Origin of the sequence: Escherichia sp. E14V7 (assembly GCF_004212225.1) — a bacterium.
Taxonomy (GTDB): domain Bacteria; phylum Pseudomonadota; class Gammaproteobacteria; order Enterobacterales; family Enterobacteriaceae; genus Escherichia.
The window spans coordinates 230,687-288,357 of the sequence record NZ_RHJJ01000001.1; the positions used below are offsets into that span (position 1 = coordinate 230,687).

Annotated in this window: 56 protein-coding genes and 1 pseudogene (2 of these 57 running past the window's edge); 27 read left to right on the top strand and 30 right to left on the bottom strand. The window is 49.3% G+C overall.

Annotated elements, in window-relative coordinates; all coding sequences use genetic code 11:
- The 3 genes from D9741_RS01140 to tolC all read right to left on the bottom strand — a co-directional run.
- Positions 1-43, bottom strand: partial view of a glutathionylspermidine synthase family protein gene (locus D9741_RS01140; protein ID WP_130218210.1) — the 5' end (the start) only. The gene continues 1,118 nt to the left of window position 1, outside the view; 43 of the gene's 1,161 nt are visible here — the first part of the coding sequence; the start codon lies at positions 41-43; its stop codon lies off the left edge, out of view.
- Positions 44-48: 5 nt separating this feature from the next.
- Positions 49-720: a DUF1190 family protein gene (locus D9741_RS01145; RefSeq protein WP_000831534.1), complete on the bottom strand. Its 672-nt coding sequence runs from the start codon at positions 718-720 to the stop codon at positions 49-51.
- A 147-nt stretch (positions 721-867) separates the two neighbouring features.
- Entirely contained in the window at positions 868-2,349 is a 1,482-nt protein-coding gene (tolC, locus tag D9741_RS01150) for an outer membrane channel protein TolC (protein WP_130218208.1), read from the bottom strand.
- Positions 2,350-2,553: 204 nt separating this feature from the next.
- On the opposite strand from tolC, the gene nudF reads away from it, so the two are divergent.
- Genes nudF through parE form a run of 5 tightly spaced genes read left to right on the top strand, consistent with a single transcriptional unit; the run spans position 2,554 to position 6,960 of the window.
- Positions 2,554-3,183 (top strand): ADP-ribose diphosphatase, encoded by a 630-nt coding sequence (gene nudF, locus D9741_RS01155; RefSeq protein WP_021564655.1) that lies wholly within the window; start codon positions 2,554-2,556, stop codon positions 3,181-3,183.
- Entirely contained in the window at positions 3,184-3,606 is a 423-nt protein-coding gene (locus tag D9741_RS01160; protein WP_000833390.1) for a DUF1249 family protein, read from the top strand. It begins immediately after the preceding gene.
- 24 nt (positions 3,607-3,630) lie between these two features.
- Positions 3,631-4,458 carry a 3',5'-cyclic-AMP phosphodiesterase gene (cpdA, locus tag D9741_RS01165; RefSeq protein WP_130218206.1) on the top strand — a complete coding sequence of 276 codons (828 nt, stop codon included), beginning with the start codon at positions 3,631-3,633 and terminating at the stop codon, positions 4,456-4,458.
- Entirely contained in the window at positions 4,458-5,039 is a 582-nt protein-coding gene (yqiA, locus tag D9741_RS01170; RefSeq protein ID WP_000105733.1) for an esterase YqiA, read from the top strand. Before cpdA ends, yqiA begins: the two co-directional genes overlap by 1 nt.
- Before the next feature lie 28 nt (positions 5,040-5,067).
- On the top strand, positions 5,068-6,960 hold the full coding sequence (gene parE / locus D9741_RS01175; RefSeq protein ID WP_130218204.1) for a DNA topoisomerase IV subunit B: 1,893 nt from the start codon (positions 5,068-5,070) through the stop codon (positions 6,958-6,960).
- A gap of 44 nt (positions 6,961-7,004) precedes the next feature.
- On the opposite strand, the gene D9741_RS01180 is transcribed toward parE, so the two are convergent.
- From D9741_RS01180 to D9741_RS01210, 7 genes are all read right to left on the bottom strand, one after another.
- A complete protein-coding gene (locus D9741_RS01180; protein ID WP_130218202.1) occupies positions 7,005-7,874 on the bottom strand; it encodes a DUF2608 domain-containing protein in 870 nt (289 codons plus the stop codon).
- A 13-nt stretch (positions 7,875-7,887) separates the two neighbouring features.
- Positions 7,888-8,622, bottom strand: coding sequence for an oligogalacturonate-specific porin KdgM family protein (locus tag D9741_RS01185; RefSeq protein ID WP_130218200.1), 735 nt, complete (start codon positions 8,620-8,622; stop codon positions 7,888-7,890).
- A 93-nt stretch (positions 8,623-8,715) separates the two neighbouring features.
- The gene (locus tag D9741_RS01190) at positions 8,716-9,840 is read right to left on the bottom strand and encodes an esterase-like activity of phytase family protein (protein WP_130218198.1); all 1,125 of its coding nucleotides are present in this window, start codon (positions 9,838-9,840) and stop codon (positions 8,716-8,718) included.
- 29 nt (positions 9,841-9,869) lie between these two features.
- Positions 9,870-10,784, bottom strand: coding sequence for a carbohydrate kinase family protein (locus D9741_RS01195; RefSeq protein ID WP_130218196.1), 915 nt, complete (start codon positions 10,782-10,784; stop codon positions 9,870-9,872).
- 4 nt (positions 10,785-10,788) lie between these two features.
- Entirely contained in the window at positions 10,789-11,787 is a 999-nt protein-coding gene (locus D9741_RS01200; protein WP_130218194.1) for an SIS domain-containing protein, read from the bottom strand.
- A complete protein-coding gene (locus D9741_RS01205; RefSeq protein ID WP_130218192.1) occupies positions 11,787-12,863 on the bottom strand; it encodes an ADP-ribosylglycohydrolase family protein in 1,077 nt (358 codons plus the stop codon). The genes D9741_RS01200 and D9741_RS01205 overlap by 1 nt, the downstream gene beginning before the upstream one ends.
- A 13-nt stretch (positions 12,864-12,876) precedes the next feature.
- Complete coding sequence (locus D9741_RS01210) at positions 12,877-13,629, bottom strand: GntR family transcriptional regulator (RefSeq protein WP_130218190.1); 753 nt, start codon at positions 13,627-13,629, stop codon at positions 12,877-12,879.
- 285 nt (positions 13,630-13,914) lie between these two features.
- Between D9741_RS01210 and D9741_RS01220 the strand changes: the two genes are divergently transcribed.
- Complete coding sequence (locus tag D9741_RS01220; protein ID WP_130218188.1) at positions 13,915-15,246, top strand: MFS transporter; 1,332 nt, start codon at positions 13,915-13,917, stop codon at positions 15,244-15,246.
- 107 nt (positions 15,247-15,353) lie between these two features.
- Here D9741_RS01220 and D9741_RS01225 read toward each other — a convergent pair whose 3' ends face one another.
- Positions 15,354-17,495, bottom strand: coding sequence for a TonB-dependent siderophore receptor (locus tag D9741_RS01225; RefSeq protein ID WP_130218186.1), 2,142 nt, complete (start codon positions 17,493-17,495; stop codon positions 15,354-15,356).
- A gap of 373 nt (positions 17,496-17,868) precedes the next feature.
- Between D9741_RS01225 and D9741_RS01230 the strand changes: the two genes are divergently transcribed.
- Genes D9741_RS01230 through D9741_RS01250 form a run of 5 tightly spaced genes read left to right on the top strand, consistent with a single transcriptional unit; the run spans position 17,869 to position 22,546 of the window.
- On the top strand, positions 17,869-18,678 hold the full coding sequence (locus tag D9741_RS01230) for an ABC transporter ATP-binding protein (RefSeq protein WP_000940874.1): 810 nt from the start codon (positions 17,869-17,871) through the stop codon (positions 18,676-18,678).
- Complete coding sequence (locus tag D9741_RS01235; protein ID WP_130218184.1) at positions 18,675-19,658, top strand: iron ABC transporter permease; 984 nt, start codon at positions 18,675-18,677, stop codon at positions 19,656-19,658. Before D9741_RS01230 ends, D9741_RS01235 begins: the two co-directional genes overlap by 4 nt.
- Positions 19,659-19,666: 8 nt before the next feature.
- A complete protein-coding gene (locus tag D9741_RS01240; RefSeq protein WP_032144454.1) occupies positions 19,667-20,704 on the top strand; it encodes an iron ABC transporter permease in 1,038 nt (345 codons plus the stop codon).
- Positions 20,705-20,714: 10 nt separating this feature from the next.
- Entirely contained in the window at positions 20,715-21,662 is a 948-nt protein-coding gene (locus tag D9741_RS01245) for an iron-siderophore ABC transporter substrate-binding protein (RefSeq protein WP_001305988.1), read from the top strand.
- A complete protein-coding gene (locus tag D9741_RS01250) occupies positions 21,659-22,546 on the top strand; it encodes a MurR/RpiR family transcriptional regulator (RefSeq protein WP_000614953.1) in 888 nt (295 codons plus the stop codon). The genes D9741_RS01245 and D9741_RS01250 overlap by 4 nt, the downstream gene beginning before the upstream one ends.
- Before the next feature lie 44 nt (positions 22,547-22,590).
- Here the strand turns inward: D9741_RS01250 and D9741_RS01255 are convergent, their stop codons facing one another.
- The 4 genes from D9741_RS01255 to qseB all read right to left on the bottom strand — a co-directional run bounded on the left by D9741_RS01255 (position 22,591) and on the right by qseB (position 25,632).
- Entirely contained in the window at positions 22,591-22,905 is a 315-nt protein-coding gene (locus D9741_RS01255) for a putative quinol monooxygenase (protein ID WP_000633737.1), read from the bottom strand.
- 30 nt (positions 22,906-22,935) lie between these two features.
- Entirely contained in the window at positions 22,936-23,517 is a 582-nt protein-coding gene (mdaB, locus tag D9741_RS01260) for an NADPH:quinone oxidoreductase MdaB (RefSeq protein WP_000065441.1), read from the bottom strand.
- Between the two features lie 109 nt (positions 23,518-23,626).
- Entirely contained in the window at positions 23,627-24,976 is a 1,350-nt protein-coding gene (gene qseC, locus D9741_RS01265) for a quorum sensing histidine kinase QseC (protein WP_130218182.1), read from the bottom strand.
- Complete coding sequence (qseB, locus tag D9741_RS01270; RefSeq protein ID WP_130218180.1) at positions 24,973-25,632, bottom strand: quorum sensing response regulator transcription factor QseB; 660 nt, start codon at positions 25,630-25,632, stop codon at positions 24,973-24,975. Before qseB ends, qseC begins: the two co-directional genes overlap by 4 nt.
- Positions 25,633-25,783: 151 nt before the next feature.
- Between qseB and ygiW the strand changes: the two genes are divergently transcribed.
- The 6 genes and pseudogenes from ygiW (at position 25,784) to ftsP (ending at position 32,557) form a co-directional block, all read left to right on the top strand.
- Complete coding sequence (gene ygiW / locus D9741_RS01275) at positions 25,784-26,176, top strand: OB fold stress tolerance protein YgiW (RefSeq protein WP_096251400.1); 393 nt, start codon at positions 25,784-25,786, stop codon at positions 26,174-26,176.
- Positions 26,177-26,227: 51 nt separating this feature from the next.
- A complete protein-coding gene (locus tag D9741_RS01280) occupies positions 26,228-26,710 on the top strand; it encodes a GyrI-like domain-containing protein (protein ID WP_130218178.1) in 483 nt (160 codons plus the stop codon).
- Positions 26,711-26,737: 27 nt separating this feature from the next.
- Positions 26,738-27,712: pseudogene (locus D9741_RS01285) on the top strand (ABC transporter substrate-binding protein); the annotation flags it as partial.
- A gap of 137 nt (positions 27,713-27,849) precedes the next feature.
- On the top strand, positions 27,850-30,099 hold the full coding sequence (parC, locus tag D9741_RS01290) for a DNA topoisomerase IV subunit A (RefSeq protein ID WP_130218176.1): 2,250 nt from the start codon (positions 27,850-27,852) through the stop codon (positions 30,097-30,099).
- Positions 30,100-30,333: 234 nt separating this feature from the next.
- Entirely contained in the window at positions 30,334-31,071 is a 738-nt protein-coding gene (plsC, locus tag D9741_RS01295) for a 1-acylglycerol-3-phosphate O-acyltransferase (protein WP_000965725.1), read from the top strand.
- Between the two features lie 73 nt (positions 31,072-31,144).
- Positions 31,145-32,557: a cell division protein FtsP gene (gene ftsP, locus D9741_RS01300; RefSeq protein ID WP_130218174.1), complete on the top strand. Its 1,413-nt coding sequence runs from the start codon at positions 31,145-31,147 to the stop codon at positions 32,555-32,557.
- A gap of 91 nt (positions 32,558-32,648) precedes the next feature.
- On the opposite strand, the gene D9741_RS01305 is transcribed toward ftsP, so the two are convergent.
- From D9741_RS01305 to D9741_RS01335, 7 genes are all read right to left on the bottom strand, one after another.
- A complete protein-coding gene (locus D9741_RS01305; RefSeq protein ID WP_130218172.1) occupies positions 32,649-33,953 on the bottom strand; it encodes a TRAP transporter large permease subunit in 1,305 nt (434 codons plus the stop codon).
- A gap of 10 nt (positions 33,954-33,963) precedes the next feature.
- Positions 33,964-34,446 (bottom strand): TRAP transporter small permease, encoded by a 483-nt coding sequence (locus tag D9741_RS01310; protein ID WP_130218170.1) that lies wholly within the window; start codon positions 34,444-34,446, stop codon positions 33,964-33,966.
- A gap of 41 nt (positions 34,447-34,487) precedes the next feature.
- The gene (locus D9741_RS01315) at positions 34,488-35,471 is read right to left on the bottom strand and encodes a TRAP transporter substrate-binding protein (RefSeq protein ID WP_130218168.1); all 984 of its coding nucleotides are present in this window, start codon (positions 35,469-35,471) and stop codon (positions 34,488-34,490) included.
- Between the two features lie 72 nt (positions 35,472-35,543).
- A complete protein-coding gene (locus D9741_RS01320) occupies positions 35,544-36,554 on the bottom strand; it encodes an Ldh family oxidoreductase (RefSeq protein ID WP_130218166.1) in 1,011 nt (336 codons plus the stop codon).
- A 10-nt stretch (positions 36,555-36,564) separates the two neighbouring features.
- Positions 36,565-37,581 carry a zinc-binding alcohol dehydrogenase family protein gene (locus tag D9741_RS01325; RefSeq protein WP_130218164.1) on the bottom strand — a complete coding sequence of 339 codons (1,017 nt, stop codon included), beginning with the start codon at positions 37,579-37,581 and terminating at the stop codon, positions 36,565-36,567.
- Complete coding sequence (locus D9741_RS01330; protein WP_130218162.1) at positions 37,578-39,050, bottom strand: mannitol dehydrogenase family protein; 1,473 nt, start codon at positions 39,048-39,050, stop codon at positions 37,578-37,580. The genes D9741_RS01325 and D9741_RS01330 overlap by 4 nt, the downstream gene beginning before the upstream one ends.
- Positions 39,051-39,374: 324 nt before the next feature.
- On the bottom strand, positions 39,375-40,124 hold the full coding sequence (locus tag D9741_RS01335) for a FadR/GntR family transcriptional regulator (protein ID WP_130218160.1): 750 nt from the start codon (positions 40,122-40,124) through the stop codon (positions 39,375-39,377).
- Positions 40,125-40,372: 248 nt separating this feature from the next.
- On the opposite strand from D9741_RS01335, the gene D9741_RS01340 reads away from it, so the two are divergent.
- Positions 40,373-42,592 (top strand): YgiQ family radical SAM protein, encoded by a 2,220-nt coding sequence (locus D9741_RS01340; protein ID WP_130218158.1) that lies wholly within the window; start codon positions 40,373-40,375, stop codon positions 42,590-42,592.
- 42 nt (positions 42,593-42,634) lie between these two features.
- On the opposite strand, the gene yqhH is transcribed toward D9741_RS01340, so the two are convergent.
- The 4 genes from yqhH to yqhD all read right to left on the bottom strand — a co-directional run bounded on the left by yqhH (position 42,635) and on the right by yqhD (position 46,163).
- The gene (gene yqhH / locus D9741_RS01345; protein ID WP_060634551.1) at positions 42,635-42,892 is read right to left on the bottom strand and encodes a lipoprotein YqhH; all 258 of its coding nucleotides are present in this window, start codon (positions 42,890-42,892) and stop codon (positions 42,635-42,637) included.
- Between the two features lie 50 nt (positions 42,893-42,942).
- Complete coding sequence (locus D9741_RS01350) at positions 42,943-43,869, bottom strand: YbjP/YqhG family protein (RefSeq protein ID WP_130218156.1); 927 nt, start codon at positions 43,867-43,869, stop codon at positions 42,943-42,945.
- Between the two features lie 199 nt (positions 43,870-44,068).
- Positions 44,069-44,896: a 2,5-didehydrogluconate reductase DkgA gene (gene dkgA / locus D9741_RS01360; protein WP_130218154.1), complete on the bottom strand. Its 828-nt coding sequence runs from the start codon at positions 44,894-44,896 to the stop codon at positions 44,069-44,071.
- 103 nt (positions 44,897-44,999) lie between these two features.
- Positions 45,000-46,163 (bottom strand): alcohol dehydrogenase, encoded by a 1,164-nt coding sequence (gene yqhD, locus D9741_RS01365; protein ID WP_130218152.1) that lies wholly within the window; start codon positions 46,161-46,163, stop codon positions 45,000-45,002.
- Positions 46,164-46,356: 193 nt separating this feature from the next.
- Here yqhD and yqhC point away from each other — a divergent pair, with 193 nt between their 5' ends.
- Positions 46,357-47,256, top strand: a complete 900-nt coding sequence (yqhC, locus tag D9741_RS01370; protein WP_138158408.1) for a DNA-binding transcriptional regulator YqhC — start codon at positions 46,357-46,359, stop codon at positions 47,254-47,256.
- A gap of 39 nt (positions 47,257-47,295) precedes the next feature.
- Here the strand turns inward: yqhC and yghB are convergent, their stop codons facing one another.
- Complete coding sequence (yghB, locus tag D9741_RS01375; RefSeq protein ID WP_064529651.1) at positions 47,296-47,955, bottom strand: DedA family general envelope maintenance protein YghB; 660 nt, start codon at positions 47,953-47,955, stop codon at positions 47,296-47,298.
- A gap of 139 nt (positions 47,956-48,094) precedes the next feature.
- Positions 48,095-49,282, bottom strand: a complete 1,188-nt coding sequence (gene metC, locus D9741_RS01380) for a cystathionine beta-lyase (protein ID WP_130218150.1) — start codon at positions 49,280-49,282, stop codon at positions 48,095-48,097.
- A gap of 251 nt (positions 49,283-49,533) precedes the next feature.
- Here metC and exbB point away from each other — a divergent pair, with 251 nt between their 5' ends.
- Both exbB and exbD read left to right on the top strand, forming a co-directional pair.
- The gene (gene exbB, locus D9741_RS01385) at positions 49,534-50,268 is read left to right on the top strand and encodes a tol-pal system-associated acyl-CoA thioesterase (protein ID WP_130208037.1); all 735 of its coding nucleotides are present in this window, start codon (positions 49,534-49,536) and stop codon (positions 50,266-50,268) included.
- A gap of 6 nt (positions 50,269-50,274) precedes the next feature.
- A complete protein-coding gene (exbD, locus tag D9741_RS01390) occupies positions 50,275-50,700 on the top strand; it encodes a TonB system transport protein ExbD (RefSeq protein ID WP_130218148.1) in 426 nt (141 codons plus the stop codon).
- A gap of 158 nt (positions 50,701-50,858) precedes the next feature.
- Here exbD and yghA read toward each other — a convergent pair whose 3' ends face one another.
- Complete coding sequence (gene yghA, locus D9741_RS01395; RefSeq protein WP_130218146.1) at positions 50,859-51,743, bottom strand: NADP(+)-dependent aldehyde reductase; 885 nt, start codon at positions 51,741-51,743, stop codon at positions 50,859-50,861.
- 190 nt (positions 51,744-51,933) lie between these two features.
- Here yghA and D9741_RS01400 point away from each other — a divergent pair, with 190 nt between their 5' ends.
- Positions 51,934-52,428 (top strand): TIGR00645 family protein, encoded by a 495-nt coding sequence (locus D9741_RS01400; protein WP_000439331.1) that lies wholly within the window; start codon positions 51,934-51,936, stop codon positions 52,426-52,428.
- 39 nt (positions 52,429-52,467) lie between these two features.
- Here the strand turns inward: D9741_RS01400 and gpr are convergent, their stop codons facing one another.
- The gene (gene gpr, locus D9741_RS01405) at positions 52,468-53,508 is read right to left on the bottom strand and encodes an L-glyceraldehyde 3-phosphate reductase (RefSeq protein WP_130218144.1); all 1,041 of its coding nucleotides are present in this window, start codon (positions 53,506-53,508) and stop codon (positions 52,468-52,470) included.
- A 156-nt stretch (positions 53,509-53,664) separates the two neighbouring features.
- Between gpr and yghX the strand changes: the two genes are divergently transcribed.
- The 5 genes from yghX to hybB form a co-directional block, all read left to right on the top strand.
- Entirely contained in the window at positions 53,665-54,552 is an 888-nt protein-coding gene (yghX, locus tag D9741_RS01410; protein ID WP_130218142.1) for a YghX family hydrolase, read from the top strand.
- Between the two features lie 118 nt (positions 54,553-54,670).
- Complete coding sequence (yghW, locus tag D9741_RS01415; protein WP_001059136.1) at positions 54,671-54,958, top strand: DUF2623 family protein YghW; 288 nt, start codon at positions 54,671-54,673, stop codon at positions 54,956-54,958.
- Between the two features lie 188 nt (positions 54,959-55,146).
- Positions 55,147-56,265, top strand: a complete 1,119-nt coding sequence (gene hybO / locus D9741_RS01420; RefSeq protein ID WP_130218140.1) for a hydrogenase 2 small subunit — start codon at positions 55,147-55,149, stop codon at positions 56,263-56,265.
- 2 nt (positions 56,266-56,267) lie between these two features.
- Positions 56,268-57,254, top strand: a complete 987-nt coding sequence (gene hybA / locus D9741_RS01425; RefSeq protein WP_130218138.1) for a hydrogenase 2 operon protein HybA — start codon at positions 56,268-56,270, stop codon at positions 57,252-57,254.
- Positions 57,244-57,671: the 5' end (the start) of a Ni/Fe-hydrogenase cytochrome b subunit gene (hybB, locus tag D9741_RS01430; RefSeq protein WP_000017694.1), read on the top strand. Its footprint extends 751 nt past the window's final position; the window shows 428 of its 1,179 coding nt (coding positions 1-428); its start codon is at positions 57,244-57,246; its stop codon lies beyond the right edge, outside the window. The genes hybA and hybB overlap by 11 nt, the downstream gene beginning before the upstream one ends.

Genomic DNA, 57,671 nt, shown 5'->3' on the forward strand with positions numbered 1-57,671 from the left:
TTTCACGCCAGTCTGGGCGCTCGGTAATACTGACTCTTTCCATCGGTATCAGCCACCCATTGAACGAGAAGAGGTGCCGGTTGCGCTACGCTGCATAGTGCTTTGTTTGGCAACAGATTCACCAAAACCGCCGCGGGTAACGGTAGTGGTGGTCGCCGGTTTTGGTGCCATTGCCGTCTTCGGTACGGTCATGGTGCGGCCTGGCTGGGCTGCGCCATAGTTTTTACCCGTCGCGTCGGTATATTTACCGTAAGCCGGGCTGGCTGGGTTTTTCGAGGAGAACAGCGGCTGCTGTGCAAATCCCGCGCCGCCGCCCATCAGACGTCCCATCATGTAACCGGCCATCAACGGCATCCAGAAACTCCCGCTGGATTGCTGGGCCTGCGCCTGGTTTTCAGGTGCCATGCCAGCCTGGGCTGGCGCCTGCTGGCACTGACCTTCACCAAATTCGGCAATACAGTCTTCACGAGTGGCGTATTTCGGCGCAGTACGTTCTGCTTCTTTCAGCGCATTGTTGTACGCGGTGGTACATTCGGCGCTTTTGCCTGGGTTTGCAGCTGAACAGTCGTCAGCATTTTGATAGAGAGACACTGTTTCATCACTCTTTTCACAGCCTGCCAGCATAAAAACAGTAGCAACAGCGAGAGCGACAGGTGTCAGGTGGCGTGCGCTCCAGTTTTTACGGAACGATGCGTGGCGTATGGATTTTGTCCGTTTCATTTTTGTCTTCCGGGACCAGTGGTAAATACCCATCAGAATAGAGGATGGCTGGTCGAAATTGAAGCGAGAAGGGGGAAGAATGCGGCAGATAACCCGTATCTTTACGTTGCCTTACGTTCAGACGGGGCCGAAGCCCCGTCGTCGTCATCAGTGACGGAAAGGGTTATGACCGTTACTGGTGTTAGTGCGTGCGGATGCTTGCTGAACGGCTGGTGCCGGGCTATCAGGTGCATAACCGTCAGCAATAGCATTCTGTTCTGGCGTTTGCGGCGCAACGTTTTCTGGATTAGTAGAAACCGGTTTGCTCAGCGCATTGTTCAGTGCCAGCAGATCCTGCTCGTTCAACGTACCCAGAGCTGATTTAATATTCAGCTGGTTAATCAGGTAGTTATAACGCGCATTTGCCAGTTCTTGCTTGGCGTTGTACAGCGTAGTGGTCGCGTCCAATACATCAACAATGGTACGCGTACCGACCGAGTAGCCCGCTTCCATCGCGTCTAAAGAGCTTTGGGCGGAAACCACGGCTTGTTTGTAGGCGTTAATGCTACTGATAGATGCATTAATGTTGTTGAAGGAGGAACGCACGGTCTGCACGACGCTACGATGGGCGCTTTCCAGTTGCTCGCTGGCACCGACAAAGTTGTACTGTGCCTGTTTCACCTGCGAGTTAACCATTCCGCCCTGATAAATCGGCAGCGAGAAGCTCAGGCCCACTTTGTTCTGGCCCATATTGCTGTCGTCATACTGGCCTGCGGTCGCACCACGGGTTTTTGAACCGCTGTAAGAGGTGTCAGAAATTCCGGTAGAGGCCGTCAAATCCAGAGTCGGTAAGTGACCGTCCTGCGCCTGGCGAATTTGCTCGCGCGCCAGGTCCTGACTCAAACGTGCCTGTAACAGCGACAGGTTGCGTTTTTCGGCTTCTTTCAACAGCGCGTTAACCGGCTGTGGCTTGTCGGTCTTGAAGTTTTCGACATTCAGCGCCGCCAGTTCCGGATAGTAGTTACCGGTGATCTGACGCAGCTGCTCAACGGCGTTGTCGAGGTTGTTACGTGCGGTCACTTCGTTCGCCAGCACGGTATCGTACTGTGCGCGGGCGTTCTGCACATCGGTGATCGCCACCAGGCCCACGTTAAAGCGTTGGGTGGTTTGATCTAACTGACGGTAGATTGCCTCTTTTTGTGCCTGAGTATAAGAAAGCACGTCAATGGCATTCAACACGTTGAAATAAGCGGTCGCGGTGTTGAGGATCAAAGTTTGTTGATCGGTCTGGTAAGTGACGTCCTGAATACCGGCAGCTTTTTCCTGCAAGGTCAGTGCGCGCCATTTCGACATATCGAAAATGGACTGGGTCAACTGCAGGGACGCACTGGTTGCGTTAGAGTTGATGCCGTTCGCGTCGCGGTAGCCGTTGCTGTAGGTGTAATCTGCACCTAAACCTAGCTGTGGCAGTAATGGACTGCGAGCTTCATTAATTTTTTCAAAGGCAGCATCACGATCGGCGGCAGACTTACGCAATTCCGGGTTACTAAGGCGTGCTTGCTGATAAACTTGCATCAGGTTCTCGGCCTGGCTCAACGAACTGAACCCAGAAAGGCTCAGGCCGATAAGAATGGGGAGCAATTTCTTCATTTGCATTCCTTGTGGTGAAGCAGTATTTAGCGCGATCAAACTGTAAAATTATTGCGGATTCTAGCAGAAGCCGCTACCGCAAAAGGTTGGCGTTACGTGCCATAGGGCATTAATGTGCCTCAATTTAACACATGACTGCTCAAACGGCAGTCAAACGTCTCTGAAATTCACATTTTATTCACTATTAGTGCCAGGACATTAGCCATGCTTAAGCCAGACAACCTGCCCGTTACATTTGGCAAAAACGATGTAGAAATTATTGCACGAGAAACACTTTATCGCGGCTTTTTTTCATTAGATCTTTATAGATTTCGCCATCGTCTATTCAACGGACAAATGAGTCATGAGGTCCGACGGGAAATTTTTGAACGCGGTCACGCCGCAGTCTTGCTACCCTTTGACCCAGTGCGCGATGAAGTTGTACTGATTGAGCAGATACGAATCGCCGCGTATGACACTAGCGAAACGCCCTGGTTACTGGAAATGGTTGCCGGGATGATTGAAGAAGGTGAGAGTGTGGAAGATGTTGCCCGTCGCGAAGCGATTGAAGAGGCGGGACTAAAAGTGAAACGGACCAAACCGGTGTTAAGTTTCCTGGCAAGCCCGGGCGGCACCAGCGAGCGTTCGTCAATTATGGTGGGCGAAGTGGACGCCACGACCGCAAGCGGTATTCACGGTCTGGCTGATGAAAACGAAGATATTCGCGTTCATGTGGTAAGTCGGGAACAGGCATACCAATGGGTAGAAGAGGGGAAAATCGACAACGCAGCGTCGGTCATCGCTTTGCAATGGCTGCAACTGCATCATCAAGCGTTAAAAAATGAGTGGGCATAAATGAAGCGTTACACACCTGACTTTCCTGAAATGATGCGCCTGTGCGAGATGAACTTTTCACAATTGCGCCGTTTGTTACCGCGCAATGACGCACCCGGTGAAACTGTAAGCTATCAGGTGGCAAACGCACAATATCGGCTAACGATTGTGGAATCGACCCGATACACTACCCTGGTGACTATTGAACAGATTGCGCCAGCGATCAGTTACTGGAGCCTTCCGTCGATGACGGTGCGTCTGTATCATGACGCGATGGTGGCTGAAGTGTGTTCAAGTCAGCAGATTTTTCGCTTCAAAGCGCGGTATGATTATCCTAATAAAAAGTTGCATCAACGCGACGAAAAGCATCAAATTAATCAGTTTTTAGCGGACTGGTTGCGATACTGTTTAGCACATGGAGCGATGGCGATTCCGGTTTATTAGCGTCGTGAAACCTAAGGACACCATTTGGAAAGCCTGTTAACCCTTCCTCTGGCTGGTGAGTCCAGAGTCAGGATTTTACAAATTACCGATACTCACCTGTTTGCGCAAAAGCACGAAGCCCTGTTAGGGGTGAACACCTGGGAAAGTTACCAGGCGGTGCTGGAGGCGATTCGCCCACACCAGCACGAATTCGACCTGATTGTCGCGACAGGTGATTTAGCGCAGGATCAAACGGCTGCGGCCTATCAGCACTTCGCTGAAGGCATCGCAAGTTTTCGTGCGCCCTGCGTCTGGCTGCCGGGCAACCATGATTTCCAGCCTGCGATGTACAGCGCGCTACAGGACGCGGGTATATCTTCAGCGAAACGCGTGTTTATCGGTGAACAGTGGCAAATCCTGTTGCTGGACAGCCAGGTGTTTGGCGTACCGCACGGTGAGCTAAGCGAGTTTCAACTCGAGTGGCTGGAACGTAAACTGGCTGATGCGCCAGAGCGCCATACCTTGCTTCTGCTGCATCATCATCCGTTGCCTGCGGGCTGTAGCTGGCTTGACCAACACAGCCTGCGTAACGCGGGGGAACTGGATAACGTGCTGGTGAAGTTTCCGCACGTCAAATATCTGTTATGCGGCCATATCCATCAGGAACTGGATCTCGACTGGAACGGTCGTCGCCTGCTGGCAACGCCATCGACCTGCGTGCAGTTTAAGCCGCACTGTTCCAACTTCACGCTGGACACCATCGCGCCCGGTTGGCGTACGCTGGAACTCCATGCCGATGGCACGCTGACCACAGAAGTACACCGCCTGGCAGACTCCCGTTTCCAACCAGATACCGCTTCAGAAGGTTACTGATGTCGACGCTTCTTTATTTACACGGTTTCAATAGTTCGCCGCGTTCTGCGAAAGCGAGCTTGTTGAAAAACTGGCTGGCGGAACATCACCCTGACGTTGAGATGATTATTCCGCAGTTACCGCCGTATCCTTCCGATGCGGCAGAACTGCTGGAATCCATTGTCCTGGAACATGGCGGCGATTCGCTGGGTATTGTCGGTTCGTCACTGGGGGGATATTACGCCACCTGGTTGTCGCAATGTTTTATGCTGCCCGCAGTGGTGGTAAACCCGGCGGTGCGCCCGTTTGAACTGCTTACTGACTATCTCGGTCAGAACGAGAACCCCTACACCGGGCAGCAATATGTGCTAGAGTCTCGCCATATTTACGATCTTAAAGTCATGCAGATTGACCCGCTGGAAGCGCCGGATTTGATCTGGCTGCTGCAACAGACGGGAGATGAAGTGCTGGATTACCGCCAGGCGGTGGCGTACTACGCTTCCTGCCGCCAGACTGTTATAGAAGGCGGCAACCACGCATTCACGGGCTTCGAAGATTATTTCAACCCGATCGTCGATTTTCTTGGTCTGCACCATCTCTGACGATCAACTCGAATTACTAACTTAAACCATGACGCAAACTTATAACGCTGATGCCATTGAGGTACTCACCGGGCTTGAGCCGGTTCGCCGCCGTCCGGGGATGTATACCGATACCACTCGCCCTAACCATTTGGGGCAAGAAGTCATTGATAACAGTGTGGATGAAGCACTGGCGGGTCACGCAAAACGCGTGGACGTTATTTTACATGCTGACCAGTCGCTGGAAGTGATTGACGATGGCCGTGGGATGCCGGTGGATATTCACCCGGAAGAAGGTGTTCCGGCGGTAGAACTGATTCTTTGCCGTTTGCACGCGGGCGGTAAATTTTCTAACAAAAACTACCAGTTCTCTGGCGGTCTGCACGGCGTGGGGATCTCGGTGGTTAACGCCCTGTCAAAGCGCGTAGAAGTTAACGTGCGCCGCGATGGTCAGATTTATAACATCGCCTTTGAAAATGGCGAAAAGGTGCAGGATTTGCAGGTTGTCGGCACTTGCGGTAAACGCAATACCGGTACCAGCGTGCACTTCTGGCCGGATGAAACCTTCTTTGACAGCCCGCGCTTCTCTGTTTCACGCCTGACACATGTGCTGAAAGCCAAAGCGGTACTGTGCCCCGGCGTTGAAATCACTTTTAAAGATGAGATCAACAACACCGAACAACGCTGGTGCTATCAGGACGGTCTGAATGATTACCTGGCGGAAGCGGTAAACGGCCTGCCGACACTGCCGGAAAAACCGTTTATCGGTAACTTTAACGGTGAAACGGAAGCCGTTGACTGGGCGCTGCTGTGGCTGCCGGAAGGTGGCGAACTGCTGACCGAAAGTTACGTCAACCTGATCCCAACGATGCAGGGCGGTACGCACGTTAACGGTCTGCGTCAGGGGCTGCTGGACGCGATGCGTGAGTTTTGCGAATACCGCAACATTCTGCCGCGCGGCGTGAAGCTGTCGGCGGAAGATATCTGGGATCGCTGCGCCTATGTGCTGTCAGTAAAAATGCAGGATCCGCAGTTTGCCGGGCAGACCAAAGAACGTCTCTCTTCGCGTCAGTGCGCGGCATTCGTTTCGGGCGTGGTGAAAGATGCCTTCACCTTGTGGCTGAACCAGAACGTTCAGGCGGCTGAACTGCTGGCGGAGATGGCGATTTCCAGTGCCCAGCGCCGTATGCGTGCGGCCAAAAAAGTGGTGCGTAAAAAGCTGACCAGCGGCCCGGCACTGCCTGGCAAACTGGCAGACTGTACCGCGCAGGACCTTAACCGTACCGAACTGTTCCTCGTGGAAGGTGACTCCGCAGGCGGATCTGCCAAGCAGGCGCGCGATCGTGAATATCAGGCGATCATGCCGCTGAAAGGTAAGATCCTTAACACCTGGGAAGTTTCTTCCGACGAAGTGCTGGCCTCGCAGGAAGTGCATGATATTTCGGTAGCGATCGGTATCGATCCTGACAGCGATGATCTTAGCCAACTGCGTTATGGCAAGATCTGTATCCTGGCGGATGCTGACTCCGATGGTTTGCACATTGCCACGCTGCTTTGCGCCTTGTTTGTAAAACACTTCCGTACGCTGGTGAAACATGGTCACGTATATGTAGCGCTACCACCGCTCTACCGCATTGACCTTGGCAAAGAGGTCTATTACGCCTTGACGGAAGAAGAGAAAGAGGGCGTGCTCGAACAATTAAAACGCAAGAAAGGCAAGCCAAATGTCCAGCGTTTTAAAGGTCTGGGTGAAATGAACCCGCTGCAACTACGTGAAACCACGCTCGACCCGAACACTCGCCGTCTGGTGCAGTTGACCATCGATGATGAAGACGATCAGCGTACCGACGCGATGATGGATATGCTGTTGGCGAAGAAACGCTCGGAAGATCGCCGTAACTGGTTGCAAGAGAAAGGTGACATGGCGGAGATTGAGGTCTGATAATCTTTACCCGGCAAACAATAGTTTTGCCGGGTTGTCGCTGATTATTTTATTGGGCACAGTTTGTTACGATCTGGAAATAGTGTTGCCAGCGAACCAGCCAGAGTTTTCCAGTCTGTAGCCATTTTTTCTGCTTGCGCAGGTGTTATTACTGCACCCTGTTGTTTAATAAGATCATTCTCCACTTTGGTATAGTGAATAACGGTAAAATCCGTAGAGGACCATTTATCCGTAGAAAACATTTTCGTCATCGCATGAATGTTTGCTTTCCCGTCGTCGATAAAAACAATCGCGTCATATTTGTTCCCCATTTTGTCCAGCATATAATCGAGAATTACACCTTTATCTTGCCCGGAAGAAAAAAATACACCCTGGCTGTATAGCCATGACCGTTTGATTTTCCCTTTTTCAAATGGGGGCAAAGTATCCTCTTTCTTCCTGAGTGCAGAAGAAGAAAAATCAATGCCATTTCGCTTTAATTCCCGTAATGTCGGAAAGAGAGTATCCGGTGCACGGGATGTCAGAGCAAAGGCGATATGCTTTTGTTGCCACTGTTTTAACAGTGTCGGTAACTGTGGCTCGGTAAGCTGCATAGGGCTAAGTTCGTAAAGCATACTGATTGTATTTTCATACAGGCAAGGAACTTTTTGCGAGTCATCCGGCTTTAAGGGCAATTTATCGGTTTGCCATTGATACCAGATATCACCGCCAATGCGTGTGCCACTCGTTAATAACGTGTTATCAATGTCAAAAACCAATAATATCTTATCGGAGGGATAGAGAGTTTCCTTTTCTGTGATAATTTTACTGACTGCACTATATTCGCCAGTAACTATATTTTTTACCTGTGCGTAAGATAAAGCAGGCAGAGCAGAGAGAATCATCCAGAAAATGGTTTTAAATTTATTATTCATTTTTTATTCCAGATTAGAAAGTATAAGTCAGACCCCAGCGCCAGCGGATTTGGCGATTACTTGATGTTTTATCCACACCTTTATAATCCGCAATACTCATATAGGGGATCCACGATCCCATTTTGTACCCTACTTTAAATGATGCGGTATAGTTTTTATGACCATCATTCCAGGTTAAATAACCATTATTGTAATAGACCAGGTTTAACTGATATTGGAAGTTGGTTTTTTGTGGTCGATAGTCGATCCACACATCGTAACGGCGGTTATTACGATCATCGTTGCCATAACCTTTGGATTTATCGGTGGCTTTATCCATGTCATAACGAAAACGACCCGAAACTTTCCACTCTTTGCTGAAATCATAACCCGCAGAAAGACCATATTCGTAAGTTGACCAATATTGCGTGGTATCAAGCCAGAACATAGGCTCTAACCAGAATTTTTTGTCATCCAGTGGCTTAAATCGGTATACAATGGATAAACCCGTTCCATTATTACCAAATTGTGAAGGATCCCATTTATCTTTGTCTCCTTCGTCAGTGTTATAACGTAATTCCCCCATCAAACCGATACCATTACTAAAAAATGTACCAAATTCGACGCGATCCGCGTGGGTGCGAGTATCATCAAGATATTCATGACGATAATCAATAAATCCATGCGGCTGCTCTGCAATGGCAAGTGTAGGTGACAGGCAGGATAACGTGGTTATTCCTGCGAGTGATAATTTAAGATAAGAACTCATAATATTCCCTTTCAGAATAAAATATATTTTGGCTGGCTGAATACACCATCTGATGATTCCAGGTATCAGAATTTTTATATTTGTATTTTAGCTTTAAATGTTAAGTTTGTTTTCCTTATCGATGAATAGATAGAATTTCGTCTGTTGATGTTGCTGGAAATTATTATCAGATACAAATATTAACGATGTATGTCCATCAATCAGAGGACCGAATGTTACCCCTTCAATACAATCCGCAGAGGAAGTGTAATCAGCAAAATCAATTAATAATTTTTTACTGACGGGTTGTAACGTAGATTTACTGGGCCAGTCTTGCAGGCTGTCAATATTCTTGATATCGCTGGCAGCAGTTAAATCGACCATATAAACTCTGACGGAGTAATCCCAGTCATTGAATCCGGCACTGACGTTTCTGCCGGAACGTTCGATGACCAACAATTGGTGATCATTCAGCGCCAGGACCTCGGATACGCCATTATCATTAATACCGAACTTACTCACTTGCGGAACAGGATCAGTAATATAGAGATATTCATGCAATTGCTTTGAAGGTCGACCGTCTGCATCTATAGAAAATTGCAGTAAGCGTGATGTGCCTGAATTTATTGGACTTGCAATAGGTCCATCCTGTTTAAGACTGCTTTCAACGGCGATAAAAAGTGATTTACCGTCTGGTGTAAGTGTCAGGCCCTCCCAGGCGTTGCCGCTGCGGATACCACTGCTGCTCTCTTTGTCAGGACTAATATTAAAGCGAGCAGGAAATAAAGACGTAAACTCCTTCTCCATTACGCCATCGAGAGTGCTCAGACGCAGTGGCGCACCTAACTCCGAACTCCAGAGTAATGATTTACCATCGTGTGTCAGGGCCAGACCTTCGGCATCCACCGTATTGGTCACGAAAGGCTGCTGCTTTGCATCAAGTAGTGGACGCTGGTTGAGAAAATTCACTTGCTCAATGCCCCTGGATGACACCTGCATTTTTAACGTATAAAGGCTGGCATCTCCCTCCTTATTATTGTTTCTGCTATCGTTAATAGCGTAGAAAATATTATTTTTTGCATCAAATGTGATGGCTGATAGCCCCGCGATTGTGACATTGTTCTGTTTTTCTCCCGTCCGGAAGCTAAACTCACCAGCATAATGAAGAAAACTGTTTGCCTGCGCTGTTGTGCATAACAGCGGTAATGCCAGAAAAATAGCGGCATACCTTATTTTCATGATATTTACCTTTGTGTATGTATTTGTTTTTAGTTGTGTTGTGAAAGAAAAAGATTAACCTCCGATGGTGTCGCCAGGTGACCTCTGGCACCTAATGCGGTGATATTTATTGCTGCTGTAGCAGAAGCAAATTTTAGTGCTTCAATTAAGGGCATGTTTTTTATTAAGCTATAAACAAATGCACCATTAAAAGTATCTCCAGCGCCTGTGGTATCAATAACGGGAATTGTATAACTACCTATTTTTACTTGCTCATTGCCTTTGACTGCAATTACTCCCCGGGCATCCAGCGTTACTACGACAGCGTCAAGTTGATACTCTTCTTGTATATCATGCAGAAGCGTAAAATCTGGCTCTATTGCATAGCCACGAATAAAACCGTCATAATTAAATATCGCAATATCAGCAAGGTGTAAAATATTGGTAAGGTGTTCAGGTGTTGCAACGATATGAGGCTCAAGATCAACGACAACTTTTGTCGTCTGGCTACGGGCATGTTCGGCCAGCATACGAAATTTCTCAATATCGGCTGGCATCGTATAAAAAAAACGGCTTTGAGCAATTGCCTGTAGCGCTTTTTCTTTATCCCATTCATGTTCGCTGCCAGGCGAGTAAACCAACGTTTTCTCACCTGATTCGTCAATAAAAATAATCGCGGTATTGGCAATCAATTCCGGGATTACCTGAACGAAATCACAATTCACATGATGTTTTTTAAATCCATCAAGAATGACCGCGGCTGAATGATCATTGCCCACACATGAAACAGATACCACATTGAGCCCCAGTTGTCCCATCGCACAGGCACTGTTGGCGACTGTGCCGCCAGCTTGTTCACCCAGACGTGTCCCGACCACTTTACCGCCACGTGTGGGGAGTGACGGGATAGATAAAAAAATATCTATATTTCCACTGCCTAAAGCGGCGACATCAAATTTCTTCATAGTCTTATTTCTCCCTATGGCTAACGCGTTGCCCGCCTGCGTCGACATAATCACAACTTAAATGCCAGCACATTTCATATAACCACTGCATGACCAGAAATAAATTGTTGGACTCACTGGCGTCAGGTATAAAACTGATTAATTCTGCTGTCGCTCCCTGTTCAACAATTGCTTTTTGGGTTGCAAGGTAAAATGGGGACTCGCAGGATGTGGCTGGTAGTAAAATATAATGCTGACCGACACCAGCCTGATGTAAGCGTAATGAATGATAAAATTCTTCCAGTGGAAGGGCTGTCGCACGAATCTGTGGGCCGCAAGAAAGTAAATTGCTCCCCGATATTGCCAGTCCCCAACTTAAGCCACTCCCAAGAAACGTTATCTCTTTTTGTTGGTAAAAATGGCGCTTCTTTTGCTGCCAGTGCTGATTAATCTGGCTAAATTTCCCTTCCAAATCATCTTCAATCTGCAGTGGTGTTAAGCCTGGACATAATTTTTGCGCTAAGCGCAGGAGGGCATAAAGTGTGACGCTACTACTTTGCGTTGGAATACCCTGCTTATTCGCCCATGTATAGAGCATGTTTTCTGTTATTGCGCAAAATGGTGTTCCAGGGCAATTCGTCACACCCAGCACTTGCGCGTTTGAGCATACTGCGTGGCAGAGGGCGTCAACGGTCATTGATGGTCTGCCACTTGCACTGAGAATAATGATTAACGTTTCTTTCTGATAACGGGTTAAATCAGTCTGAAGAAAATCCCACGTTTGCAATGCGTAACAAAACAGATGTGTGTATTTCCCCAGCCAGGCGGCGGCACATAGTGCCACCGTCCAGGAGTCGCCCGATCCCACTATACAGACGCGTTCAACAGCACGTTTATCGAGCTGAAAAGTAGAAAAACATTCACCCCAGATAGCTGCCAAATGGCGTAACGCTGCCGCCGTAGCATTTATTTCCTCACGAGTTTGCGCTAATGGCATAACAGGAGTACGGGCTGGCATGTTCATTATTTCTCCTGTGCCTGTAATGCAAGCAATGTCAGACCCGACGCGATCGCTTCAACATCGAAATCTTTATTATTTACGGCGCGGAAAAAGGCATATTTATCTTCAGGGAGCGCATCAAAACCGCGCCATGCCCCTGCAATGGCGCCTGCCATCGTAGCGATGCTATCGGTGTCATTGCCGATATTGGCACAGGCATGAATGGTTTCCCAGGGTTCTCCTTTGCAGTACAGCAACAGACCGATTGCCGCAGGAATGGATTCATGAGCGGCGACGGAATTACCGACCAAACCTTCCATTTCTCGCAGACAAGACTCCAGATCATTGGCACGTCTGGCGATGTCCGCTGCAAGTTGGATGCGCATGGCGATAGATGGCCCTGCTACACATCGTGCATATTGTTTGGCCAGGCGTTCACCGTAATTTGCTCCCCAGATTGCGGCGTCCAGTAATGATGTAAGCGAGGCTTCTGGTAACATAGCCTCCGACGTCGCCGCAGCGATGGCGCAGGCGCTGGCAATTGCAATATTGGTGTCATGCGACGGTAAACAAGTTAATAAAGCCAGGCGGCATGCTTTCTCTTTATTACCAGGCCAGATCAATCCTGCCGGGGCTACACGCATCCCGGCGCCATTCGTGGTGCCGACATTGGGAGCCTGGCGAGAAGACGTTCCAATACGCCCAATGGTATTTGTGGGTCTTCCTTCTTTTAGCGCCTTAACAATTTGTTCAGTTGTGGGGCCTTTATAATTTGCGTAGGGCTGCATATCGGCCCAACGCAGAAGACAGGCTAACCAGTCATTATTGGTGAAGTTATCAAATCCAGCCTCAATCAACCCTTCTGAAAAAACATACATTTGGCTGGAATCGTCGGTGATAAGTCCCGCAATGCCATTTAATGAGCCAGCGAATGTATCGGCAGGAGGAGAAACAAAATCATTTAAAAAACCTCCCCATTGCGCTTTTATTTCATCAATGCTGTAGAGTTCGGTCGCTGCGCCTAATGCATCGCCCATACCTGCGCAGGCTAATGAACCTAATATTTTGTTATAAATTACGGTTTGTTTTATTTTATTCACAATATTCTCTCTATTACACGCTAAAACTGTCTTTTGTAATTCGTGCTTTGTAGGAGTACCGACTTGCGGGATAAACCATCTCTACATACTCCATCGGTTTGCGTTCCACGGATAATGTGACGCGAGTACAACTTAATACGACGTCATCAGCAGTCAGTTCCAGTAATTGACGTTCAAGGGGCGAGGGAAGCCGGGCAGAGATAATTTCCGTTGCTTCTAAAGGTTTAATTGCGAGTTTTTCTTCCAGTAAAATATAGAGCGAACCCGTCGCCAGCAGCTCTTCCCGGGTTATTTCTTGCCTGTCATTTAATGCAAGCCATGATGTCTGAATACCTAGAGGCGTACTTCCCATATAGCGGACGCGTTTTATACAGAATACAGTATGGATATGGATATCCAGGTCGAGATTTTTTCTGATAACATCACTGACAGGAATATAGCCTATTTCAATAATATTCTGTGCTGGAATACCACCGCGAGCTTTAATATCGTCAGTAAAACTATGCAATAAATGATTCTCTCTACTACGAGAAGGTAATACAAATGTCCCTTGCCCGTGGACACTATGCAGGTAGCCGCGTTGTTTAAGGCTTTCTATTGCCTTTCGAATGGTTGTTCTGCTACTTAAATAATGTTCTGACAATTCTCTTTCTGTCGGTATAGCTTTGCCTTCTTTCCATTCACCGTTATCTATTTTTCTCTTTATTTCATCAAATATTTCACGATGCTTTAGCTGACCTTTACTGGCTTTATAAATTTTCATCATGACAAAGCCTCATTTCAAGTGGTTGATACCAACTCTACATTCTTTAACTTTTATTACGCATGGTGCTTGTTCACTATCTGTGACATGAAACAGAAAAAACCACATTTATTAATAAAAATCATGCATTTAAATTAAATTGGTTTTTATGTGATACTGCTCAATATTAACTCGGTGGTTTGTTGTGGTATCTACCAATGCATTTATTCTCACTCGTAAAGTTATGTGCTGAGTGAGTTCCGATACATTTGTTTTTAATATAATTCACGTGATCAATGAGTGCTGTGTATGAAACTGACAATAAATGAAAAGATAGGTTTTGGTGCCGGTGATATGGCTATTGCGATAGTAATGATGTCTTTAGCCATGATCATCACTTATTTTTACACGGATGTATTTGGTCTGAAACCCATCGACTTAGGTGTTCTGTTATTTTCTGTACGTATCCTTGATGCTGTGATTGATCCTGTTGTGGGAACAATGACAGACAGAACGAATACACGTTGGGGAAAATATCGGCCGTGGTTGCTTTTTATGTCAATACCGTTTGGGATAAGCATTTGGTTGATGTTCACCACACCTGATACCGATTATTCAGTTAAGCTTTTATGGGCCTGGGCTACCTATGTGTTACTTACCTTGACCTATACGTTAATCGCTATTCCTTATGTTTCATTAATCAGCGTTATCACGGATGATCCACAAGAGCGATTGAGCGCCAATGGTTATCGTTTTGTTATGACAAAAATTGCCATGTTCGCCGTAACAATTATTGTTCCTTTATCTGCAATGTATCTTGGGAAGAATAACGTACAACTGGGTTATCAAATAGCAATGGGGGCAATGGGTATTCTGGCAACGTGTTTATGCCTGTATTGTTTTTTTAGCGTGAGAGAGCGCATCTACCATCCAAAACCCAGCCTCGGTATGGCCGCGCAGTTTCGGTTACTGATCAAAAATGATCAATGGCTCATTTTGGGCGTTGTAATTGCGATCATTATGTTTGGCGGGATTATTCGTAACTCTGTAGCTGCATATTATGCAAAATATTACCTGAATGGTGGGGATGCTTTAATTTCACCGTTTTTAACTTCAGGCGTGATCGCCTCTGTTCTGGCTATGATCGCTTGCACCTGGCTTACTCGTCTCTACGACAAAATAAAAATATTTCGTTATACCCAATTACTGGCGTTCGTGGTGGGTGGTGCGATGTATTTCGTGCAACCAAATTCTATAGTGTTAGCTTTTACATTTTATATTGTGGTGACCTTCCTGACTGATATCCAGCTTCCCATTTATTGGGCATCCATTGCTGAGTCGGTGGATTACGGTGAAATGAAAACGGGGCAACGTGTTTCTGGACTGGCATTTGGCGGGATTCTCTTTTTTCAAAAGTTTGGTATGGGACTGGCGGGGGGCTTTATCGGAATCGCTTTAGCGTTTATGGACTATCAACCTGGCGTTGAACAAACATCACAGGCGCTGTGGGGAATCTGCTTATTAATGACGATCATTCCCGCGATACTTAACCTGATTACCGGACTTATCATGCGATTTTATCTGATTAATAATGAATATTACGAACAGATTAAAGTACGTTTACAGCCTAAAAATATATGAAAATTTAATATATTGAATTTCTATGGTAGATCTGATGGGCGGAGCGCATCAGGCAATTTGGAGTTTGTCATCAGTCTCAGCCCGGTAAACATACCGGGCTTTTTTTATCAAAATTCCATTTTCACCGTGAATTGCACTTCACGCGGATCGCCAATCTGATTACCCAGATTATTTGTGGCGATGGAAGAGGTGTAATACGTTTTATCAAACAGGTTTTTGACGTTTAATTGCAGAGTGACCGGATACTGCAATTTCATTTTGTATGCGGCGAAGGCATCGGCAACAAAATAGCCTGGCAGATAATAGTCAGCCCCATTGGTTGCCGAACGACGGCTTACGCCATGTCCACCACCGCCAAACGTCAGTGTGTTATTGCCTGGCATGTTATGAATATCATAGGTCAGGAATAACGAACCGGTATGACGAGGAACATTCGGCAATGGTTTTCCAGCATAATCAGGATCTTCCAGAACCTTTGCATCGGTATAGCCGTAGCTGGCAATGATATTAATGTTTTCGGTTAATGCTCCCGCAAGGTCGACTTCTACCCCTCTTGAACGAACGCGGCCTGCCGTTTTGGCGATGGTTTCATCACCAATACTTTCGGTATACAGCACGTTACGTTTATGGATATCAAACAGCGCAATATCTGCGGTTATACCATCGAACAGCTCGAATTTTGCCCCGACTTCGTAAGCATTAGATGATTCCGGTGGAAGATCTCCGATGTAGCTGGCAATTGACGATTGCGGCATAAATGTTTGCGAATAATTAGCAAATAAGGATACCGATGGCGTCAGTTTGTAGACTAACCCCAGTTTGGGCGTCCATTGTTCATCGCGGCTGTCAGTATTGACATTAAAAGGACGGCCTTTACCCGCATATTGCGTGTAATACTGATAGCGGATCCCGGCGACGGCAATCCAGTTATCGGTCAGATAGAGTGCGTCCTGTGCATAAGCTGAGTAGCTCTCCTGTTTGATCGTCTGATCACTGTCCGACGCCGAAACCGTTGTGCATTTGCTGGTATTGCCATAAATGGGGTTGTAGATATTGAAATCTTTAGCGTTTTTACAGCGAATCATATCTGTGCGCAGAAGATCATAATATTCATATGACACCCCACCCAGAATCTCATTATAGAATCCGGCAATATCAACATTCCCTTGCAGATCCGCACGAGTAGAATGCATACGCTGTGTAGATCCCTGAGTTGCATCAACACGCCGTGTCAGCGTTCCTGTCGTTGCATCATACGCGGTAACACGAGCCTGATTATCGCTGTATTTATCCTGGCTGTAGCTGTAATCAAAGCGCGCTGTCCACTGGCTATTGAGATGATATTCTGCGTTGAGTTGCGCCAGATCGGACTGACCATCTGTAATATTAAACGGTTCGTCGAAACGTATTTTTCGATCAACGTTTACGGGCTGTTTCGTCGTAAGGTCGAAAATCGTTCCACGATCGAACGGCGTTTTATAATCCCGATGTGAATAGAGCATGGTTACTGTTGCATTATCACCAAACCAGGTGAGTGATGGGGCAATAAATGTGCTGCGCTCTTTACCGAAATTCCGCCAGTAATCTTCATCCTGCACTTCCCCCGTCAGGCGGTATGCCAGCTGAGTGCCTTCAATGGGGCCTGTGATATCCAGTTGCCCAGTGCCTCCGCCAAAACTGGAGGAAGTGGCTGAGACAGTACCATGGAATGTTTTTTCCGGGCGCTTTGTCACGACGTTAATCAGTCCGCCAGGATCGAGAATGCCATACAGCGTGGAGGCCGGACCTTTTAGCACTTCTACACGTTCTGTTGCAGCGTTGAAGCTGCGAGGAAGTACGGTTCGCAGACCGTTGGTCATGATGGAGCCATCCCGGTTTGCGCCAAACCCACGGCGTACAAAAGCATCCTGAGTCCCGCCTAATGTATTGGTCTGTACCACGTTACTGACGTTATAAAGCGCCTCATCCAGCGTCGTCGCATTCTGATTCTCCAGTACTTGATCGCTAACCGTATTGACCACCTGCGGGATATCCAGCATCGGCATATCGGTTAATGTCGCCGTGGAGGTGCTCAGAGGTTGATAACCATCGGTCGCCTCAGTTGCGGTATTTGCATCCGCTGTAACAGTGATTGTTTCGCCATCTTTGGTCGTTGCAGTGTCGGTTGCATGAATCATCGGTGCTGCAAAGAGCAGTGAAAAGAGCGCCCGACCTTTGATTCCTGAAAATGAAGGTGTGAACTTAGCCATTTAGTCTGTTATCCCAAAAACTCACGGATTGTCGTGAGTGAAAATTGTTTCTTGTTGCTCACTAAGCACTATCCGTTTGTTATTTCGCCATCGGATATGTAATTGAGAATCATTCAATCATGCGGTAATGTAGTAGTAAATGAGAAATAACAAAAAATTGCTACATGTGTTTTTATGAGAGGTTAATGCAATTCAATTGATGGTAATTTATTAATATTTAATGGTTTTATTTTTATCTTTAAAAATATTTCACCTGTTATTTACCTTGTTTTTGTATGGCTTTTAACTTCTTGACTACTACATTTTGTGGCGTCAAACTCTCAAAAGAGAATGAGTTTTATTTTTGTTTGTCTTTGATTAAGTTGGCGTACACGTGGCACATAACGCAAAAGGGCAGGGGCTGATCCTCGACAATGTTTCTGCCGGGTATCACAAGAAAATCATTGTTGATGGTGTTTCTTTCTCCGTTCCCACAGAAAAAATGACCGTTCTGGTTGGGGCAAACGGCTGTGGAAAGTCGACGTTGCTCAGCACCATTGCACGTATCTTGCAACCTATGGGCGGCTCAATATTGCTGGATGGTAAAGCGATTCACGAGCAACCAACGAAAGCGTTATCCCGTAGACTTGGGATCTTGCCGCAGTCGCCATTATTGCCGGAGGGCTTAACCGTTTATGAACTGGTGTCGCGTGGGCGTTTTCCCTGGCAGAATTTCATACGTCAATGGAGCGACGCCGACGAGCAGGCGGTAGAAGAGGCCCTGAAATTAACCGGTACGCAGGAGTTTGCACATTTACCGGTTGAAAAACTCTCTGGTGGGCAGCGCCAGCGTTGCTGGATTGCGATGGTGTTGGCGCAAAAGACGCCTTATATCCTGCTGGATGAACCCACAACCTGGCTTGATTTACGTTATCAGGTTGAAATTCTTGAGTTATTACATGATTTAACGCGTCATCACGGGCGTACAGTCGTCGTGGTGTTGCATGATCTGAATTTTGCCGTCAATTATGGCGATACGTTGATATTTTTACGCCAGGGGAAAGTGGTGCGTGTGTTGAATGAGGGGGAGCATTGCACACCTGAGCTGGTAAAAGCTGTCTTTGACGTTGATGTTCACGCATCAATAAATCCTCTGACGGGAAAACCGTTCTTCATGCCGTTTCGTGGTGTAGAAAAAGTATGATGCGCACAGGGCTGGTTACTGTAATTTTCCTCGCCTTACTGCTGGTGGGATGCGTGGTATATCCAGGGATTGGTGCCCGATTTATTGCACCACAAACGGTGTTGCAGGCATTTCTTCATTTTGATTCGCAAAACTTCGATCACAACGTAATTGTAAGACTCCGTTTGCCGCGTTTAGCGGCAGCATTGCTTACCGGTGCTTCTCTTGGTGTTGCCGGTGCTTTGTTGCAGGCTGTCATTCGTAACCCATTGGGGGAGCCACATATTTTAGGCTTAAATGCCGGAGCCGCTCTTGCTGTCGTTGCCGCCAGTGCGCTTGGACTGGCCTTTCCGGTTGGACGCCCACTGCTGGCATCTACGGGGGGCGCGTTATTGTTCCTGTTGATATTGCTGCTTTCCTCCGCAGGGCGTTCAGGGTTAACGCCAATGAAAGTTACTTTATGCGGCGTGGCGCTATCGGCGTTCGTGTCCTCAATAACGGCTGCAATCCTGATTCTTGACGAACAAACGCTGCTGGCGATGCGGACATGGCTAGCAGGTGATTTAGCGGGGCAGGATTGGGCGACGCTGGGTACGTCCGCCTGGTTTTCTCTGGGGGGATTTGTGTTAGCCCTTTACCTTGCGCCCTCTCTTAACATGTTGGCACTGGGCGATCGCATGGCGCAGGGGCTGGGCGTCTCGGTACTGCGCACGCGAACATTTACCCTGCTTGCGATCGCGTTGCTCTGTGGCGCAGCCGTATCGATTGCTGGCCCCATTGGTTTTGTCGGCCTGTTGGTACCGCAGATTGTCCGGCGTCTGGTATCAGCGGATCTGCGCGTTCTGCTCCCTCTTTCAGCTTGTGTCGGCGCGCTTTTGTTATTACTGGCAGATATTATTGCCCGGACGCTTTTCACGCCCCATGAGTTAGCAACCGGTGTCATGACAGCGTTAGTTGGTGCGCCCGTTTTTGTCATTATGGCGACGAGGATGTTCAAATGAGTCGGATAATGAACGTCGGGCTACGCCCACTACGTGTTGGTAAGTTTTCGACACTGGTACGCCCTAAAAATCTGGTGTTGCTTGGTGGGCTGTTTCTGTTTGCGGTTGGAATACTGATATTCGGTCTGATGCATGGCTCTTTCTCCGTCCCGGCATCAGAAGTAGGACGAGCATTGTTCTCTCCTGAAAACGTAAGCACAGACGCACGTTATATTGTGCAGGATATTCGCTTGCCGAGAGTCATCATGGCATTGCTATGCGGGGCCATGTTAGGTATGGCGGGGGCCGCAATGCAATCCATTGCGCGTAACGGCCTTGCCGATCCCGGTTTAATCGGCGTCAAAGAAGGATGTAGCGTGGCGGTGCTGTGGCTGATTTTCCAGTTTCCAATGCTGGGAATGTTCTGGCGTCCAGTGGCTGGTCTTGCTGGTGGCTTGTTGGTGGCTTTAATCGTGATTTTTTGCGCGCGCGATATTTCCCGTCCGCGATTTGTTCTGATTGGCATTGGTGTTTCCTGGTTTTTCGCCGCCGGTATCGGTGTATTTATGACCACTGCAGATGTTCGAGATGTACAAACTGCATTGATGTGGCTATCGGGAAGCCTGCATGCAGCTAACTGGATGTTAGTCGGTATTTCAGCTTGTTGGATGTTGCCAGCCGCTCTTTTATTGCTGTTCACCGCCAGGACGGCGGATATCGCTCTGCTTGGTCATCAGGTTGCCACCGGGTTAGGGGTGAATAGTTCTCGTCTGGCGTTGCTACGTGTCGCCGCACCAATAATCCTGACAGCCGTCTGCGTTTCGTGTGTTGGTAACATCGGTTTTGTCGGATTGATAGCACCCCATATATCACGTTTTATTCTACGTGGCGGGCAGACGACATTACTGCTGGGGAGCGCCGTATCGGGGGCGTTGTTAGTCATCCTGGCGGATAGCATTGGTCGTTTGGCTTTTTTGCCTTTGCAACTGCCTGCCGGAATCATTATTTCATTGATTGGTGGACCATTCTTTTTGCTACTGCTCTGGCAGCGCAGGAACAGTTTTTAACGGGAGTTATATGCGTTTATTTTTTTCTCTGCTGATACTGTTGTCATTCTTTGCCCGCGCGACAGAACCTGTTCAGGTCTTTACTGATGATTTAGGGCGCAAAGTCACTGTTCCTGCTCATCCAAAGAGAATTGTCTCTTTACACGATCTTGATATCACTATTCCTCTGATTGAGCTCGGTGTACCACCTGTCGCCAGCCACGGGCGAACCCGGCCTGACGGTAGCCATTTCATTCGATCAGGCGCGTTATTGACAGGTGTCGACTTTGATAATTCATCGATCGCTTTTATTGGCACCGCTGATATTGATATTGAAGCGATTGTGGCGGCAAAGCCTGATCTGATCATCACAGAACCGACCCGTAATACGCCCATTGAACAACTGGAAAAAATTGCGCCCACGGTGAGCATTGATCATCTCAAAGGGGGCGCGCCAGAAATCTACCGCAAGCTGGCAGAACTTACAGGAACGCAGTCGCAGCTGGCGATACTTGAACGCCGCTATCAGGCACAAATCAATGCGCTGAAGGCGACGCTGGACAGCCAAAAAATAACGGTATCGGTGATTCAGGCAAATCAGGGAAAAATTAATGTGATGCATAGCTATCATTCGCTGGGGCGGGTATTACGCGATGCTGGTTTTCGCTTTCCGCCGCTGATTGAGAGCATTCCTGAAGGTGGACGAATGGATGTGAGCGCGGAGCGTTTACCTGAACTGGATGCCGATTTTGTTTTTGCAACTTGGCGCGGTGACACCGGTGGTAAACCTCAGGATGAGCTGGCAGCAATGGAAAAAGTCATGCCGGGATGGTGTCAGTTTCTGACGGCCTGTCGTTCCGGGCGCTATGTGCTGATTTCTCGTGAAGAGGCGATTTCTAACTCCTTTGCATCTCTGGGGCTGATGGCTGCGCAGATACAATCACAAATTGCGGGACGACCTCTACCGGAGGCTAAATGATCCAGAAAGACAAAACGCGGGTTGATATTTATGGTGAGCGTTTTCGCACTCGCGCGAGTCAGTTAACGCCTGGGTTAAGAGCTGTCGCCAGCTACATTAATGAGCATCGTGAAGTGGTACTCGAGCAAACGGCGATGGAAATTGCGGCCACGTTGAACACTTCCGATGCCACAGTTATCAGGGCTATACAGGCCCTGGGGTTTGCCGGGCTGCGTGATCTGAAACGCACTCTGGAACAGTGGCTTGGTCCAGCCCTTAGTTCCAGCGAAAAGATGTCTACGACGGTGAGTAACTTGACGAGCGATGTTAACACCGCAATCGACTTTGTTCTTGAAGGGCATTTGTATACCTGTAATGTCCTGTCAGAGCCTGAAAACCGCCACGCGCTTGCTCAAGCTGTAGCGTTGTTGGTGCAGGCACGGCAAGTCGCAATTTTTGGCATTGGCGCTTCGGGTATTCTGGCGGACTATACCGCACGACTATTCAACCGCATAGGCTTACCTGCCACGGCACTAAACCGTACGGGTATTGGCCTTGCCGAGCAACTGATCGCGCTTCAACGTGGCGATGTTCTGATCATGATGGCGCAAAAATCTGCGCACCGGGAAGGACTGACAACGCTGCGTGAAGCGAGACGGCTGGGGATCCCTGTTATTTTGCTGACAAACGCGCTGGATTCACGTTTTAGCAAAGACGCCAGTATCGTGATTCATGTTCCGCGCGGGGATGAAAAGGGGAAAACGCCACTACATGGTACGGTATTGTTGTGCCTGGAAATGATTGTCTGGTCGGTGGCTTCCGCGATGCCGCAGCGTGCGGTTAAAACCATTAAGCGAATTAACGATTTCCATCGGGGTTTGAAAACGGGAAGAAAGAATGGCTAATCTGACCTGAGGCCGGTAGCAACACCGGCCTCTTTTCAGGAAGGTTAAATCCCCGGTTGCAGGATGCGGATATTCATCTCCAGCACATCGCCTTTTACGGCCTCGCTGTACGCTTTCATGTGCGGGGTCTGCAAGTGCGCTTCAAGATGCGCGATGCTTTCCCACTGCTCAATCATCACGATAGAGTCCGGCGCCATAGACTGGAAACTCACGCCAGCAGCGCAATCCACCATCGGCGCATAGCCGTGGCAACCTTCTTCCTTCAGTACGGTTGGAACGATTTTAGCAAACTGATCCAATACCGCCTGACGGTGATGTTGACCAGGACGAGTACGGATTTCTGCAATTACTGTAATCATGGTTAACTCCTTCTAAAGCCAGAGCCCTAGTTAACCAAAAATCTCTACAAGATGCTTGCGATATTCTTCAGTATAGCGGGGAACATCAGGCATTTTTATCACATCATTAGCGATAAATGTCGGCAGCGGTTCCATACCCAGGAATTGGTTTGCTTTATGGAACGGCAGATACACGCCGTCAACGCCGACGCCGTGGAAGAATTGATCTTTTTCGGTGAAGGCTTCCATTGGTGCGTTCCAGGTCAGGGAAAGCATATATTTTTTGCCCTGTACCAGGCCGCCAGAACCGTATTTTTTTGACGGATCTTTGCGGGTACGACCATCGCTGGCATACAGCGTGCCGTGACCTTCGGTGAACACATCATCGATATATTTCTTCACCGTCCACGGTGCGCCCATCCACCAACCTGGCATCTGCCAGATCACCACATCAGCCCAGAGAAAGTTTTGTACTTCGGCTTTGACATCGTAGTCGCTCTCGGCGCGAACGATGCGGACATCATGCCCGAGGTCGCGCAGCGTACCATCCGCGACTTCGGTCAGGGTGTCGTTCAGTTGACCATTGGAGTGGGCGAATTTCTTCGCGCCGTTGATAATCAGGATGTTGCTCATTTTTTATCCTCAGGGTGAGACGTTTGCCGACTATAGTACGTCACAGAGCGGTGCGGTGAAATTAGCAAAATGTGCAAAGTCTTTTGCGAATTTTGCAAAAATATCACCACTACCAGCTCACCTTCGCCTCAAATCCACCTTGTTTTGCATTCCCAAACACAACATTCATGCCATGCAATTTGGCGATCCGCTGGACAATCGATAGCCCAAGCCCGCTGCCGGTAGCGGTTTGTCCTGGTGGGCGGTAGAAACGTTCACCAATTCGCGCCAGTGCCTCTGGTGTCACACCGGGGCCGTTGTCTCTTACGGTGAAATTATCTGCATTCAGAGTGACGTCCACCACGCTGCCCTGTGGACTGTAACGTACTGCGTTATCCAGCAGATTTCGTACCAGTAGACTTAGCAATAGCGGTTGTCCGGTGCGTTTGATGCCGTGGGCATTGAGCGTCAGCCGCACGTCAATTTTTGCCTGCTGCGCTGTATGGTAAATATCCATCACCGACGATTGCAGGAGGTCTTCAAGCGGGATCTCCGCGACGTCCTGAAGGTTATCCAGTGAGTCGAGCCGCGACAGGGTGAGCAACTGATCAACCAGGCGTGTGGCGCGATCGATCCCGGAATGTAATTGCATCAGTGCTTTTTTTCGTGCCTGCGGATCGTCGTCAGAAAGCTGTGCGACTTCGGTTTGTACTTTCAGCGCGGTTAACGGGCTACGCAGTTCGTGAGCGGCATCGGAGGTAAAGCGTCGTTCACGAACCATCATCGCATGTGTACGGTCGAAAAGTTGATTCAGCGACTCGACCAGCGGACGCACTTCGTTGGGTACACCGTCAGCGTTGAGCGGTTTTTCCGAGTCAGGATCGCGCATACGTAGCGCCAGAGCCAGTTTGTTTAGTGGCGAGAGTTCACGACCCAGTAGTACCATCATGATGATCAACATGATAGGCAGCGCGACAAGCCAGGGAATGAGCTGTCCAGTGACAATCGCCAGCGCCATGTCTTCGCGGTATTCCCACTCCTGGCCAACAACGATGCGATATTTACCATCATGTGACGTCATCCAGACAAAACGCCAGGGATCGTCTTCACCTACCAGTTGCCCGTTAGCAAACCCGTCACGTTGATAGCTGTAGGGAATATCTTCTCCATTGTCGCCATCGTTAAGGACCATGTTGCCGTCGTGAGTAAAGACAGCAAAGGTCAGTGCATCATCATCTACGTGACCGTGTTTTAATTTATTCGGTGTCTGCGCCATACGATCTGCCGCGTTGATTTCGTTAAGATCGAGCGTACTTAACCGCTTGGCAAACAGCATCAACTGGGTATCGAATAACTCATCGACATTATCAATTGTTTGTTTCCAGGCGACAAAGCTGGAGAGTAGCCAGGTCACCGAGGCCAGAATCAAAAAGATCAGCGTCAGTCTGACTCGCAGACTAAGGCGTTGGGTAAATTTCATTTATCACCTAATGTGTAGCCTATACCGTGAACAGTACGAATAAAGTCACTGCCAAGTTTGCGCCGCAGGTGATGTACATGCACTTCGACGGCATTACTGGTGACCTCTTCGTCCCAGGTATACAGTTTTTCTTCAATCAGTTTGCGCGGCAGTACCCGACCGGCGTTACGCATCAGTAATTCCAACAGGGCAAATTCTTTTGGTTTCAGCGTTAAGGGTTCGCCAGCCAGCGTGGCGATACGTTTGCCGGGGTCGAGCATGACGTTACCGTGGCGCAGCTCGTTGCTGGCCTGGCCGTTGGTTCGGCGCATCAGAGCTTCCAGCCTGGCGGCCACTTCTATCAATGCAAAAGGTTTGCATAGATAATCGTCGGCTCCCAGACGCAAACCTTCCACGCGTTCGGCCAGAGCGTCGCGAGCGGTGAGAATCAGTACCGGTTCACGCTGATCTTTACTCCGCCACTCGCGTAAAATATCGCGACCATCCATTCCCGGTAAGGTGAGATCAAGGATCACCGCGTCATAAGGCGCGCTATAAAGCGCCTCTTTTCCCTGACGGCCTTCCGTAAACCAGTCGACGCTAAAACCCATCTTACTCAGACCTGTTTTGATGCCATCGCCAATCAGCATGTCATCTTCTATCAGTAAAATTCGCATCTTTTCATCCCTGCGATAACTGTATTTGTTGCAAGTAAACCGTGTTGTAACGTGCTCTGTACAGCCCTAAATTTTCTTTTTTTTCCTTAAGAAGTTGTTAAGGACTATCTTGTTTAATACTCGGAAACAGACATTAAAGGGAGTAACAAACATGAAAAAATTCGCAGCAGCAATTGCAGTAATGGCCCTGTGCAGCGCACCGGTAATGGCAGCAGAGCAGGGTGGTTTTTCTGGCCCATCGGCAACACAAAGTCAGACCGGAGGATTCCAGGGGCCGAACGGCAGCGTAACTAACGTAGAAAACGCGAAATCTCTGCGTGACGACACCTGGGTAACTCTGCGTGGCAATATCGTTGAGCGCATCTCTGACGATCTGTATCTGTTCAAAGATGCCAGCGGCACCATCAATGTAGATATCGACCACAAACGCTGGAACGGTGTGACGGTAACGCCGAAAGATACGGTTGAGATTCAGGGCGAAGTGGATAAAGACTGGAACTCTGTTGAAATTGACGTTAAACAGATCCGCAAAGTAAACCCGTAATTTTACCGCTCCCGGGACGCGTTCCCGGGAATAATTTCGCAGGGAGGCAAAATGACAAACCTGACACTGGATGTAAACATTATCGATTTCCCTTCAACCCGCGTGGCGATGTTGCCACATCGCTGTAGCCCTGAGTTACTCAACTACAGCGTGGCAAAATTTATCATGTGGCGCAAAGAGACGGGGCTTTCTCCTGTTAACCAAAGCCAGACTTTTGGCGTCGCCTGGGACGATCCTGCCACCACCGCGCCTGAAGCATTTCGCTTTGATATCTGTGGCAGCGTTAACGAACCGATTCCGGATAATCGTTATGGCGTGAGTAATGGTGAACTTACTTCGGGACGTTATGCCGTAGCCCGCCATGTTGGCGACCTGGATAACATATCTCATACCATCTGGGCCATCATTCGCCGCTGGCTTCCTGAAAGTGGTGAGAAAATGCGTAAAGCACCGCTCCTGTTTCACTACACCAATCTTGCCGAAGGGATGACAGAGCAGCGACTGGAAACGGATGTTTATGTGCCGTTGGTGTGATGGGGAATCTTGTGAGCCAAATGTGTCTTTGTGCTTGATAAGTGGGTCGTTAACGAAAAGATTACTGCTCGCAAAAATTCTAAGTACCGCGATGCAGAGCATACCGTTTTGCAGCAGGTCGAGTATCTGGCGCTGGATAATTCGGTCACTGGCTATAACCGTTATCGCGCGGGAGAGGTTGATCTGACCTGGGTTCCGGCGCAGAAAATTCCTGCTATCGAAAAATCGTTGCCAGGCGAGTTGCAGATTATCCCGCGTCTGAACAGCGAATATTACAACTTCAATATGCAGAAAACGCCGTTTGACGACGTGCGTGTGCGGCGGGCGTTATATTTGACGGTCGACAGACAGTTAATCGCGCAAAAGGTACTTGGGCTGCGAACCCCTGCAACGACGTTGACGCCGCCAGAAGTTGAAGGCTTTAACGCGCCGATGTTCGATGAACTGCAACAGCCAATGAGTGAGCGCGTGGCGACGGCAAAAGCATTGCTGAAACAGGCGGGATACGACGCCTCTCACCCGCTACGCTTTGAACTGTTCTACAACAAATACGATCTGCATGAGAAAACGGCGATAGCCTTGTCTTCCGAATGGAAAAAATGGCTTGGCGCACAGGTGACGCTGCGCACGATGGAGTGGAAAACGTATCTTGATGCCCGGCGTAGCGGTGATTTCATGTTGTCGCGGCAGTCGTGGGATGCGACGTATAATGATGCTTCCACCTTCCTGAACACGCTTAAAAGCGATAGTGAAGAGAACGTCGGTCACTGGAAAAACACGCAGTATGACGCGTTATTGAATCAGGCGGCGCAAACCACCGATGCGGGGAAACGTAACGTGCTGTATCAACAGGCCGAGGCCATTATCAACCAGCAGGCTCCGCTCATTCCCATCTACTATCAACCGCTGATCAAACTGCTTAAACCCTACGTTGGCGGTTTCCCGCTGCATAATCCTCAGGATTATGTCTACAGCAAAGAGTTGTATATCAAGGCACATTGATGCCTTTATCGCCGCCGGAGCACGTCCGGCGGCGCTAATGACGCTGATCTCCTGTGACTCGACGCGGCAGATAATGTAGTATCTCCAGCAATATTGCCCCTTTGAAGGCTGGCGAATAAGTTGAGGAATCAGAATTAATGAGCGATATGGCAGAGCGCCTTGCGCTGCATGAGTTTACGGAGAACGCCTACTTAAACTACTCCATGTACGTGATCATGGACCGTGCGTTGCCGTTTATTGGTGATGGTCTGAAACCCGTTCAACGCCGCATTGTGTATGCGATGTCAGAACTGGGCCTGAATGCGACCGCCAAATTTAAAAAGTCGGCTCGTACTGTCGGTGACGTACTGGGTAAATACCATCCGCATGGCGACAGCGCCTGCTATGAAGCGATGGTGCTGATGGCGCAGCCATTCTCTTACCGTTATCCGCTGGTGGACGGGCAGGGGAACTGGGGGGCGCCGGACGATCCGAAATCGTTCGCAGCAATGCGTTACACCGAATCCCGCCTGTCGAAATATTCCGAGCTTTTATTAAGTGAACTGGGGCAAGGAACGGCGGATTGGGTGCCAAACTTCGATGGCACGTTGCAAGAGCCGAAAATGCTCCCCGCCCGCTTGCCGAATATTTTACTTAACGGCACCACCGGCATTGCCGTCGGCATGGCGACGGATATTCCGCCGCACAACCTGCGTGAAGTCGCTCAGGCGGCAATCGCCTTAATTGAGCAGCCCAATACCACGCTCGACCAGTTACTGGATATCGTGCAGGGGCCGGACTACCCGACCGAAGCGGAAATCATTACCTCGCGTGCCGAGATCCGTAAAATCTACGAGAACGGTCGCGGTTCTGTGCGTATGCGCGCGGTGTGGAAGAAAGAAGATGGCGCGGTGGTTATCAGCGCACTACCGCATCAGGTTTCTGGCGCGCGCGTGCTGGAGCAGATTGCTGCGCAAATGCGCAACAAGAAGCTGCCGATGGTTGACGATCTGCGCGATGAATCTGACCACGAGAACCCGACCCGTCTGGTGATCGTGCCGCGTTCCAACCGCGTGGATATGGAGCAGGTGATGAATCACCTCTTCGCTACCACCGATCTGGAAAAGAGCTATCGTATTAACCTCAATATGATCGGTCTGGATGGGCGTCCGGCGGTGAAAAACCTGCGGGAAATCCTCTGTGAATGGCTGGTGTTCCGTCGTGATACCGTACGCCGCCGTCTGAACTATCGTCTGGAGAAAGTCCTCAAGCGCCTGCATATCCTCGAAGGTTTGCTGGTGGCGTTTCTCAACATCGACGAAGTGATTGAGATCATTCGTAATGAAGATGAACCGAAACCGGCGCTGATGTCGCGCTTCGGCATTACGGAAACTCAGGCGGAAGCTATTCTCGAACTGAAACTGCGTCACCTCGCCAAACTGGAAGAGATGAAGATTCGCGGTGAGCAGAACGAGCTGGAAAAAGAGCGCGATCAGTTGCAGGGCATTCTGGCTTCCGAGCGCAAAATGAATAACCTGCTGAAGAAAGAGCTACAGGCCGACGCACAAGCGTATGGCGACGATCGCCGTTCGCCGCTGCAGGAACGCGAAGAAGCGAAAGCGATGAGCGAGCACGACATGCTGCCGTCTGAGCCGGTTACCATTGTGTTGTCGCAGATGGGCTGGGTGCGTAGTGCCAAAGGTCATGATATCGACGCCCCTGGTCTGAATTACAAAGCAGGTGACAGCTTCAAAGCTGCGGTGAAAGGCAAGAGTAACCAGCCTGTGGTGTTTGTAGACTCTACTGGACGCAGCTACGCCATCGACCCCATTACGCTGCCTTCAGCGCGTGGTCAGGGCGAACCGCTCACCGGTAAACTGACGTTGCCGCCAGGCGCTACCGTTGATCACATGCTAATGGAAAGCGACGATCAGAAACTGTTGATGGCTTCCGATGCAGGTTACGGATTCGTCTGTACCTTTAACGATCTGGTGGCGCGTAACCGTGCAGGTAAGGCACTGATTACTCTGCCAGAAAACGCGCATGTTATGCCTCCAGTGGTGATTCAGGATCCTTCCGATATGTTGCTGGCGATTACTCTGGCTGGACGTATGCTGATGTTCCCGGTCAGTGAACTCCCACAACTGTCGAAGGGTAAAGGCAACAAGATCATTAACATCCCGTCGGCAGAAGCCGCTCGTGGCGAGGATGGTCTTGCACATCTATATGTCCTGCCCCCACAAAGTACGCTGACGATTCATGTCGGGAAACGCAAAATCAAACTGCGCCCGGAAGAGTTGCTGAAAGTGACCGGTGAGCGTGGCCGTCGCGGCACCTTGATGCGTGGTTTACAGCGTATCGACCGCGTCGAGATTGACGCTCCGCGACGCGCTGACAGCGAAGAGTAAAATGCAGGAGAGGGCCGTACCTTCTCCTGTCAAAAAGGTGAACCGGATGAAACGTTGAAGTCGTCATCCGGTGCCGCATTTAGTCTGTATAAACAATAAAAATTCCCTTGAAACCGTTGTTTATTCATGCGTTGCGATTAACAATACGTTTTTCCAGAGAGCGGCTTTTAACAATGCCCTAACCTGATTTCAGGTGACGTACAATGCCAGTCTCTCAGATCTTCAGAGGGTGTTATGCTATATATCTTTCGTCTTATTATTACCGTTATTTACAGCATCTTAGTCTGTGTATTCGGCTCCATTTACTGCCTTTTCAGCCCGCGTAATCCGAAGCATGTGGCTACCTTCGGGCATATGTTTGGTCGTCTTGCGCCGCTGTACGGCCTGAAGGTCGAATGTCGCAAACCTGCTGATGCCGAAAGCTACGGTAATGCTATCTATATTGCTAACCATCAGAACAACTATGACATGGTGACGGCATCAAACATCGTGCAGCCGCCGACAGTCACTGTAGGTAAAAAGAGTTTGCTGTGGATCCCCTTCTTTGGGCAGTTGTACTGGTTAACCGGTAACTTATTGATCGACAGAAACAACCGTACTAAGGCACACGGCACTATCGCGGAAGTGGTGAATCACTTCAAAAAACGCCGTATTTCCATCTGGATGTTCCCGGAAGGTACCCGCAGTCGTGGTCGCGGCCTGCTACCGTTCAAGACCGGGGCATTTCACGCGGCAATTGCAGCAGGTGTGCCGATTATTCCCGTGTGTGTTTCCACGACTTCGAATAAGATTAATCTTAACCGACTGAATAATGGTTTAGTGATCGTAGAAATGCTGCCGCCAATTGATGTCAGTCAATATGGTAAAGATCAGGTTCGCGAGCTGGCGGCCCATTGTCGTTCGATAATGGAACAAAAAATCGCCGAGCTCGATAAAGAAGTCGCAGAACGCGAAGCCGCCGGAAAAGTTTAAGTCGGCAATCTGTATTTTTGCGGGAACACTTTCCTGCACGGTATTACTTTAGCCAGTTTTACATGGAGCAAATATGTCACTCAGTCGGCGTCAGTTCATTCAGGCATCGGGGATTGCACTTTGTGCAGGCGCTGTTCCCCTGAAGGCCAGCGCAGCCGGGCAACAGCAACCGCTACCCGTTCCGCCGCTGCTTGAATCTCGCCGTGGGCAACCGCTGTTTATGACTGTACAACGTGCGCACTGGTCATTTACGCCAGGGACACGTGCGTCGGTCTGGGGAATCAATGGCCGTTACCTGGGGCCGACTATCCGCGTCTGGAAGGGCGACGATGTTAAGCTTATTTACAGCAACCGCCTGACAGAAAATGTCTCAATGACGGTGGCCGGGCTACAGGTGCCAGGCCCACTGATGGGCGGTCCGGCACGGATGATGTCGCCTAATGCTGACTGGGCGCCCGTACTCCCCATTCGCCAGAACGCAGCTACTCTGTGGTATCACGCCAATACCCCCAACCGCACGGCTCAGCAGGTCTATAACGGCCTTGCCGGGATGTGGCTGGTGGAAGATGAAGTCAGCAAGTCGCTGCCTATTCCCAACCATTATGGTGTGGATGATTTTCCGGTCATTATTCAGGATAAACGGCTGGATAACTTTGGTACGCCAGAATACAACGAACCGGGAAGCGGCGGCTTTGTTGGCGATACGCTGCTGGTTAACGGTGTACAAAGCCCGTACGTTGAAGTCTCGCGTGGCTGGGTGCGCTTGCGACTGCTGAACGCGTCGAACTCTCGTCGCTATCAACTACAGATGAGTGACGGACGCCCATTGCATGTAATTTCAGGCGATCAGGGATTCCTGCCTGCTCCTGTATCGGTGAAGCAACTTTCGCTGGCACCGGGCGAGCGTCGTGAGATTCTGGTGGATATGAGCAACGGTGATGAAGTGTCGATCACCTGTGGCGAAGCGGCGAGTATTGTTGATCGTATTCGTGGCTTCTTTGAGCCATCCAGCATTCTGGTTTCTACGCTGGTGCTAACGCTGCGCCCAACTGGGCTACTGCCGCTGGTCACTGACAGCCTGCCGATGCGCCTGTTGCCGACTGAAATTATGGCCGGTTCACCGATTCGTAGTCGTGATATTAGCCTGGGTGACGATCCTGGTATCAATGGGAAGTTGTGGGACGTCAACCGTATTGATGTCACCGCGCAGCAAGGAACGTGGGAACGCTGGACGGTACGCGCGGACGAGCCGCAAGCGTTCCATATTGAAGGCGTGATGTTCCAGATCCGCAACGTTAACGGCGCAATGCCGTTCCCGGAAGACAGAGGCTGGAAAGATACCGTTTGGGTCGACGGACAAGTGGAGCTGCTTGTCTATTTCGGTCAGCCTTCCTGGGCGCATTTCCCGTTCTACTTTAATAGCCAGACGCTGGAAATGGCCGATCGCGGCTCGATAGGGCAGCTGTTGGTCAATCCGATACCGTAATGGACCAATTAAATCTCCTGGCGATATGCAGTCCTCACGGTGAGGAAAGACGTAAACAGACGGGCCTGAATCATTCAGGCCCGTCTGTTTGTCAGGTTGAAAATAATCCTGGCAGCATCAGACTAAGCTGCGGGAAATAACAAATCATTGCCATTACTACAAACAATGCCAGAAACATTGGCAGTAATGGTTTTATTGCCCTGTCGATACTGACCTTACCAATGCTGCACCCCACAAACAGAATGGTGCCGACAGGTGGTGTGCAAAGGCCAATGGTTAAGTTGAAAACCATAATTATGCCGAAGTGAATGGGATCAATCCCCAGATGTTGGGCGATCGGCAGGAAAATAGGTGTAAATATCAGGATCGCCGGCGTGATATCCATAAAGGTACCGACGATCAACAGAATAATATTAATAATAAATAGAATGACCCATTTGTTATCCGAAACACTGGTAATCAGTTCGTTGATCAACTCAGGAACATCAGCATTCGTCATGGCCCATGACATCCCCATTGAACAGCCTACTAGTAACAGAACAATTGAACTGGTTACTACGGAGTCTAACAGAATGTCATTGAGTTTCTTGATGGTGATTTCACGGTAAATCATTGCCAGGGCTAAACTATAAATTACCGCAATTGCCGATGCTTCTGTAGGCGTAAAAACCCCTGCGATAATGCCGCCAATAATGATAAAAATAAGCATCAGGCTGGGAATTGATTCACGAAATATCTGCAAAAACTGACGAAAATTGATGCGTTCGGCTACCGGATAATGGTTACGTCGCGCATAAAGTGCAGCCACAAACATTAAAGCAATAGCGGTGAGAATGCCTGGCAAGTATCCGGCTAAGAACAACGCAGCAACAGAAGTCCCTCCGCTGGCGAGTGAATAGACAATCAACACATTGCTCGGTGGGATCATCAGGCCAATAGGTGCAGAGGCAATATTAACCGCCGCAGAGAACGCCGGATCATAGCCCTCTTTTTCCTGCAGTGGTGACATAATGCCACCTACCGCGGCGGCTGACGCAACGGCAGAACCTGAAATCGCACCAAACAGCGTGTTTGCAAGGATATTACAATGAGCCAGTGAGCCTGGCAGACGCCCAACTAATGCTTGCGCCAGGTTAACCAGCCGCCGGGCGATGCCTCCGGTATTCATAATGTTTCCGGCTAACACGAAAAAGGGAATGGCTAATAACGTAAAGCCATCCAGTCCCACTGTCATTTTTTGCGAAATCACAGAAATGGCGGCATCGGGAGGTAAGGCAGTAATAATAGATAACAGTGAAGAAAGGCCAATAGCAAAAGTAATTGGCACACCTATTGCCAGCATGACGGCAAAACTGCCAAATAAAATTAAGACGGGGTAGATATATTCAAAGTCCATACTTCCCTCGTTAATGAGAATTCCGTTTACGATAGTTGTCAATAATATTCATCACTGAATACCAGACCAGAATAAGCCCACTGGCAGGCATAACCCAATAGACCTTATCCATCGGCCATTTTAATACAGGAGAAATTTGTCCAACATGTTGTGCTTTTTCAACAACAATGTTTCCTCCATAGATCATAAAAATAACTGCAAAAACGGTAATAATAATTTGGATAAAACTGTCAAGCGTCAGAACAGATGCCGCAGGAAGTTTCTGAGCCAACAAATCAATCGCCAGATGTTTTTTTAACCCAGCGGTATATACACCGCCAAGTAAAATCATCCACATAAATAAAATCTGGGTAAATTCATCAAGCACGGTGCTGGGAGCGTTAAAAATAAAACGAGCAATAACTTGCCAGGTTACGCAGAACACCATAATGGCAAGAATGATGCTGCAACATCCGGAAAGGATCTTGTTAAGAATATGAGTGAGTGTGCGCATAAGTCTTCCATGAAAGGGCAGGAATTACCTGCCCATTAAGGTTACATACTTTCTACTTGCTCAAGGTTTTTAGCCGATTGTGCATCTTTCGCCTTGAATTCATCGTATAGCGGTTTTACGCGTTCTTTGAAAGCGGATTTATCAACATCAACCACTGTTGCGTTCATCTCTTTCATTTTGTCGTAGGCTTCTTTTTCAGCGGCAGGCCAGATGACATCTTTCATTTGCATCATTGATTCATCGGCTGCCTTTAATAATGCCGTACGCTCTTTGTCGCCAAGTTTATTCAACACATTGGTGCTGATAATTAACACATCAGGCACCATGGTGTGTTCATCACGTGAATAGACTTTTGCCACCTCGGCGTGACGCATATCAGAATAGACAACGGTATTGTTTTCCCCGCCATCAACCACGCCTTGCTGAAGGGCGGTATAGAGTTCACCCTGGGCCATAGGTGTGGCGACACCGCCAAGTGCTTTCATCATTGCAATGGCGCTGGGGCTTTGCTGAACCCTGATTTTCATTCCTGCTAAATCTTCAGGTTTAGTAATTGGTTTATTGGCGTAAAAACTTCTCGCTCCGCCGTCATAATATGTGATACCGACGAAGCCTTTGCTTTCTGATGATTTGAGTATTTTTTTACCTAAATCACTTTGCAGAACGCGATAATAATGATCACGGTCACGGAATAAGAAAGGCAGGCTGAAAAGACTGTAATCCGGGGCGAAAGATTCCAGTGACGCAGCATTCACTTTCACCATCTGCAATGCGCCAGAGTTCATTAGTTCCAGTGATTCGCGCTCGTTACCCAATGTCGCATTTGGGTAAATACGAATAACTAGTTCACCATTAGAATATTCTTTGGTTTTATCAGCTAAATAGCTTAATGCTTTATGGACAGCATGGCTTTTATCCTGATTATGACTGAGTTTTAATGTTGTTTTCGCCAGTGTGGTATTGGAAATTAATAAACAACTGGTCAACAGCATAAGCGATGCCGTCAGAGGACGAAGTGCTTTCATATCCTGCTCCTGGTTAATATAACAGAAACGATAAATACAGCGCTTTTCTATCGTTATAATAAAAAGTGGTTATTAATTCGTTGTCAGATAATGGAAAATCCCTGCCGGAACTGGAATGCCTTCCTGCTGACATTTTTCTTTATAGTGCATTTGTGGATCGTTCGGTGCTAATACTTTTTCAACGCCGGGAACCGGTTTAACGGCATGAAGTTCCGTGACCATTTGCGCCATAGTTTCAGCAAAAACAGGATTGCCGAGCTTTTTCGGATCGATGGCAATAACCAAACTTGCCAGCTTACGCATCTTGTCATAATCGCCATACATGCGAACAATATGGTTACCAAAATTCGCATTCATCAGCACGCCAGTCAGTGCATCTATAGCCAGCGCAATGCCTGAACCTTTGTGCTGACCGAAAGGTAACAGGTTTTCAATTTTATGCGGATCAGTGGTGCCATTACCGTCTTTATCTATCGCCAGTCCTTCACCAATATGTTTTCCGGTTTCCTTTGCATGAAGTATTTTGCCGAAAGCCGTGGCACTGGTCGCCATATCAACAATCATCGGATGGCTGTTTTCCACCGGAAAGCCAAAGGCGATGGGGTTCGTTCCCAAAAAGCGCCCGGCACCGCCATGAGGCGCTACGCAGGTATCGGTTTGCGTCATTACGATAGCAATCAATCCTTGGTTGGTGACCATCTCTGCAAAATAAGATAACGCGCCACAGTGAGAGGCGTTTTTAACGCTAACAAACCCAAGACCTTCTTCCTGTGCCAGTTTGATGGCGTGCTCTGTGGCACTAATTAATGCTGAATGCCCCATCCCGTCATCAGAGTCGAGAATGGCCACTGACGGTGATATTTGCTCAATACTAAATTGCGCGGTTTTATTTAACCCTCCGGCAGCAAGGCGAGTGCAATAATGTTCGACACGCATAACACCGTGAGAATGCACACCGGTAATATCGGCATGTACTAAAACATCCGTAACTTGTTGTGCGGTGTTAGTATCCAGCCCGGCAGTATATAATTTGTGGTGTACCAGTGATTTTAAATTTGCTTCACCGACATAAACAGTTGTCATCTTTGTTCCCTTAAAAAGTGATCACACCCTTGACCATATTTTTATTTTCTACAACGTTACGCTGGTAATCTTCGCCAACACTAAAGAAATCAAACTCCTGATTTTTCATTAAGTTTTCGTGAATTTTATTGCTGCGCATCAGTTCAATAACTAACGCGAAATCTTCCCGTGTGGCATTACGACTGCTGAGTAACGTTGTCTCTTTTTTGTGGAAGGTTGGATCGTCAATAACGAGCTCACCGATATACAAACCGATGAAAACAATTTTGCCGCCATGACGAATAAGATTTACATCCTGACTCATCGAGGCTTTATTTCCCGTAGCATCCAGTACTACGCAAGCCAGTTCGCCGCCAAAAGCCTCACGAAGCGCGGTAATAAAATCTTCCTGTGTGGGATCGAAGGCATTAATAGCAAGATTATCCACAACGTGCTGGCGACGTTGACTATCAATATCAGCAACAACAACCTGCGCCCCTTTAGCCCGGGCGATGGCTGCTGTTGCCAGACCGATTGGCCCGGCGCCAATCACCAGTACGTTTTGTGCAGCCTTGATCTCAGCCCGACGAACGGCATGTGCTCCAATGGCGAAGCATTCAACCAATGCGCCGGCGCTGTCGCTGACCTCGTCAGGGAGCGGCACAAGGTTGTCTTCACGTACCGCAAGGTACTCACTAAAACCCCCATCCTGATGCACGCCATACAGCGAAACACGTTCACAGCAGTTCGTTTTCTCTTCCCGACAGGCGGCGCACTCACCACATGGAATGCATGGGATAACGGAATAGCGCTGGCCTGATTGTGCAATCTGGCACTGACTGCCTCGCGAAACCGCTTCGGCGCATATTTCATGACCTAATACACGTGGGTAGCTAAAAAAAGGCTGTCTCCCGGCAAATGCGTGAATATCAGTACCACAAATACCCACAGCTTTGATTTTTAATAGCACTTCATTATCTGCTGGTGTGGGAATATCCTTTTCCACATATTCCATAACGCCAGGCTGCTGACAAATTAATGTTTTCATTTTTGCTTATCCGATAATAACTGGCTGATGGTGGCCTTGATGCCTTTGTTTTTTATATTCGCAAAAGCGATTTTTATTTCATTTATAAATGGTTGATGATTGCTTAATTCACCAAATATGGCGCTAAGGTGCAGTAATGCGAGCGCCTGTTGCCATGCGTCTTGTTGTTCCTTTATTAGCGCCTGAAATTGTTCACTCATTGGATCTGCGACAGACTGGCTTTTCTCAAAAGCTTCAATGACATAATGCAACCAGCCAGCAACGAGCAGTGACAGACCTGCATTGTTTTGTTTTTGCTGATGCAATTTCAGCCAGGGAGTCAGCGCACGCTGGGGAAGCTTTTGCGAACCGTCCATAGCGATTTGCCCGGTACGGTGTGCAACATTACGGTTGCTAAAGCGTTCAATTAACAGGTCGGCGTATTCCTGGGCATCGATATTTAAGTCTGGATTAAGTGTTCGGGCTTGTTCATTAATCATCAACTGGCGGGTAATGGAACGAAAATCAGCGTCTTCCATGCATTGCCAGATAAATTCATAGCCTGCCAGTGAGCCGTTATAAGCCAGAAATGAATGGCTACCGTTTAACATGCGTAACTTCATCTCTTCATAAGGCTGAACATTGCTGACAAACATCGCGCCTGCTTTATCCCATTGTGGTCGCCCGTGAACAAAATTATCTTCGATCACCCACTGACGAAATGATTCGCAGACGATCCCGCAGGGATCGGCATAACCGGTTTTAGTTTCCAGTAAGGCGAATTGCGATTCGGTCATTGCCGGAACAATGCGATCTACCATCGTGCCTGGAAATGAGACATTTTCTTCGATCCACTGAGCCAGGGGCTGATCCAGTTGTCGGGCAAAACCGAGAACGGCATTTCGCGTCAGATGCCCATTGTCTGGCAAGTTGTCGCAGGAGAGCACGCTAAAAGCGGCGAGTCCTGCCGCTTTACGTTGTTGCAAAGCACAGACGATCAAGCCAATAGCCGACTGAGGCGCATCCGGGTTTTGTAGATCGTGTTTGATTAATCCATTGGTGAGATCAAGTGATCGCGTTTGCGAATCGAGGCAATAGCCTTTCTCGGTGATGGTTAATGAAACGATTTTTACCTGAGGTTCAGTCAATTTCTGGATTGCTGCGGTAATGCCATCCACGGGGGTATGAATACCGCCAGTCACCGAACGCACAAGGCGTGAGGTAGATTGCGATGCAGACGTTTCCACCACCGAAAACAGCCCATTTTGCGCATTTAAGTTTTCAATCAGTTGAGCATCACCAAACAGGTTGATCTCAAAGATCCCCCAGCGGGTGTCCGAGAGCTGATTAGTGAGATCCGTGTAGACAGCCTGGTGTCCGCGATGAAACGCGCCAAAACCAATATGGACAATATCTGCCTGTAACCTGTCCCGAGGCCAGATGGTTACCTGATCATAGTTGGCGACAGCGATGCTTTCGTTCCCTGACATTATGCTCTTACTCCTGGTAGCTGGTGTGTGTAGACCAATTTACATAATTCACTAGACCAAAAACAGAGAGATGCATCACGCTTGCAGAGAAAGGTAAAAGTACGGAACAGAACAACGAGGTGTTATTTATATCTATATCAATGAGTTATAAGAATAAATTGAAAGGAAAGTTTTTTAGGTGTCAGTTTTTGGGATAATTGCCGCTAATCTAAGATATCTGATGATAATCGATTTATTAGACCAATTAAAAAGAGAGCGTGTACCAGTGGAGGGCGGAACGCAGAGCCAGCGTCATTTTTTACGTCAGCTCTGGACTAATGAAGGTTAACGAGCGAAGAAAAAGTCATCAAAGTCGCTGATGGAAGCGTCTTGTTTGAAGATTTTGATCAGTTCATTTTTGCTGTTTTCCAGATGGTTCCAGGATGCTTCTCTGGCAAGCTCTGAATCTTTCTGTTGCAGCGCAAGGAAAATAGCCTGGTGATCTTCCAGCCATTGCAGACGCAAATGCTTTTCGTGAAGGTATTTGTAGTTCAGCTTCTTCCAGCGGGGGTTTTCTGTGCGCACTGCCCGCCATAATTCGGCCGCTTGTTTGATCAGCACCCGATTTTGCGTTGCTTCGGCAATAAGGCTATGAAAACGGTGATCCAACTCTTCAAATTTATCACTTTCCGCTGCGATAGCCTTTTCCTGCAAGCTAATGATTTTCTTTAATTCTTGTAATTCGTTAAAGCTGATCTGGCTGGCTGCAAAACCAGTAATATTGCTCTCGATCACCTGACGCGCCTGCAACAGTTCAAACGGGCCAATTTCTGAATAAGGCATTAATGATTTCTGATTGAGCTTATCGGTGGAATCGACAAAGAAGATCCCTGACCCTTGCTTCACATTCAGCACGCCTTTGAGTTCCAGCATAATGATAGCTTCACGAATGGTAGTCCGGCTGGTATTAAACCGCTCGCTCAGTTCACGTTCTGAAGGTAAGCGCTCTCCGGCTTTAAATACGCCTGAATACAGCAGCTCTTCAATCTGTAGACCAATATCGTAATAGCGGCGCTTTGTAATAACCTGTTCCATACCTTGCCTTACTGTGGGTGTCCTCGGTTAGCTGATCGTCGTGCAACATGACCTGAACGTTGCTGATCGGCATAAATAGTAGCGGCAGTTGCCACGCTACCGCTAGCCTTAAATGTGTTTGCCTCGATCGGCAGTGAAAACTTCACCAGGTATTTTGTCACCGTTTATCAACATCACTTCATTTCCGCGCGCGATACAGCGTATAATCCCCGGCCTTTGATTATTTTTTTACCATTTCTGGAAGCAAAATGAGCTCTATCTCCCTGATCCAACCGGATCGCGACCTGTTCTCCTGGCCGCAGTACTGGGCCGCCTGTTTTGGACCGGCACCGTTTTTGCCGATGTCTCGTGAAGAGATGGATCAACTTGGCTGGGATAGCTGCGACATCATTTTGGTTACTGGCGACGCGTATGTCGATCACCCAAGCTTCGGAATGGCGATCTGCGGTCGTATGCTGGAAGCGCAGGGCTTTCGCGTTGGGATCATCGCCCAGCCGGACTGGAGCAGCAAAGACGACTTTATGCGTCTGGGTAAACCGAATCTGTTTTTCGGCGTTACTGCTGGCAACATGGACTCGATGATCAACCGCTATACCGCCGATCGCCGTTTACGTCATGACGATGCCTACACACCGGATAACGTCGCGGGTAAGCGTCCGGATCGCGCCACACTGGTTTATACCCAGCGTTGTAAAGAGGCGTGGAAAGATGTGCCGGTGATCCTCGGCGGTATTGAGGCCAGTCTGCGCCGTACCGCGCATTATGATTACTGGTCCGATACCGTGCGCCGTTCCGTGCTGGTGGATTCGAAAGCCGACATGCTGATGTTCGGTAACGGTGAACGTCCGCTGGTGGAAGTGGCGCATCGTCTGGCGATGGGCGAGCCGATTAGTGAAATCCGCGATGTGCGTAATACCGCGATTATCGTGAAAGAAGCACTGCCTGGCTGGAGCGGCGTGGATTCCACCCGTCTCGATACCCCGGGGAAAATCGACCCGATCCCGCATCCGTATGGTGAAGACCTGCCGTGCGCGGATAACAAACCGGTGGCGCCGAAAAAACAAGAAGCCAAAGCCGTTACCGTGCAGCCGCCGCGCCCGAAACCGTGGGAAAAAACCTACGTGTTGCTGCCTTCTTTCGAGAAAGTGAAGGGCGACAAAGTGCTGTACGCTCATGCTTCGCGTATTCTGCACCACGAAACTAACCCAGGCTGCGCTCGCGCACTGATGCAAAAACATGGCGACCGCTATGTGTGGATCAACCCGCCTGCTATTCCACTTTCTACCGAAGAGATGGACAGCGTCTTTGCGCTGCCGTACAAGCGCGTGCCGCATCCGGCTTACGGTAATGCCCGTATTCCGGCTTACGAAATGATTCGTTTCTCGGTCAATATTATGCGCGGCTGCTTTGGCGGCTGCTCTTTCTGCTCTATTACCGAGCATGAAGGGCGCATTATTCAGAGCCGTTCCGAAGATTCGATCATCAATGAGATCGAAGCGATCCGCGACACCGTTCCTGGCTTTACTGGCGTGATTTCCGATCTCGGTGGGCCAACTGCCAACATGTATATGTTGCGCTGCAAATCGCCACGCGCTGAACAGACCTGCCGTCGCTTGTCGTGCGTTTACCCGGATATTTGTCCGCATATGGACACTAACCACGAACCGACGATCAACCTCTATCGCCGTGCGCGCGATCTGAAAGGGATTAAAAAGATCCTGATCGCCTCCGGCGTGCGTTATGACATCGCCGTAGAAGATCCACACTATATCAAAGAGCTGGCGACCCATCACGTCGGCGGTTATCTGAAGATTGCCCCGGAACATACCGAAGAAGGGCCGTTATCGAAGATGATGAAGCCGGGCATGGGCAGCTATGACCGCTTTAAAGAGCTGTTCGACACCTATTCCAAACAGGCAGGTAAAGAGCAGTATCTGATCCCCTATTTCATCTCTGCACACCCGGGTACGCGTGATGAAGATATGGTGAACCTGGCGCTGTGGCTGAAAAAGCATCGCTTCCGCCTCGACCAGGTACAGAACTTCTACCCATCACCGCTGGCTAACTCGACCACCATGTATTACACCGGCAAAAACCCGCTGGCGAAGATTGGTTATAAGAGTGAAGACGTCTTCGTACCGAAGGGCGACAAACAGCGTCGTTTGCATAAAGCGTTGTTGCGTTACCACGATCCGGCAAACTGGCCGTTAATCCGTCAGGCGCTGGAAGCAATGGGTAAAAAGCATCTGATTGGCAGCCGTCGCGATTGCTTAGTGCCTGCGCCAACCATTGAAGAGATGCGTGAGGCTCGCCGCCAGAACCGCAATACCCGTCCGGCGTTGACCAAACATACGCCGATGGCGACCCAGCGTCAGACGCCTGCTACGGCAAAAAAAGCGTCGTCTACGCAATCTCGTCCGGTGAATGCTGGCGCGAAGAAACGCCCTAAAGCAGCGGTCGGACGTTAAAAACAATCCCCGGCAACTGACACGCTGCCGGGGATTTTTTTATCATTCTGCGTACATACGCAAGCAGCGCAGGCAATCGAAATAGTCCTGCGCATCAAGACGCGTATTAGCTCTGTTAGCTTCAGATTTTGCCGCATAGATTTGTGGGCGTAATGCTTTCATATCCTGCTCAAGTCGGGTGATTTTGGCATTTAATGTTTGCACATTGCTCGCCAGCTGATTGACCTTTTGCTCATTGACGCAGCCACTGAGCAAGCAGGTTGCCAGAACAACAGCTCCCACGGTGAAAATCGTTTTCATATAGTGTTCCCTTTTATTTATTGTTCCGGCTAATTGTTATTTAATTCAGCTCATTGCTTTAATCTGGCGGCAGTCTTCGCTTCAATCTGTTTAAGTAAGCTTCCGCCGCCTGGGCGGATAAAATCGGCAATTTCCCACTTACCCTCACGCCGCTGTAAAACAAATTCTTGCTCTTCGCTGTTGCCATTGGTCAATGCAAAACGAACATAAATACGAGCGGAGTCGGCAGTTTTCTCCAGCACACGAATTTCATCAACGCGTGAAAATAACGACTCTTCGCCAAAACAGATTGGGTTGTCGTAGATAAATTGCCGCTCTAATTGCATATTTTCATCGGAGTTACTGTCAGTCTTGAAGGTGGTTTTATAGAAGGCATTAACAGCCTGGCGATAGGTGTTGGAAACAACCCACGTCCAGGGCCAGCTATAATGAGTGATATGGCCAAACAACTCGGCGACAAAGGCTTCAGGCTGCTCTTTTTGCAGCGATGCCAGTACCGCCAATATTTTTTCATTCTCACCATTAACCGACTGCCAGACGCTGCCATGATTGCTGACAATATCATCAATCACCCAACGACCATTTTCTGCCACCATCTTCAGTGTTTGCGTGGTCTTTTCTTTATCGTCTTTATAGGGACGAAAGCGCACAAGGGCATCCACGTGATCGGCATCCGTTTGAGTAACCGCGACACTTTCTAACACCAGATCGCCGTAATCCTGACAATCGCAAACCGGATCGTAATCCAGCCAGCCAATATTACCCGGCAGTGTGAGATTGTCATTCAAGGTTAGCGCCTTTTGCATTCGCGTTGATGTTATTGCTTGCTCACTGTTATCAGCGAAATAAGGAACGCTAGCCCCACCGGTATAGTATTGATAAATCTGCCTGACTGTTTGTTCAGCGGTTAGCGAGGGGGATTGCGCCTGGAGGGTAAAACTTAAAAAGGCTGCCAAAAACAGAATCATTATTTTCATCTGTTTTTCACCTCTCCGTCGCGTTTATCCCTGGTGTAGATGAGTTGTTCCTTTAAGAGCTTCCAGCTCCGCATGATGATGTCCTTATATTTGGTGTTCCTGAACAGGGGAGAGTAACAACGGGCGGGAGGCGAGGGGAATAAATGATTTCTGAAAAGTCCGGTAGCGGAACATTACCGCTACCGGGAGAATTTGTGCGTTAGCCGCTGAACTGGTCGGGATCAGGGCCGAGGCGTTTACCCTGGTCGAGTTTTGCAATGTCACCAAGTTCGTCTTTGTCGAGACGGAAATCCCAGACATCGAAGTTTTCGGCAATTCGTGAAGGGGTGACCGATTTCGGGATTACAACCAGACCGTTATCCAGATGCCAGCGGATAACAATCTGCGCCGGGGTTTTGCCATACTTATCTGCCAGATCGCGAATGATTTTCTGATCGAATACGCCTTTCCCGCCCTGGGCTAATGGGCTCCAGGATTCGGTCTGGATTTTGTGTGTGGCGTTCCAGGCATGCAACTGACGTTGCTGCATCAGCGGGTGAAGTTCTATCTGGTTAATGACAGGCGCCACGCCAGTTTCATCAATCAGACGCTGAAGATGGTGGATCTGGAAATTGCAGACGCCGATACTTTTGATTAATCCCTCTTTTTGCAGCTCAATCATTCCTTTCCATGCTTCGACATAATGGTCGATTGCGGGAACGGGCCAATGCATTAAGTAGAGGTCGATATAATCAAGCTGGAGTTTTTTCAGACTGTCGAGTAGGGCTTCGCGGGGGCGCTTGTGGTTGTCGTTCCACAGTTTCGTGGTGATGAACAGATCTTCTCTGTTAAGTGCGGAATTTTTCAGGGCTTTGCCGACACCTTCTTCGTTCTTGTAGGCTGCGGCGGTATCAATCGAACGATAACCCACTTCTAACGCTTTTTGAATAGCGGTGATAACTTCCTCATTACTTGCTTGCCAGACGCCCAGTCCCAGCTGGGGCATGACATTGCCGTCCTGTAGCTTAATAACGGTTGGATTAGCCATACGTTCCTCCTTATATGAACTCACCGGAGCAGGCTCCGGTGAGATGTTGTGAACTTAAGTCTGGACGAAATGCCCGAAAACGAAAGTTTGAGGCGTAAAAAGCTTAACGGGCGGCTTCGTAGATGCGGCGGCTGACTTCCAGTGTAATGTCATGATTTTCGCCCAGTTGGGTCATGCCGTGTTCTTCCAGTTTTTTCAGCAATGCCGGGATAGAGCTGCCGTCCAGACCGTAGTCGGAAAGATGTGTCGGCACGCCTAATTGCTCGAAGAAGTTACGGGTAGCAGCAATCGCGGCGTCAATGCGCTCGTCGTCGGAACCTTCGGTGATGTTCCAGACACGTTCAGCGTATTGCAGCAGTTTCGCGCGCTTGGTGTCGCGTTTTTCATTCCACAGTGCAGGCAGGACGATAGCCAGAGTTTGTGCGTGATCCAGACCGTGCATAGCGGTTAGTTCGTGGCCCAGCATATGCGTTGCCCAGTCCTGCGGTACGCCAGCGCCGATCAAACCGTTCAGCGCTTGGGTCGCCGCCCACATAACGTTGGCGCGAACATCGTAGTTTTCTGGTTCTTTCAGGGCTTTCGGGCCATCTTCGATCAGCGTCAGCAAAATGCCTTCTGCGAAGCGATCCTGAATTTTGGCATCAACCGGTTTGGTCACATACTGTTCTACGGTGTGCACAAAGGCGTCCACTACGCCGTTAGCCACCTGGCGCGGCGGCAGGGTATAGGTATAAACCGGATCGAGTACGGCAAATACCGGCTGAACATGGGCAGAATGGAACGCCTGCTTGTCGCCAGTGGTTTTACGGGAGATAACCGCGCCTGCGTTGGATTCTGAACCAGTTGCAGGCAGTGTCAGCACACAGCCCATCGGGATAGCGCTTTTAATCTCTTTGCCGCCAGTTTGCAGGATATGCCACGGATCGACGTTTTCAGGATAATTTGCCGCTGCGGCGATAAATTTGGTGCCATCCAGCACGGACCCGCCGCCAACCGCCAACAGGAAAGTCACTTTCTGTTCGCGAACCAGTTTTACGGCGTTCATCAGCGTTTCATAAGCCGGGTTTGGTTCGATACCGCCAAACTCCAGCACGTCCATACCTTTCAGTGCGTCCAGAACTTGATCGAGGACGCCGGTTTTTTTCACACTACCACCGCCGTAGGTAATCAATACGCGGGCGCCATGAGGAATTTGCTCGCGTAAACCAGCGATAGCGCCTTTACCAAACAGAATGCGGGTTGGGGTGTGCAGATTAAAGTTGTTCATTACTTGCTCCCTTTGCTGGGTCAATATGAGGGCAGAGATCGGTCTGCCTGATGTTTTTCATTGTGGTCGCCAGCGCCGTGGCTCTCAATGCTCATTTCTGCCAATGTCTTGCCTATTTCTCCAGAGTACTGGAGAAATGGTACAAAATTGCGCACAATCAAATTGCCGCATTATTCCTAAGAAATTACGCGATATGAAACGTGAAGAGATATGCCGCCTACTGACGGATAAAATTAATAGACTGAAAGATAAAGAAAATAGTTTGTCGGATATGTTGCCTGATGTGCGCTTATTGTATGGCGAGAACCCCGGTGCGCGTACGCCAGTGATGTATGAACCTGGCATCATAATTCTCTTTTCTGGGCATAAAATCGGTTATATCAATGAACGCGTGTTTCGCTATGACGCCAATGAATACCTGCTGCTGACGGTGCCGTTGCCGTTTGAGTGCGAAACCTATGCCACGCCAGAGGTGCCACTGGCGGGGGTGCGTCTCAATGTTGATATTTTACAGTTACAAGAGCTGTTGATGGACATTGGCGAAGATGAACATTTCCAGCCGTCGATGGCTGCCAGCGGTATTAATTCCGCTACATTGTCCGAAGAGATTTTATGCGCGGCGGAGCGGTTACTGGATGTGATGGAACGACCGCTGGATGCGCGCATTCTCGGTAAACAGATTATCCGCGAAATTCTGTACTATGTGCTGACGGGGCCTTGCGGCGGCGCGTTGCTGGCACTGGTAAGTCGCCAGACGCATTTCAGCCTGATTAGCCGCGTGCTGAAACGAATTGAGAATAAATACACCGAAAACCTGAGCGTTGAGCAACTGGCAGCAGAAGCCAATATGAGCGTTTCAGCGTTCCACCATAATTTTAAGTCTGTCACCAGTACCTCGCCGTTGCAGTATCTGAAGAATTACCGTCTGCATAAGGCGCGAATGATGATAATCCACGACGGCATGAAGGCCAGCGCGGCGGCGATGCGCGTCGGCTATGAAAGCGCGTCGCAATTTAGCCGTGAGTTTAAACGTTATTTCGGTGTGACGCCGGGAGAAGATGCAGCCAGAATGCGGGCGATGCAGGGGAGTTAAATGTGTTCCCGGCATGGCCACCGGGAACGGAGGAAATCGTCAGGCACTAGAGTACTTTTTTTTAATCACCACGAACAGCGTGCCTAACAAGCCAGCGGTTAGCAAGGCAATCGGCAGGATCATCAGGAACGTCATCACCTGATCTTCATGGCGTTTTACAAACGGGATCATGCTTAAGGCATAGCCAAAACTGGTTACCACGCTGACCCATAACAACCCGCTTAACCAGTTGAAAAACTGGAAGCGGCGATTTGGCAGTCCGGAAATCCCCGCCATGGTTGGCAGCAGCGTGCGGACAAAGGCGAGAAAACGTCCAGCAAGCAGCGCCAGCAGACCGTGGCGGTCAAACATACAGGTGGCGCGCTGGTGATATTTGGCCGGAAGCTGTGCCAGCCAGCCTTTCACCGTTTTGGTATTACCCAGCCAGCGTCCCTGAATATAACTCAACCAACAACCCAGGCTGGCTGCGGCAGTCAGAATCGTGATTGTTGGCAGAAAATCCATAACCCCTTGGGCAATCAATGCGCCAGCCAGAATCAACAAGCTGTCGCCAGGCAAAAATGAGGCGGGCAGCAGGCCGTTTTCTAAAAACAGCGTGGCAAACATGACAAAGTAAACAACGCTAACAATGTGAGGGTCCGCCAGCGCGGCAAAGTCATGTTGCCAGAGCGCAGCGATAATATCTTGAATAACAGCCATGGACTTTCCTGTGGAACAGCGTTTAAGCCTTAATTTGACTATTGTACTCCTGAATCGTCCGGGACGCCTTGATCCCGGACGCAACAATTTAAGACTATTCACAATTAAATGTCTGCAAAATTGTCCAAATTTGGCAATGTTACACAATTCGCGCGAAGCCGGCGTCCAGATCGGCAATCAGATCGTCGACGTTTTCCAGACCAATATGCAGGCGAATCAAGGTGCCGCTAAAATCGATCTTACCTTGCGGGCGGATGGCGGTGAGATGTTCTGGCTGGTTCGCGAGGATCAAGGATTCATACCCGCCCCATGAGAAGGCCATGCTGAATAAACTGAAGTTATCCAGATAGTTCGCCAGTTCTTCGTCATTAAGTTTTTTCTTCAGGACAAAGGAAAATAGTCCGCTGCTACCTGTAAAGTCTCGTTTCCAGAATTCATGGCCTTTACTGCCTGGCAGAGCAGGGTGGTTAACTCGCTCAACCTGCGGATGTGTGGCCAGCCATTCAGCCACTTTCAGGCTGCTTTCATGATGTTGGCGCAGACGCACGCCCAGTGTACGCAGGCCACGACTGGTCATATAGGCGGTATCTGCGTCGACCATCTGCCCCATCAGATAGGCATTTTCCCGCAGTTGCTCCCAGCAACGGGCATTGCACACGGCAGTGCCAATCATCGCATCTGAATGCCCTACCAGATATTTGGTGGCGGCCTGAATAGAAACATCAATACCAAAATCAAGAGCTTTGAACAGCACTCCGGCAGCCCAGGTGTTATCGATCATAATGATGGCGTCCGGCACCACACTGCGTACGGCGGCAACAATCGCCGGAACGTCGTGGACTTCCATGGTGATGGAGCCTGGCGATTCCAGAAACACGATTTTAGTGTTTGGCTGCAGATGTTTAACGATATCGGCACCAATCAGCGGATCAAACCATGATGTCGTTACGCCCAACTTGCTGAGGATTTTGCTACAGAAATCCTGGCTCGGCTCGTAGGCGGTATTTGTCATCAACACATGATCGCCCTGTTCAACAAAAGCAAGAATGGAATTGGCAACCGCTGCCGCCCCGCAAGGAAACAGCGCGCAACCTGCGCCACCTTCCAGTTCGCACATCGCTTCTTGTAAGGAGAAATGGGTTAACGTTCCGCGCCGTCCATAGAACAACTCGCCATTGGCGCGATTGCGCGTCGCATGTTTTTTGGCTTCCACACTGTCAAAGACCAGCGAAGAGGCGCGCTGAATCACGCTATTTACCGCGCCGAGAGTGTATTTTTGGCTGCGTCCTGCATTGACCAGTTGAGTATCAAGTTGTTTGTCTGCCATGTTGGGATTCCTGTTTTTATACGTCTGGATGTCTAAACTAGCACGAATGAGGTTATGCGCATCCTGAAGAATTGGCATAAAGCAGAAAAATTTCGCAAAAGGTGTACTGGTGACTTTTTTACTGCGTAAACGCAAAGAAAAGAAAGCAAAGGTACGGCAGTATGCAAATAGTAATGAGAACGACTATCAATTCGACGTCGTTTTGATATTATTGTGCGCAGATTTTGTGACTTGCGTCCTGGAGATACACAGTGGGTAATAATTTAATGCAGACGGACCTTTCCGTCTGGGGTATGTATCAGCACGCCGATATTGTCGTTAAGTGCGTGATGATTGGGCTTATTTTGGCCTCCGTAGTCACCTGGGCAATCTTTTTCAGTAAGAGCGTAGAGTTCTTCAACCAGAAGCGTCGCCTGAAGCGCGAGCAGCAACTGCTGGCTGAAGCACGCTCTTTAAACCAGGCCAGCGATATCGCCGCTGATTTTGGTAGCAAAAGCTTAAGCTTGCATTTGCTCAATGAAGCGCAAAATGAGCTGGAACTGTCGGAAGGCAGCGACGATAACGAAGGTATTAAAGAGCGTACCAGTTTCCGCCTTGAGCGTCGGGTCGCCGCAGTAGGTCGTCAAATGGGCCGCGGTAACGGTTATCTTGCTACCATCGGCGCAATTTCGCCGTTCGTTGGTCTGTTTGGTACGGTCTGGGGCATCATGAACAGCTTTATTGGTATCGCGCAAACGCAAACTACCAACCTGGCAGTGGTTGCACCGGGTATTGCAGAAGCGTTGCTGGCAACGGCAATCGGTCTGGTGGCAGCGATTCCGGCGGTCGTTATCTATAACGTATTTGCACGCCAGATTGGCGGCTTTAAAGCGATGCTTGGCGATGTCGCAGCGCAGGTATTGTTGCTGCAAAGCCGTGACCTGGATCTGGAAGCCAGCGCCGCTGCGCATCCGGTTCGTGTTGCACAAAAATTACGCGCAGGATAATGTCCGATGGCAATGCATCTTAACGAAAACCTCGACGATAACGGCGAAATGCATGATATCAACGTGACGCCGTTTATCGACGTGATGTTGGTTCTGCTGATTATCTTTATGGTGGCGGCACCGTTAGCGACGGTAGATGTGAAGGTGAACTTGCCTGCTTCTACCAGCACGCCGCAGCCGCGCCCGGAAAAACCGGTTTATCTGTCGGTGAAGGCGGACAACTCAATGTTTATCGGTAACGATCCGGTCACCGATGAAACGATGGTTACGGCGCTGAATGCGTTAACCGAAGGTAAGAAAGATACCACCATCTTCTTCCATGCAGATAAGACCGTCGACTACGAGATGTTGATGAAGGTAATGGATAAGCTGCATCAGGCAGGTTACCTGAAGATTGGTCTGGTCGGCGAAGAAACTGCCAAAGCGAAGTAAAGCGAATTGCCTGATGCGCTACGCTTATCTGGCCTACAAAATTTATCGCAACGTGTTGAGTTTTCATGAGTTTGTAGGTCGGATAAGGCGTTTACGCCGCATCCGGCAAGGTTAAAAGCACAATGATGCCCGGTTGCTATCACACAACCGGGTATTTTTTAGCCTAAATGTTCGCCGCCACACACGCCGTGTACTTCTGCGGTGACATAGCTCGACTCCTGACTTGCCAGATAAACATATACAGGGGCCAGCTCCGCCGGTTGCCCCGCACGTTTCATCGGTGTTTTCTGACCAAACTGCGGGATCTTATCCTGCGTCTGTCCGCCGGAAATTTGCAGTGCTGTCCAGATAGGGCCTGGCGCGACAATATTCACCCGAATACCTTTCTCCGCGACCTGTTTTGCCAGGCCACGGCTGTAGTTCAGAATCGCCGCCTTCGTAGCCGCATAGTCCAGCAAATGCGGGCTTGGCTGGTAGGCCTGGATTGACGAAGTGGTGATGATACTGGCGCCTTTCGGTAGCAGGGGAATTGCTTCCTGGGTTAGCCAGAACAGCGCGAAAACGTTAATGGCAAAGGTCTTTTGAAACTGTTCGCTGGTGAGCTCTGCAATATCAGGAATGGCAACCTGTTTCCCGGCGACCAGCGCCATAATATCCAGCCCGCCTAACGCCTTATGCGCGTCGTGAACCAGCGAACGGGCAAATTTCTCATCGCTTAAATCGCCCGGCAGCAGAATGGCTTTGCGTCCGCATTCTTCAATGATCTTTTTCACATCCTGAGCATCTTCTTCTTCCACGGGAAGATAACTGATCGCCACGTCAGCGCCTTCACGCGCGTAAGCGATGGCGGCAGCGCGACCGATTCCGGAATCGCCCCCTGTCACCAGTGCTTTACGATCTTTCAGGCGACCGCTACCGACATAGGTTTTCTCGCCGCAATCTGGCACGGGCGTCATCTTCGCCTGGATGCCGGGCGCTGGTTGTTTCTGTTTGGGATATTCACCAGTGTAATACTGTGTGGTCGGGTCTTTTAAATGAGACATCGCTTTTCTCCCTTCAGGTTCAACGTCCTTTAAGGGTAGACGCACGCGCCACGGTAATCAGGGAACCAGGAAGATCCCTAAATCTCAGAATTATGCGACAACGGTTTAACGTATATGTTGATTTGCTGTTGCGTGCTGTTAACTCAATTGCGATATACTGTTGCCCGTTTTAACTACACGACAGGAATGTATGGAACGTTTTCTTGAAAATGCAATGTATGCTTCTCGCTGGCTGCTTGCCCCCGTGTACTTTGGCCTTTCGCTGGCGCTGGTTGCCCTGGCGCTGAAGTTCTTTCAGGAGATTATTCACGTCCTGCCGAATATCTTCTCAATGGCAGAATCAGATTTGATCCTCGTGTTGCTGTCGCTGGTGGATATGACGCTGGTTGGCGGTTTGCTGGTGATGGTGATGTTTTCCGGTTATGAGAATTTCGTCTCGCAGCTGGATATCTCCGAGAACAAAGAGAAACTGAACTGGCTGGGGAAAATGGACGCAACGTCGCTAAAAAACAAAGTGGCAGCGTCGATTGTGGCAATCTCTTCCATTCACTTACTGCGCGTCTTTATGGATGCGAAAAATGTCCCGGATAACAAACTGATGTGGTACGTCATTATCCATCTGACGTTTGTGCTTTCTGCATTTGTGATGGGCTATCTTGACCGACTAACTCGTCATAATCACTGATCTGATTCGGGCGCGGTTCTCGCGCCCGGTATGAACTTGTTATTTATCGGAAGATGCTTGCCACAGGTTTAGCTCGCCATCGGCAATATGCTGGTCAATCTGCGCCAGTTCTTCGGCACTAAACGCCAGATTATTCAATGCCTGTACGTTCTCCTCCAGTTGCTCCGGACGGCTGGCACCAATCAATACCGACGTCACTCGCTCATCTTTCAGCAACCAGCTTAACGCCATTTGCGCCATAGACTGACCGCGCTGCTGTGCCATTTCATTCAATAACCGCAGGCTGTTGAGGTTAGCTTCGGTGAGCATTTTCGGTGTCAGGCCGCGCACTTTATGACCTTCGCGATGCATCCGTGAATCTTCAGGAATGCCGTTGAGATATTTTCCGGTCAGCAATCCCTGGGCCAGTGGGGTGAAGGCAATGCAGCCCACGCCGTTATTTTGCAGGGTATCCAGCAGGCCGCTTTTATCCACCCAGCGGTTCAGTAAATTGTATGAAGGCTGATGAATTAACAGCGGAATTTTCCACTCGCGCAGCAACTCGACCATTTTTTGCGTCCGCTCTGGCGAGTATGAAGAGATCCCAACATACAGCGCCTTACCACTTTGCACCGCATGGGCAAGCGCAGAGGCGGTTTCCTCCATTGGCGTATTTTCATCGACACGGTGCGAGTAAAAGATATCGACATACTCAAGCCCCATACGCTTCAGGCTTTGGTCGAGACTGGCGAGCAGGTATTTACGCGACCCGCCAGAGCCATACGGGCCAGGCCACATATCATAGCCAGCTTTGGTGGAGATAATTAACTCGTCACGATAAGGCGCAAAATCTTCCCATAACAGACGACCAAAGTTCTCTTCTGCACTTCCTGGAGGCGGGCCGTAATTGTTGGCTAAATCAAAGTGCGTAATGCCTAAATCAAACGCTTTACGCAGGATCGCACGCTGTGATTCCAGCGCGTTAACGTGACCGAAATTGTGCCATAAACCGAGCGATAACGCGGGCAGGCGTAAACCGCTTTTTCCGCAATAGCGGTACTGCATCTGCCCGTAACGTTCGGGATTCGCTAACCAGACCATGACATCTCCTTTCCACCATTCAATTTCGAAACAATGTTTCTAGTCTAGCGATTTACCAGGACGTATCCCGTAGCATCGCTCACAGAGTGACGAAAAACTGGGCAAAAACACACGCTTATGCTTTGCTTAAAAAAACAACAGCTGAGGAGTAAAACGATGCCGCGTTTGACCGCCAAAGATTTTCCGCAAGAGTTGCTGGATTACTACGACTATTACGCTCATGGGAAAATATCAAAACGTGAGTTTCTCAACCTGGCAGCGAAGTACGCGGTGGGCGGGATGACGGCGTTAGCGTTGTTTGATTTGCTTAAGCCAAATTACGCGTGGGCGACCCAGGTGGAGTTTACTGACCCGGAGATTATCGCTGAGTACATCACGTATCCTTCGCCAAATGGTCACGGCGAGGTTCGTGGTTATCTGGTGAAGCCTGCGAAGATGAGCGACAAAACACCCGCTGTGGTGGTGGTGCATGAAAATCGTGGGCTGAATCCGTATATCGAAGATGTAGCACGGCGGGTGGCGAAGGCGGGGTATATCGTCCTGGCACCTGACGGCTTAAGTTCCGTTGGAGGTTATCCGGGTAATGATGATAAAGGTCGTGAGCTGCAACAGCAGGTTGATCCAACCAAACTGATGAATGATTTCTTTGCCGCAATTGAGTTTATGCAACGCTATCCGCAAGCGACAGGCAAAGTGGGTATTACCGGATTTTGCTATGGCGGTGGCGTATCGAACGCGGCTGCCGTGGCGTATCCGGAACTGGCCTGCGCGGTGCCGTTTTATGGTCGTCAGGCACCCACTGCCGATGTGGCGAAGATTGAAGCGCCTTTACTGCTCCACTACGCGGAACTGGATACCCGAATCAACGAGGGCTGGCCCGCTTACGAGGCGGCGTTGAAGGCCAATAACAAAGTCTATGAAGCGTATATCTATCCGGGGGTTAACCATGGATTCCATAATGATTCCACGCCACGTTATGACAAATCAGCCGCCGATCTTGCCTGGCAAAGGACGCTGACATGGTTCGATAAATATCTTTCCTGAAGTGTTTATCCCTTAAAGGATAACGTCCTATATGTGCAGGAAAAAATAGCGTGCGTAAAAGTTGGAGTTTGCCTAAAATATCGCTATATATACTGATATATAACGTTTGAGGTAAACGATGAATAACCATTTCGGTAAAGGCTTAATGGCGGGATTAAAAGCAACGCATGCCGACAGTGCAGTTAATGTGACTAAATTTTGCGCCGATTATAAACGTGGTTTTGTATTAGGCTACTCGCACCGGATGTATGAAAAGACCGGCGATCGGCAGCTCAGCGCCTGGGAAGCGGGTATTCTGACGCGCCGTTATGGGCTGGATAAAGAGATGGTAATGGATTTCTTTCGTGAGAATAATTCCTGTTCTACGTTGCGCTTTTTTATGGCTGGTTATCGCCTCGAAAATTGATCAAACATACGTATTATCTTGCTTTAATTAATTACACTAATGCTTATTCCCTTCGTTTTAGCGCCCCGCCGCAGTATCATTGTAATGATAACCATAATAAATGTGTGGTAAATGGCGCATCGATCGCATTATTGATTTTGCGGTTGAGGCAAAATATATGCCAGGTCTTCGCAACGGAATAACAATAAATGACTGGAGATAACACCCTCATCCATTCTCACGGCATTAATCGTCGTGATTTCATGAAGCTTTGTGCAGCATTAGCCGCCACCATGGGGTTAAGTAGCAAAGCCGCCGCAGAGATGGCCGAATCGGTCACTAACCCGCAGCGCCCGCCGGTTATCTGGATTGGCGCGCAGGAATGCACCGGTTGTACGGAATCTCTGCTTCGTGCGACGCATCCAACGGTAGAAAACCTCGTGCTGGAGACTATCTCTCTGGAGTATCACGAAGTGCTTTCTGCCGCCTTCGGCCATCAGGTTGAAGAGAACAAACACAACGCACTTGAGAAGTACAAAGGGCAGTATGTGTTGGTTGTGGATGGTTCCATCCCATTAAAAGATAACGGTATTTATTGCATGGTAGCCGGTGAGCCGATTGTGGATCACATCCGCAAAGCGGCAGAAGGCGCAGCAGCAATTATCGCTATCGGTTCCTGCTCCGCGTGGGGCGGTGTTGCCGCGGCTGGGGTTAACCCAACCGGCGCGGTCAGCCTGCAAGAAGTTCTGCCAGGCAAAACTGTAATCAATATTCCTGGCTGCCCGCCAAACCCGCACAACTTCCTCGCGACCGTTGCGCACCTCATCACTTACGGCAAACCGCCGAAGCTGGATGATAAAAACCGTCCGACCTTCGCCTATGGTCGTCTGATTCACGAACACTGCGAACGCCGCCCGCACTTTGATGCTGGTCGTTTTGCCAAAGAGTTCGGTGATGAAGGCCACCGTGAAGGCTGGTGCCTGTACCACCTCGGCTGTAAAGGGCCAGAAACTTACGGCAACTGCTCAACGCTGCAATTCTGCGACGTTGGCGGCGTGTGGCCGGTGGCAATTGGTCACCCATGCTATGGCTGTAACGAAGAAGGTATCGGCTTCCATAAAGGCATCCATCAGCTTGCCAACGTCGAAAACCAGACTCCGCGTTCACAAAAACCGGACGTCAACGCTAAAGAAGGCGGCAACGTCTCTGCGGGCGCTATCGGTTTGCTCGGCGGTGTGGTTGGGCTGGTTGCCGGTGTCAGCGTGATGGCGGTGCGTGAACTGGGTCGTCAGCAAAAGAAAGATAACGCTGACTCACGGGGAGAATAACCGTGAACAGACGTAATTTTATTAAAGCAGCCTCCTGCGGGGCATTGCTGACGGGCGCACTGCCGTCTGTCAGTCATGCGGCTGCTGAAAACCGCCCGCCAATTCCGGGATCGCTTGGGATGTTGTACGACTCGACTTTGTGCGTAGGCTGTCAGGCTTGCGTCACCAAGTGTCAGGATATCAACTTCCCTGAACGTAACCCACAAGGGGAACAGACCTGGTCGAACAACGACAAACTGTCGCCGTATACCAATAACATCATTCAGGTGTGGACCAGCGGCATTGGCGTCAACAAAGACCAGGAGGAGAACGGCTACGCGTACATTAAGAAACAGTGTATGCATTGCGTCGATCCGAACTGTGTCTCCGTGTGTCCGGTTTCTGCACTGAAAAAAGATCCGAAAACCGGCATTGTCCATTACGACAAAGACGTGTGCACCGGCTGCCGTTACTGCATGGTTGCCTGTCCGTACAACGTGCCGAAGTACGACTACAACAACCCGTTTGGTGCGCTGCATAAATGTGAGCTGTGCAACCAGAAAGGTGTGGAACGCCTCGATAAAGGCGGTCTGCCAGGTTGCGTAGAAGTGTGTCCGGCGGGGGCGGTGATTTTTGGTACGCGTGAAGAGCTGATGGCGGAGGCGAAAAAACGTCTGGCGCTGAAGCCTGGCAGCGAATACCACTATCCGCGTCAGACGCTGAAATCTGGCGACACTTACCTGCACACGGTGCCGAAATATTATCCGCATCTGTACGGCGAGAAAGAGGGCGGCGGTACTCAGGTTCTGGTACTGACGGGTGTGCCTTATGAAAATCTCGACCTGCCGAAACTGGACGATCTTTCTACCGGTGCGCGTTCCGAAAATATTCAACACACCCTGTATAAAGGCATGATGCTACCACTGGCTGTGCTGGCGGGCTTAACCGTGCTGGTTCGTCGCAACACCAAAAACGACCATCACGACGGAGGAGACGATCATGAGTCATGATCCACAACCGCTGGGCGGCAAAATCATCAGTAAACCGGTCATGATTTTTGGACCGTTAATCGTCATCTGTATGCTCCTGATTGTGAAGCGTCTGGTGTTCGGTCTGGGCTCTGTCTCTGACCTGAACGGCGGCTTCCCGTGGGGCGTGTGGATCGCGTTTGACCTGTTGATCGGCACCGGCTTTGCCTGTGGCGGCTGGGCGCTGGCGTGGGCGGTATACGTCTTTAACCGTGGGCAATACCATCCGCTGGTGCGTCCGGCGCTGTTGGCGAGTCTGTTTGGTTACTCACTGGGTGGTTTGTCGATCACCATCGACGTTGGTCGCTACTGGAACCTGCCGTACTTCTACATTCCGGGTCACTTCAACGTGAACTCGGTACTGTTCGAGACGGCGGTCTGTATGACCATCTACATCGG

Excerpts from the sequence above, each read along its gene's own strand:
- D9741_RS01225 (WP_130218186.1), bottom strand. The coding sequence starts at position 17,495 with ATGGCTAAGTTCACACCTTCATTTTCAGGAATCAAAGGTCGGGCGCTC.
- D9741_RS01325 (WP_130218164.1), bottom strand. The coding sequence starts at position 37,581 with ATGAAAACATTAATTTGTCAGCAGCCTGGCGTTATGGAATATGTGGAA.
- D9741_RS01335 (WP_130218160.1), bottom strand. The coding sequence starts at position 40,124 with ATGGAACAGGTTATTACAAAGCGCCGCTATTACGATATTGGTCTACAG.
- metC (WP_130218150.1), bottom strand. The coding sequence starts at position 49,282 with ATGGCAGACAAACAACTTGATACTCAACTGGTCAATGCAGGACGCAGC.
- yqhC (WP_138158408.1), top strand. The coding sequence starts at position 46,357 with ATGAAACGTGAAGAGATATGCCGCCTACTGACGGATAAAATTAATAGA.
- ygiW (WP_096251400.1), top strand. The coding sequence starts at position 25,784 with ATGAAAAAATTCGCAGCAGCAATTGCAGTAATGGCCCTGTGCAGCGCA.
- D9741_RS01350 (WP_130218156.1), bottom strand. The coding sequence starts at position 43,869 with ATGAAAATAATGATTCTGTTTTTGGCAGCCTTTTTAAGTTTTACCCTC.
- gpr (WP_130218144.1), bottom strand. The coding sequence starts at position 53,508 with ATGGTCTGGTTAGCGAATCCCGAACGTTACGGGCAGATGCAGTACCGC.
- D9741_RS01330 (WP_130218162.1), bottom strand. The coding sequence starts at position 39,050 with ATGTCAGGGAACGAAAGCATCGCTGTCGCCAACTATGATCAGGTAACC.
- yqhD (WP_130218152.1), bottom strand. The coding sequence starts at position 46,163 with ATGAACAACTTTAATCTGCACACCCCAACCCGCATTCTGTTTGGTAAA.
- yghW (WP_001059136.1), top strand. The coding sequence starts at position 54,671 with ATGAATAACCATTTCGGTAAAGGCTTAATGGCGGGATTAAAAGCAACG.
- D9741_RS01310 (WP_130218170.1), bottom strand. The coding sequence starts at position 34,446 with ATGCGCACACTCACTCATATTCTTAACAAGATCCTTTCCGGATGTTGC.
- yghB (WP_064529651.1), bottom strand. The coding sequence starts at position 47,955 with ATGGCTGTTATTCAAGATATTATCGCTGCGCTCTGGCAACATGACTTT.
- D9741_RS01240 (WP_032144454.1), top strand. The coding sequence starts at position 19,667 with ATGAACGTCGGGCTACGCCCACTACGTGTTGGTAAGTTTTCGACACTG.
- D9741_RS01315 (WP_130218168.1), bottom strand. The coding sequence starts at position 35,471 with ATGAAAGCACTTCGTCCTCTGACGGCATCGCTTATGCTGTTGACCAGT.
- D9741_RS01250 (WP_000614953.1), top strand. The coding sequence starts at position 21,659 with ATGATCCAGAAAGACAAAACGCGGGTTGATATTTATGGTGAGCGTTTT.
- D9741_RS01210 (WP_130218190.1), bottom strand. The coding sequence starts at position 13,629 with ATGATGAAAATTTATAAAGCCAGTAAAGGTCAGCTAAAGCATCGTGAA.
- D9741_RS01160 (WP_000833390.1), top strand. The coding sequence starts at position 3,184 with ATGAAGCGTTACACACCTGACTTTCCTGAAATGATGCGCCTGTGCGAG.
- qseB (WP_130218180.1), bottom strand. The coding sequence starts at position 25,632 with ATGCGAATTTTACTGATAGAAGATGACATGCTGATTGGCGATGGCATC.
- plsC (WP_000965725.1), top strand. The coding sequence starts at position 30,334 with ATGCTATATATCTTTCGTCTTATTATTACCGTTATTTACAGCATCTTA.
- D9741_RS01200 (WP_130218194.1), bottom strand. The coding sequence starts at position 11,787 with ATGAACATGCCAGCCCGTACTCCTGTTATGCCATTAGCGCAAACTCGT.
- D9741_RS01220 (WP_130218188.1), top strand. The coding sequence starts at position 13,915 with ATGAAACTGACAATAAATGAAAAGATAGGTTTTGGTGCCGGTGATATG.
- yqhH (WP_060634551.1), bottom strand. The coding sequence starts at position 42,892 with ATGAAAACGATTTTCACCGTGGGAGCTGTTGTTCTGGCAACCTGCTTG.
- D9741_RS01400 (WP_000439331.1), top strand. The coding sequence starts at position 51,934 with ATGGAACGTTTTCTTGAAAATGCAATGTATGCTTCTCGCTGGCTGCTT.
- D9741_RS01195 (WP_130218196.1), bottom strand. The coding sequence starts at position 10,784 with ATGAAGAAATTTGATGTCGCCGCTTTAGGCAGTGGAAATATAGATATT.
- hybO (WP_130218140.1), top strand. The coding sequence starts at position 55,147 with ATGACTGGAGATAACACCCTCATCCATTCTCACGGCATTAATCGTCGT.
- D9741_RS01185 (WP_130218200.1), bottom strand. The coding sequence starts at position 8,622 with ATGAGTTCTTATCTTAAATTATCACTCGCAGGAATAACCACGTTATCC.
- tolC (WP_130218208.1), bottom strand. The coding sequence starts at position 2,349 with ATGAAGAAATTGCTCCCCATTCTTATCGGCCTGAGCCTTTCTGGGTTC.
- mdaB (WP_000065441.1), bottom strand. The coding sequence starts at position 23,517 with ATGAGCAACATCCTGATTATCAACGGCGCGAAGAAATTCGCCCACTCC.
- parE (WP_130218204.1), top strand. The coding sequence starts at position 5,068 with ATGACGCAAACTTATAACGCTGATGCCATTGAGGTACTCACCGGGCTT.
- yghX (WP_130218142.1), top strand. The coding sequence starts at position 53,665 with ATGCCGCGTTTGACCGCCAAAGATTTTCCGCAAGAGTTGCTGGATTAC.
- ftsP (WP_130218174.1), top strand. The coding sequence starts at position 31,145 with ATGTCACTCAGTCGGCGTCAGTTCATTCAGGCATCGGGGATTGCACTT.
- yghA (WP_130218146.1), bottom strand. The coding sequence starts at position 51,743 with ATGTCTCATTTAAAAGACCCGACCACACAGTATTACACTGGTGAATAT.
- D9741_RS01305 (WP_130218172.1), bottom strand. The coding sequence starts at position 33,953 with ATGGACTTTGAATATATCTACCCCGTCTTAATTTTATTTGGCAGTTTT.
- D9741_RS01235 (WP_130218184.1), top strand. The coding sequence starts at position 18,675 with ATGATGCGCACAGGGCTGGTTACTGTAATTTTCCTCGCCTTACTGCTG.
- D9741_RS01340 (WP_130218158.1), top strand. The coding sequence starts at position 40,373 with ATGAGCTCTATCTCCCTGATCCAACCGGATCGCGACCTGTTCTCCTGG.
- D9741_RS01245 (WP_001305988.1), top strand. The coding sequence starts at position 20,715 with ATGCGTTTATTTTTTTCTCTGCTGATACTGTTGTCATTCTTTGCCCGC.
- parC (WP_130218176.1), top strand. The coding sequence starts at position 27,850 with ATGAGCGATATGGCAGAGCGCCTTGCGCTGCATGAGTTTACGGAGAAC.
- D9741_RS01145 (WP_000831534.1), bottom strand. The coding sequence starts at position 720 with ATGAAACGGACAAAATCCATACGCCACGCATCGTTCCGTAAAAACTGG.
- D9741_RS01280 (WP_130218178.1), top strand. The coding sequence starts at position 26,228 with ATGACAAACCTGACACTGGATGTAAACATTATCGATTTCCCTTCAACC.
- D9741_RS01180 (WP_130218202.1), bottom strand. The coding sequence starts at position 7,874 with ATGAATAATAAATTTAAAACCATTTTCTGGATGATTCTCTCTGCTCTG.
- D9741_RS01320 (WP_130218166.1), bottom strand. The coding sequence starts at position 36,554 with ATGACAACTGTTTATGTCGGTGAAGCAAATTTAAAATCACTGGTACAC.
- dkgA (WP_130218154.1), bottom strand. The coding sequence starts at position 44,896 with ATGGCTAATCCAACCGTTATTAAGCTACAGGACGGCAATGTCATGCCC.
- D9741_RS01190 (WP_130218198.1), bottom strand. The coding sequence starts at position 9,840 with ATGAAAATAAGGTATGCCGCTATTTTTCTGGCATTACCGCTGTTATGC.
- exbD (WP_130218148.1), top strand. The coding sequence starts at position 50,275 with ATGGCAATGCATCTTAACGAAAACCTCGACGATAACGGCGAAATGCAT.
- yqiA (WP_000105733.1), top strand. The coding sequence starts at position 4,458 with ATGTCGACGCTTCTTTATTTACACGGTTTCAATAGTTCGCCGCGTTCT.
- qseC (WP_130218182.1), bottom strand. The coding sequence starts at position 24,976 with ATGAAATTTACCCAACGCCTTAGTCTGCGAGTCAGACTGACGCTGATC.
- nudF (WP_021564655.1), top strand. The coding sequence starts at position 2,554 with ATGCTTAAGCCAGACAACCTGCCCGTTACATTTGGCAAAAACGATGTA.
- D9741_RS01255 (WP_000633737.1), bottom strand. The coding sequence starts at position 22,905 with ATGATTACAGTAATTGCAGAAATCCGTACTCGTCCTGGTCAACATCAC.